We start from the raw sequence: 57671 nt of genomic DNA, 5'->3' as shown, positions 1-57671 counted from the left end.
AGGAGTAGATTTTCCTTATTAAATAGAAAAATACAACCTTTTTAATCGCTTAATCAAGGACTTCTCTTGAGCGGGGGAACCATTATGGATAGCGTACTTGCTATCAGGGGTGAATCTTACTTAGTAAGAGGGGGTACTCTAAATCCCTAATCCGACAGCTAACCTCGTAAGCGTTATGGATGGATAGAGAAAAGGTCCGCGGATAACCTAAGACCATTTTATTTGAGATGGTCTTTTTGACTTGGTAAAGGGGAAATACACATGATCAAGAATTTAAATTTACGTCCTGCACAAATCATTGTTTTATTCTATTTTTTTGCGGTGATTATTTCGGTTGGGCTACTTAGCTTACCGATTGCATTGAAATCTGGCGTTGCGTTTACATTCCTAGATGCTTTATTTACTGCTGTTAGTGCGATAAGTGTTACAGGATTATCCACAGTGTCTGTAGTGGATACCTTTAGCACTCCTGGTATCATAATTCTATTATTTATTCTTCAATTTGGTGGAATCGGTATTATGACGCTAGGTACATTTTTCTGGCTTGTAATGGGAAAGAAAATTGGGTTAAAGGAAAGACAATTAATTAGTACCGATCAAAACCAATCACAGCTATCGGGCTTGGTTAAGTTGATGAAGCAAATTTTATCAATGATAATCCTAATTGAGTTATTTGGAACGATTATTTTAGGGACCTATTTTCTACAGTATTTCCCTACTTGGCAAGAAGCATATTTACAAGGGCTATTTGCTTCGGTTAGTGCAACAACCAATGCAGGATTCGATATAACAGGGAATTCATTAATTCCTTTTGCGCATGACTACTTTGTCCAAGCCATCAATATAATTTTGTTAACGCTAGGGGCTATTGGGTTTCCAGTTCTAATTGAAGTGAAAGATTTTATTAAAAATCATAGAAATAGCGCTAGATTTCGCTTTACGTTATATACCAAACTAACAACGATCACTTTTTTTGCCCTAATGGCATTTGGAACTATCATTATCTTAGTATTTGAAGCGACTCATTTTTTCGCAGGAAAGAGCTGGCATGAATCATTTTTCTATGCGTTCTTTCAGTCATCTTCCACGCGGAATGGTGGATTAGCAACGTTGGATGTTAGCCAATTTTCGAATCCTACGTTATTGGCACTATGTTTCTTAATGTTTATTGGTGCATCACCAAGTTCCGTTGGTGGGGGGATAAGGACAACGACATTTGCTGTTATTTTATTAGTGATTTTTTCGTTTGCAAAAGGGCAAAAGCATGTGAAGGTGTTTGGACGTGAAATCCATGAGGATGATATTCGAAAGTCTGTTGTCGTGAGTTTTTTAGCGGTATTAATCTGCTTTATCGGGCTTGTTATTTTAACGGAAACGGAGAACTTTACCTTAATGCAGCTCATGTTTGAAGTGAGTTCAGCATTTGGAACGACGGGGCTTTCGATGGGGATAACCGCAGACCTTAGTACCGTTGGAAAGATTGTCATTATTGCGCTAATGTTTATTGGAAGGATTGGAATTCTATCGTTCATATTTATTTTCCATCGTGACGCAAAAGAGGTGAGCTACAATTATCCGACAGAACGGATTATTGTGGGGTAAAATAAACAGACTTATATCATTTTTAAACCTGGTAGGCATTGGGCTTACCGGGTTTTTGCTTTTAAAACAAACAGTAAGTTTCTTTCGTTTTGTACTATTATGAAGGAATAAGTAATTGGAGCTGGTTATTTAATTGTTTCCCTATTCTTCGTTACGTTTATGGAAAGGGCGGCTAGACGAAGTGGGGCGTTAATGAAGAGTAATTAAAATTGGGTATCGCAATGGTCATATGGACTGTAGCGATACCCTTTCATAGTTAATTAGTCAACCTTAGTGCAATGCTTCTCAATAATAGAGACCATTGTTTGAAACCCGTACTTTTTATTAACGACGTTTACGGTGAAGTCAGCTTGCTCTTTCTGGCTATTCATCTCAAAATCATACCCGTTATAGGATAAGAATTGCATGAGAGACAAGAATGTTGTTCGTTTGTTTGCATTGTGAAAGGAATGATTTTGGGCAATTGATTCGAAAAGTGCACCTGCTTTTTCAAAGACGGTTCCGGTTTCATAGGCATCTTTACCAAAAGCAGATTGTTGTGGTCGGTGTACTGCAGAGTCTAATAGTTCCGGTGATTTAATTCCGATTTGTTCACCGGGGCTAAAACGTTCAATCACGTATTGGTTAATCGCGGCAACTTCTTTATAAGTTAAATATCGCATTAGCGATCCACCAAATCACGAATGGTCTCTTCGTGCTTGTTTGTATTACGTTCTAACACTTCAAAAAAGTCTGCGCTAATCCCTTTTGGAAGCTTAATTTCTTCTTTTTTACTTAGCACTATTTCTCCATTCCTTTGTTCAATCTGGATATTATCCCCATAGGATATTCCAGCTTCAAGTAACATTTCTTTTGGGAGGGTTATCCCATAACTATTATCTTCGATAACTTACGCTCGTGTCTGCTCATGTTATCAACTCCTTTGTTATATTTGTTTATACTATTAAAACCGTTATAACGTTATAAGTGAAGCACAAAAGCATAATTTTTTCTTTCGAATGAAAAATAAAGTAAACTGTTAGCTACATGAAAAGAAATCCTGAGGAGAGACATTATGGAACAGGTATACAGTGACATTATTCAGTTTCGTGGCAGTCACTATGATTTTGGTCGGATGCAAGGGGAGCTATTGAAGGATTCTCCAATCTTGCCGAATCGAAAGAAGCAATGGGGTGCAAAGAGGCGGTACCATTTTACGATAGATGAACAGGAAGTAAAGGCTGCTATTATGCAGTTTGCTCCGGGAATTTGGGATGAACTGGAGGGGCTAGCGGACGCCTTAGGATGGAATATTTATGATGCCGTTCGAGAGTTTGGTGGCTATTATTTAGAATACGGGAGAAGCGGCTGTTCGATTTTTACCGGGTCAGATTATATGATTCGTAATTACGATAACCATCCGGCTTCTTATGAGGGGCGGTATATGCTCCATCAACCAACAGATCAGGGCTATGCCATGGTGGGACCATCAATGCAAATTACTGGTCGAATTGATGGCTTGAATGAAAAAGGCTTAGCGGTCGGCTATAACTTTGTTAATCGGAAGAAGTCAGGTAGTGGTTTTGTTTGTAACATGGTTGGGCGGATTATATTGGAGGCTTGCGCAAGTGTTGATGAGGCAGTAGCTATGCTAAAGGAGATACCACATCGACATTCCTTTAGTTATGTCCTGTTAGATAAGCTAGGAGCAACCTATGTGGTAGAAGCTTCCCCAAGAAGAGTTGATTTCCACCAGTCCAATACGTGTACGAACCATTTCGATAAGCTAACCGAGGAAAATCGTTATCGCATGGATGAATCGATGCAAAGGCAACAGGTGATGCAGCGGCAAGAAAAGGATCTCGTAAATGGCTATGAGGCGTTTCGAATGATGAATGATATGGATAAAGGGGTATTTTCATCCAAGTATGGGGCTTGGGCAGGCACCTTGCATACGTCGGCATATTTTCCTAAGGAGATGAAAGCATGGTTTTCGATCGGCGGAGACCAGAAACCAGTTATCATCGATTTCGGCAAGTGGCTAGCGGGCGAGCGTGTAATGATAAGACAAATTAAGGGAAAACTTGATGCCAGTACGCCGTTTGTGAATATGAGTAACTTTGCTAATCCGGATATTTTGATTTAAGAAGGCAACCAATCAGGGCGATTGGTTGCTTCTTTGTGTTTTTTAGGATATCGACTCATCTCGAATGGCTGCAATGGCGCGGGCGAATTGGTTCGAAACCTCCTCGCCGATTTCTTCCCACTTCGTTTTATTGCGTATTTGGGCGTCTTTATCGAGTGGTTCTTGGAACTGGTTGATGCCAGTTGCGGCAAGTAATGAATTTTCGTTTTGGTCTAATCCGAGATGAACGACATGCTTGATGACAAATGGGGTGCCGAATTCGATGAAGGCATCTGAACGATCGAGCATGCCTTTTATAACGTGAAAGGGCATCCGTAAGTAAATCGTTTCCCCGCCTTCGCGCTGCAATGTTGCATCGAAAAAAGCCCCGTCATATTCCGCTGCCACACATGCTGAGCCCGTATTGCTGTGCTAGTTCACGAGCTTCCCCAAAGTATACTTTCTTACCGTTAATTTCAGAATCGAGTTTGATCATGGTAACGCTCCTTATGTAACGTGATAGGTATAGTTTTTACAAATACTGGAATAAAATACTACCTAATTAACAGAATAAGAAAGGATAATCCTGGTTGGAGTGTATAAACCTGTACCCTAAGGGGGTATCGTAACAGTATAGTCATTATTCATGATGAAAAAGATGAAAATGGTGAGTTTATCTAGTTGACAATAAATACGCTAGGGGGGTATAGTATAAATAAAGAATAGAAAGAAGGTGTTCACATGGATCAATTTCTACATGACCACCCAATAACGCCTAGAACCGATGCGGAAAAACAAGCTGTCGTCAACAGACTGAAGCGAATAGAGGGACAGGTGCGGGGTATTCAAAAGATGGTGGAAGAGGATCGTTATTGTGTCGACATATTAGTTCAAATTAGTGCGATAAATGCTGCTTTGAAAAAGGTAGGCTTCCAGATTGCTGAAAGACATACGAAGCACTGTGTTAGTCATGCTGTGAAATCAGGTGAAGGGGAAGCGGCGATTGACGAACTAATGGAGGTTATGAAGCAGTTCTCCAAGTGAGGGGGGTATTTAAATGGGTGAACCTAAACATATCACCATTGGTGTAACAGGCATGACATGTGCTGCCTGTTCCACTCGGATTGAAAAAGTGTTAAATAAGCTGGACGGTGTGGAAGCGCAGGTTAATTTAACAACGGAAAAAGCGACTGTTCAGTTTAATCCAGAGGCTCTCACTACCAACGATATTACAACAAAAATTGAGCAACTGGGGTATGGTGTCCAAACGGAAAAGATCGAGTTTGATGTATATGGCATGACATGCGCCGCTTGTTCCACCCGAATTGAAAAAGTGCTAAATAAACAAGAAGGTGTCAAGTCAGCCAATGTAAATCTGGCTACTGAGAGTGCATCCATTGAGTATAGTCCAAGTATTGTAGCGGAGGCAGATATAATCGAGAGAATACATCAGCTCGGATATGATGCAAAACGAAAAGTGGATAAGCAAGATAAGCAGACTCACAAGGAAAAGCAGCTCAGAAGCATGAAAAAGAAACTAATCGTGTCAGCTGTATTGGCGTTTCCATTATTGGTAACGATGCTGGTGCATCTTGCTGGGATAACTATCCCACATCTATTCATGAACCCGTGGTTTCAATTTGCCTTAGCAACACCAGTGCAGTTCATTATTGGTTGGCAATTTTACGTGGGGGCTTATAAAAATATTCGTAATGGTGGAGCGAATATGGATGTTCTCGTTGCATTAGGCACGAGTGCGGCTTATTTTTATAGCGTATTTGAAGCAGTGAAATCAATTGGCAATCCTGCCTATATGCCGCATCTTTACTTTGAAACAAGTGCGATTTTAATTACCCTGATTTTATTCGGGAAGTACTTGGAGACAAGTGCGAAAAGTCGTACAACTGTTGCTATTTCTAAATTGCTCGATCTACAAGCAAAACAAGCAAGAGTAATTCGTGCTAATGAGGAAATTATGATTCCAATCGAGGAAGTGGTGGTTGGTGATCGACTCATTGTGAAACCGGGTGAAAAGATTCCAGTCGATGGAACGGTGATGAAGGGTAGAACGGCTGTGGATGAATCGATGATAACAGGGGAATCCATTCCGGTTGAGAAGGCTGAAGCTGCTATCCTAATTGGGTCTACCATTAATAAAAATGGAACCATTGAAATGGAAGCAACGAAAGTAGGAAAAGATACGGCACTTGCTTCCATTATAAAAGTCGTAGAGGATGCCCAAGGATCGAAAGCGCCGATTCAACGGTTGGCGGATGTTATTTCGGGATACTTTGTACCGATAGTTGTTGGAATTGCCGTTGTGACGTTTGTGATTTGGATTGCCTTTGTCACACCAGGTGACATTGAGGCGGCATTAGTAACCGCAATTGCTGTTCTTGTCATTGCCTGTCCATGTGCATTGGGACTAGCAACACCAACCTCGATAATGGTTGGATCTGGAAGAGCTGCAGAGAATGGAATTTTATTTAAGGGTGGCGAGCATTTAGAACGTACCCACGAATTAGATGCGATTGTTCTAGATAAGACAGGAACCATTACAACAGGAAGGCCAGAAGTAACCCATTATACAGCTGACTTGGAAACATTAATGCTAGTTGCAAGTGCGGAAAAGGGATCTGAGCATCCATTGGCAGATGCAATTGTTGCTTATGCCATCGAACAGGGAGTTACCTTAGTAGAAACCGATGAATTTACTGCGATTCCAGGGGCTGGCATTCAAGCTACGATAGCTGGTAAACAAGTATTAGTCGGTACTAGAAAGCTAATGGATGACCATACTATTACGGTCACCAATGCAGAAGCTACCTTAGTAGAATATGAGATGAATGGAAACACCGCTATGCTTATTGCCATTGATGGGACCTACAAAGGAATTGTTGCAGTTGCTGATACCGTTAAAGAGACCGCAGCACAGGCGATAAAGCAATTGCAGAATCAGGGCTTGGAAGTATTCATGCTGACTGGTGATAATGAACGTACTGCCAATGCAATAGCAAGGCAGGTCGGGATTAATCAGGTCATTGCGCAAGTTTTACCAGAGCAAAAGGCTAATAAAATCAAAGAAATTCAATTGCAAGGGAAGAAAGTGGCGATGGTTGGCGATGGAGTAAATGATGCACCAGCACTTGCTGTTGCTGATATCGGTATCGCGATTGGTACCGGTACAGAGGTTGCAATTGAAGCGGCTGATGTTACTATCCTTGGTGGGGAATTACTGCTGATTCCAAAAGCTATCAAAATAAGTAAGGAAACCATCAAGAATATTCGTCAAAATCTATTTTGGGCATTTGCCTATAATAGTGCAGGAATTCCAATTGCTGCACTTGGCTTACTTGCACCATGGATTGCTGGTGCAGCCATGGCGTTTAGCTCGGTCAGTGTTGTTTCTAACGCACTTCGTTTGAAACGAGTAAAACTATGAGGTTAAACTAGTAGTGATTAAGGTATGCTAGAATACTGAAAAAGCTACTGGTTTACTATATAAATTAATCGATAGAAAAGGAGATAGAATCATGCAAACTACTTTAGATGTAAGAGGGATGACTTGTGGTCATTGCAAAATGTCTGTAGAAGGTGCACTAACGAACTTAGCGGGTGTTTCTACTGTTGAGGTTGACTTGGCTACTGGCAAAGTGGTCGTTACGTATGATGAATCACAAGTAACAGTAGAACAAATGCAAGAAGCAGTTGAAGATCAAGGTTATGATGTAGCTTAATTTTCGAGGCTGTCTTAGTTATGGTATACGCCATTGCTAAGACAGCCTCTCTTGTTTCCTATGCGAATTTTTGATATGTCTTCTTCTGTTCCTCAGCGGTTGCTTGCGGTGTATATATCCAACCATTCTGTTTAATTATCTTCTCGTATTTTTCTTGCATTTTCAGCTGCTGTTGTGCCATTTTGACATGCGCATTTCTTACGTTTTGATTTTTCATCAACAAAGCGGAAACATAATTTTGATTGGCCATGTTCTTTGCTGCATTATGTGCTTCTAAGGTAATCCACTTATCATTACTACTATTTCCACTTGCATTAGTCTGGGCTTGATTGCTAGTTTGTTTTATCGTTTCTATATCCGGAACTTCTACATAGTAGTCAGTATTTGGATTAATGAGTGCTAGCATTACCTTAACATGCGTTTTCATTACATTTTTTTGCAGGCGTATAATTTCCTTTAGCTTAGGGTTTGAAACATTATGCTCATATACATGAAGCTTTTGAATGGCACCTTGGTGAGCAGTTAAATGCTCTGCCATTAGGCCTAGATCAATTGCTGGTAGGATTGCCATCGTTTACATTACCTCCAATTCCGGAATGATACATGATAGTCTATGCGAAGGGGGATAGGGTTTGTGATAGTGACCTATTTGTATGCGAGTACTATTAAGAAAAAGTAGGCTTGCCCTCGTTTGAAGTCAGGCGTAAGATAGGAATAAAAGTTAAAGAAGGAGTTTCGGGATGAAGGAACATTATTACGATAAACTACTCAATATACATACTACAGGGAAAATCACCACTAGTAATAGTGATCATTACTACCCGTATGAGCCAACTCCATACCATGCTTTGGAAACATTGTTTGATACATATGAAATAAAGCGGACTGATCGAGTAGTAGATTTCGGTTGTGGACTAGGAAGGCTTAATTTCTTCATTCATTACTTTTATCACGCATTTGTTGTTGGTATTGAAATGAATCGTATGTTTTATCAGAAGGCATTAGATAATCAACTGCATTATGCAAAAAAAACGAAAAACCAGGTGGGCAGAATTGAATTTAACTGTTGTTTAGCAGAGGAGTATTCGATTAATCCAAAAGACAATCGTTTCTACTTCTTTAATCCATTTTCTGTCCATATCTTTCAAAATGTTGTGAATCACATTATTCGTTCGGTTGAGGATTTCGCTAGAGAGGTTGACATCATCCTGTATTACGCATCAGAGGATTATGTTTTCCATTTGCAAAATAATACCCCTTTTGAATTGGTAGATGAAATCATATTGCCAGGAATTTACGAGAAGAATCCGTATGAACGTTTTCTAATTTATCGGTTGGTATATTAATTAGAAGTGTGATGTGCCTATTGAGAATGAAAAACTGTTAAAAGATGGCTGCTGAAAGCTAAACTTTCCCACAAATGCCAACCTGAACTTTAACATTCAAATGTTCATTTGATTATTTTAATTGACGCTTAGTGCGTAGATAGCATATAGTAGTTGTATAATCAAACGAATATTTGAATGAGGGGATCATTTATGGCAAAAACGTTGGTAAGACGGATTGAAAAAGATACTTGTGATACCTTTTGCTATGATGAAGCGAAAGTAAATCGAATCAAGCCGCAGATAGAAGCGGTTTCGGGTGTGGAAATGTTATTTAAGGCTCTGTCTGATGCAACACGATTAAAAATTGCCTATGCCTTGATGTTAGAGGGGGAATTATGTGTTTGTGATGTTGGAAATATTATAGGTTCCACTACTGCTACTGCTTCCCATCATTTACGGTTATTACGTAATATGGGATTGGCTAAGTACCGAAAAGAAGGAAGACTAGTTTTCTATTCATTAAAGGATGAGCATGTGCATCAGTTAGTTTCGATTGCGATGCTCCACGCAAAAGAAGGTGTCGTGAATGGATGATAATCGAAATGTTTACCGACTACAAGGGCTATCCTGTACAAATTGTGCAGCGAAATTTGAGAAAAACATACGCACGATTGCTACCGTAGAAGATGTTCAGCTAAACTTTGGCGCTGCAAAGCTAACGGTTCAAGGAGCGGTTACAATTGACCAATTAGAGGAAGCGGGAGCATTTGATGGGATAAAAGTTTTCCCAGAAAGACAGCGGCAAGTGGAACAGAAACAATCTTTTTGGAAGAAACGACAAAACATTACCGCTCTTGTTGCGCTCTTTCTAACGGTTGTTGGATACGTTACGAATTTCCAGTTAGGTGACAATCATCCTGTCGCAATCGGTTTCTTTATCGCTGCCATTTTAATTGGTGGGTATGATTTATTTAAAGTTGGAATAGCGAACATAACGAAGCTTCAGTTTGATATGAAGACATTAATGACAATAGCGATTATCGGGGCAGCGATCATTGGTGAATGGGCAGAGGGTGCCGTCGTTGTATTTCTGTTTGCGGTTAGTGAAGCACTGGAGAGCTATTCCATAGATAAGGCACGACAATCCATCAGGTCCTTAATGAACATTGCACCGAAAAGAGCTACCATTCGTCGTGGTAATGAAATAGTGGAGATGGATGTAGAAGATGTGCAAATAGGTGATGTGCTTTTCATTCGTCCGGGCCAAAAAATTGCCTTGGATGGTGAGGTGGTAATTGGTCAATCCTCAATAAATCAAGCAGCTATCACGGGTGAATCGATTCCTGTGCACAAGCAACCAGGGGACGAGGTTTATGCGGGTACGTTAAATGAAGAAGGGTCACTAGAAGTTCGGGTGACCAAGCGTGTGGAAGATACGACCATTGCGAAAATTATCCATCTCGTGGAAGAGGCGCAAGCAGAGCGGGCACCAACACAGCAGTTTGTTGATAAGTTTGCCAAGTATTATACACCAGCTATTATGGCTATTGCATTTCTAATAGCGGTATTTCCCCCGTTGTTTTTCGGGGCTAGCTGGGAAGAATGGATTTACAGCGGATTGGCAGTGTTGGTTGTTGGCTGCCCATGTGCCTTAGTTGTCTCAACGCCAGTAGCCATTGTCACCGCGATTGGAAATGCGGCGCGAAATGGTGTGTTGATCAAAGGTGGTATTCATTTAGAGGAAGCCGGTCAGCTACATGCAATCGCTTTTGATAAAACAGGGACCTTAACAGAAGGAAAACCAGTGGTGACGGAGATTGTGAGCCTGTCTGCTAAAGGTGAACAGGAAGTACTGGGAATTGCACGTGCCATTGAAGAATACTCGCAGCATCCACTTGCTTCTGCAATCATTCGAGAAGCGATTCGTTTAAATGCTCCTGTCTATCAGGCGGAGGACTTCACGTCAATTACTGGTAAAGGTGCCAAGGCTGTAGTGGAAAGTACGGATTACTTTATTGGGAGCCCTGCATTGTTTGAGGAAATGCAGTTGCTACCAGTAGAAGTGAAAAACACGGTCAGTCAATTACAAGCAGAAGGTAAAACTGTCATTCTCCTAGGGACCAAATTTGAATTAAAGGCACTAATCGCAGTGGCGGATCAGGTGAGAAAAACAAGTAAACGTATTATTGAAAAGTTACAGCAGCTTGGTATAAAGCAAACCGTTATGCTTACTGGCGATAATCAGCTAACTGCAACTGCCATAGGTCAGCAGCTTGGTCTAACGGAAACGATGGCGGATCTTTTACCGGCGGATAAATTAGCTGCAATAAAAACCTTAAAAATGCGCTATGGAAATGTGGCTATGATCGGTGATGGGGTAAATGATGCCCCGGCTTTAGCGACGGCGAATGTTGGTATTGCCATGGGTGGGGCTGGCACGGATGCTGCCTTAGAAACTGCTGATATAGCTTTAATGGCAGATGATCTGGAAAAGCTACCCTACATGATATCGTTGAGTCGAAAAACATTATCTATAATTAAACAAAATATTTCTTTTGCTCTGCTGTTAAAAATAGTGGCGTTATTGCTTGTTATTCCAGGTTGGTTAACCTTGTGGCTTGCAATCATTGCTGATATGGGTGCGACCTTACTAGTCGTGTTAAATTCATTACGTTTAATCAAAAAGAATGAGTCTGGGATATAAGTACTTTTGACAAGATAAAATCCGAAATTGCGCGTAATACTCGCTGCGGAAACTAAAGTAGTGCATGGTTCGCGATTTTATCTTTTCATTTTACTTATGTCCCAGGCTCATATTTAATTCATATTCGCTAGTCGTTGCCTGCTGGATTGTGCTAATACATGCTGTACGGTGATATCATCGGATTCGGTTTCTAGTGAATAAGCTTGTTGGTAAGTTTCGTGGCCTTTACCAGTTATGATGACCCAATCCTCTTCTTCTCCAAGCTCAATTGCTTTTTGAATGGCAAGTGTTCGGTCTGGAATAATCATGCCTTTTTGATTCCCGTAAGCACTGTTTAACGCCTTTAATGTTTCCATCATTTCTTCTTCTGAAATTCCATTTAAGTCATCAAATGTCAGGATGTAATGGTCACTTAATTTTGCTGTAATCTCAAGCATTTCTTTACGCTTACTTTTGTCACGATTGCCTCTGAATCCAAATACGTGGATAATACCTTTTGCCCCGAAGCCTTTTGCGGACGAAAGGCAATGCAGGATAGCGTCCGGTGTGTGGGCGTAATCCACGACAATGGTGGGCGAGCTGCCTACTTTTGTTGTTTCAAAACGACCTTTTACGCCTTGGAAGGACTTAATTTCCTGGCGGATGAGTGCTTTTGATATCCCGATAAGTTTGGCTGTCACATAGGCCATGATGGAGTTGTACATATTGTGGATACCTGGCATAGGGCAAAGTAATTCTACTGTCTGATGATCTGCTTCTCGAGCAAAAACACTAGAATTTTTAATGGATAAATCCAGTAGTTGAATATCATTATTGGATGATTTACCGATGCAATGTGTCGTAACGCCACGCTGGTGAAGGATGGATGCTAGTTTTTCTCCCCATTCATTATCCGTATTAATAATTGCTTGTCCGTTTGCCTTCAAATGATTAAATAAAAGTAGCTTCGCTTGGAAATAGTCTTCCATCGATTGATGATAATCCAAATGCTCGTGGTATAGATTAGTGAAAATGGCATAATCAAACGTAATACCTTCTACACGAAATTGGGTTAATCCGTGTGAAGATACCTCTAGTATAGCAACATCGTCAGTGCTTTGTGCTAGTAGTTTGTTAAGCGTTAATACACTTGGAGTTGTGTTGTCGCTTGGGACTATCTCGCCATTAATTATATTGTGGATGGTACCGATAATAGAGCAAGTTTTTCCGTTTTGTTCTAGGATATGCTTTAGCATGTAGCTTGTAGTGGTTTTACCGTTCGTTCCCGTAATCCCAATCATCATTTTCGTCTGGGATGGATTATGATAAAAATTCCTAGCAATCGTTCCTAGGGCTTTTCGACTATTCGCCACTTGAACATAGGGCACTGCATCAACTTCTAGGTCTTTTTCCCCGATTATTAGAATGGCACCGTTTTTAATGGCATCTGCAATATAATCATGGCCATCAGATTGATACCCTTCAATTGCAATAAACAAATAGCCGGACTGAACGTCTGTAGAATTGTCTGCGATTCCTTTCACATCTATATGTTCAAGCCTATTGAGTAGGCTGGTATGTATGTCAAGCTCATGCAGTAAGTCGCTAATTTTCATATGATGTATGGGCTCCTCTGAATATAGAATAAACATGCTCTGCTAACATTGGGTAGAGAGCGGAACAGAACTGGATACCACTTATAGGATATGAGTTCTTTTCGTTATCATGAATGGGAAATATATCTAAATCCTATTGGAATAAGGTTTATCGGGATAATAAAATTTTTAATAAGAACGAAGTGTTCACCGGTGGATATAGAAAATCATAATAATATACGTTATACTAAAATCAACGTGAATTCAATAAGTAAAAGGATTGATTATGATGGTCGAAGCAAATGTTTTTAAGGAAGACCAAGAACTATCGCTCAAATTATTCGTTGTACTAACGCGAGCAATACAAGCAATCGAACAGAAGACTATCCAGAATATAAAAAGCTGTGGCGTTAATTTAACAGAGTTTGGGGTTCTAGAGTTGCTTTATCACAAAGGGGAACAGCCGATTCAAAAAATTGGGCAAAAAGTCTTATTGGCGAGTAGTAGCATTACCTATGTGGTCGATAAATTGGAAGAGAAACATTATTTAACGCGCAGGGCATGTCCCACGGACAGACGTGTTACCTATGCAGAACTAACTGCTGAAGGTAAGCAGCTCATGGATGACATTTTCCCGCAGCATGCTGAAGCAATGCAAGAAATAATGGGTGGTCTCGGTACCGAAGAGAAAAAAGTGATGATTGACCAAGTGAAAAAACTAGGTTTACATGCACAGAATTTATAGGGATAAGTAAAAGGTATTGCTAAGTTTGTTTAGCAATACCTTTCGTCACTATCTACTATTCTAATTCGATCACCGTTAAGAAGGTTGACCAATCCATAATCCGTTCTGCTGGATAATCGCGGTTATAGGATTGATCCTTTAGGAAAAGGTTAATTCCTTTATTGGCAAGTGTTTGTAGGATTGCTGGTTTATCATCCACATAATAGTCCAGCCCTAAATCCTTAATAATGTCTATTTTCTCATGATCCTGCATGCCATAGAAAAATTGTTCATCGTGCACGGGAAATCCTCGTTCTTTTAGCCAGACCTTCGTGCGCTCACCGTGTTCTTTCGGTCTTGCCGTAATGTAAAAAATCTCGTGGCCAAGTTTCTCTAACTGAGTTAAGGTTTCTACTGCTCCAGCAAAAGGCGGGCAGTCTGTATAATAAATCTCTTCAAGAGAGCTGTTCCACAAGTCGCTTCCTTCCTTGTCGGTTAGACCGAATGGCTCATGAATTTCCACCCGCTGTAACGCATAGAATTCACGCTGGGGAATGTCATTGTTTAATTTCTTTTTATAGAGATTAAACGCGTGCTCCCTGAGGTTAATTAACGTGTCGTCAATATCAAATCCAAATTTCATCGTAATCCCTCATCTATTCATACACTGGATATCCAGAAAACTTATAGTCATTACCGATTTTAACAATGTCTGTATCCGTCAGTCCGACGGCATCCTGCATGTCGGCAATACCGGTACCTTCTAAAAATGTTGGTGCATCCTTTCCGCCAACTAATTTCGGAGCGAAATAAAGCACAACCTTATCAACCAATTTATTCTCCAAGAAGGATGCATGAACGTTGCCGCCGCCTTCAAGGAAAAGGGAAGAAATAAGCTGCTCGCCTAAAACGTGAACGACCTCATTTGGATCAACAGATTCTGTCCCACCTGCTACAATGACCTTTACACCCAATTTTTCAAGCTGCTGTTTCTTTACAGGATCATGCTTTTCGGTTGTGAATATCCAAGTTTCTGCCTGGTTGTCTGTTACGACATTGGCATCCAGTGGTATTCTCAAACTGGAGTCTAGGATCACTCGAAGCGGATTACGTCCGTTTGGAATGCGGGCAGTTAAAGATGGATTATCCTTAAGTACCGTGTTAATGCCAACTAAAATCGCTGCATTTTCACTTCTTAATTGATGGACATCTAGTCTAGCATCATCTGACGTAATCCATTTGCTACTATGTGTGTGGGTAGCGACCTTTCCATCTAAGGTAACACCAGCCTTTAGGGTAACAAATGGTTTCTTGGTCAGGATAAATTTATTGAATACTTCATTCATGTTCATGGCTTCTTGTTCGCGAATTCCTGTAATGACTTCAATACCAGCATTCTCTAAGATTTTGACACCATTCCCAGCAACAATAGGATTCGGATCTAATGTTGCAATCACGACACGTTTTAATCCTGCTTTTACAATTGCTTCTGCACAAGGTCCAGTTCTGCCGTGGTGGGAACAAGGTTCAAGGGTCACATAAATGGTGCCACCTCTTGCCTGATCGCCCGCCATGCGTAGTGCATGTATTTCCGCATGGGGCTCACCTGCTTTTAAATGGGCACCAACCCCAACGATTCGATTTTCATTGACGATGACCGAGCCAACAAGTGGATTTGGATCGGTTTGCCCTTTCATAGCCATGGCATTTTGCAATGCTACATCCATATAGAACTCATGGCTAGTCATTGGAGCAATTCCTTTCCTCCTGCAGGTGTCCTGATTTTTCTACCTTTGTTTGCAAGTATCGCTCGTTATACTCGGACTTATCTCCCCAAAGTGGTACGCGTCCAGTAAGTGTTAATCCGGCGTTTTGCATTGCCTCAAGCTTTAGTGGATTATTTGTGATTAGTGTAACAGGCTTCGATCGTAATTGCTTTAATACAAGGATCGCATCGTCATAGTTTCTAGAATCATTCACAAATCCTAATGCCTCATTTGCTTCGACGGTATCATAACCGTTTTCTTGCAGAACGTATGCCATTGCTTTTGAAAACAGGCCAATTCCACGCCCTTCATGATTTGCTAAATAGAATAATGCGCCGGCACCATGTTCTTTAATTTTGCGCATGGACTCTTTTAATTGAAAGCCGCAATCGCATCGCTTACTACCAAAAATATCGCCAGTATGGCAAATGGAGTGCATACGGATTAAGGCATCCTCACTGTTTTCAAAATCCCCATAGACTAAAACACTAGATTGCTGATAGTCTGCTAAGTTTTTGGAAGATAGATTATCGATGATGCTTTGGTAATCATCAGTAACCTCCTCACTGTTTAACCAGCAATACCAGTTAAATTCAACGGTCTCACCATATAAGTTAACGGGAAGGCGGACAGGTCCTACTAAATAAATCGCACCTTCCTTTGTTTTAATTGATTGTATTTTATCCTTTAATACGGTTAGCGCTTTTGATTCAAGTTTCATTTGTCCCATTATATAAACCCCTTTCACTGCCATTAGTATAAATAAAAAAAGCTGTATTCTCAATTTATCTTTCTCGCGTTTCCCGATTTTTAATTTTCTATTAGAATATGATGTCCTAGATAGGTTGGCTTGGATGCAATTTTCTTTGCTAAAAAAATCTAATAATTCTGTTGCACGCAGTATAATGATGTGTTATTATATCGACATACGATATATCGAGTGTTGATATAAAGGCGGTGATGATGTGACAAAGCAACCAGAGGATTTTTTACCCTTATCGCAAGCAACTTATTACATTCTTCTCTCTCTTAGAGAGGTGCGTCATGGCTATGCCATTATGCAAGATGTTGAAACGGTAAGCAGGGGAGAAGTAACGATGGGACCGGGAACCTTATATGGTGCGTTAGGGAAGCTCGAGAAGCAGCATATAATCGAAAAAGCAATGATACAAGATGATGATCGCCGGAAGTATTACCAATTAACATTACTTGGGAAAGATATTCTACACTTGGAATATAAGCGGTTGAAATCATTGGTTGAGAATTCAACACAACTTATTAAACAAATAGAGGGTGAATGATATGACAATACGGAAATTCAAACTATTTTTTGCTTCGGATATTGAGAAGGAGGAAAAATGGTTAACGGAAATGTCTAGTAAAGGATTACAACTAATTAAATATCGGCTTTTCTCGTATGTGTTTGAAGAAAATCACGAAGCATCCTATGTCTATCAAGTAGATTTCAGACCAGAAGCAGACGATGACTATTTTCAATTATATGAAGATGCTGGTTGGGGGCATGTAACGGATGCTGTTAAGCTATTTCATTACTTTCGAACAGACGCTAATCAATCGGGAATTCGGAAATTGTACTCGGATAAGGAATCCATTCAAGATTCTTATAGGAGAATGATGAGTTTCTATATAGCATTATTCCTTATGTTGATCGTATCCCAATCCGGGTTATTTCTAACGTGGCAGGGGTTAATAATTCAGTATATCGCTATAGGTATCGTTTTACCCGTTTTCATTCTATATGCATATATGTTGATTGCCCTAAGAAATAGATATAATTTTTATCGGAGAAAGTAACCGATTAGAGACCTCTTTTTAGTTGGGGTCTTTATTTTTTGTTGTTATTGACCACCCTGGTCGAAAGTGTTACACTGGTTTCGACCAAAGTGGTCTAAATCCGAATAGGAGTAAATAAACTCTACAAGAGAGGGTGATTTACAATTAATCAAACATTTAACAATCTAGATCCAGAAAAACGAGAGAGAATTATTAATGCTGCACTACAAGAATTTGCAGAGAATGGCTATGATAAGGCATCGACGAACCAAATTGTAAAGAACGCAGGGATCGGAAAAGGGATGCTATTTTACTATTTTAAAAATAAACGAGAATTATGCTTATATCTAATCAACTACGGCTTAGAAATTAGTCAAAAAGAGTTTCTTGAAAAGGTGGATATAACCCAGCCGGATTTTATCGAGCGTTTAAAACAAATAGCTGAAATTAAATCGGCATACCATCAGCGAAATCCGAATATGCTCAGCTTTTTAGGAACGATGTTTTTTCAGGATGAATTAGAATTGCCTGAGGATCTACAAGAGAAATATGACAGCATGCTACTGAAACGGCAAACCATGTTATATGAAAACATTAACACATCCTTATTTCGAGATGATATTGATAGGGAAAAGGCATTTAAACTGATTCAGTGGTCGATGGAAGGCTACCAAAATGATTTGATTATGCGGATAAAATATGAAAATCTGCATACGTTTGATGTGGCACCTTACTGGGATGAGTTTTATGACTATGTAGCGATATTGAAAACGACTTTTTACAAATATGGGGAGGGGAAAGCATGAGTGTATTAAAAGTAACCGATTTAACGAAGCAATTTGGTAAGTTTACGGCCTTAGATGGAGTGAATTTAGAGGTTCGTGAAGGGGAAGTATTTGGATTCATCGGACCGAATGGGGCTGGTAAATCAACAACCATCCGTGTGCTATTGGGTATTTTAAAAGCAACAGCTGGCGAGGCAACAATTTTTGGGAAGGATGTTTGGTCAGATGCAGTTGAGATACATAAGCGAATTGCTTATGTTCCTGGAGATGTAAACCTATGGCCAAATCTTACTGGTGGTGAAGTTATTGATTTATTTGTGAAGCTTCGCGGAGGAAATAATAAAAGTAGACGCGAAGAACTGATTAAACGTTTTGAACTAGATCCATCGAAAAAATGTCGCACTTATTCCAAGGGGAATCGGCAAAAGGTTGCCTTAGTAGCCGCCTTTTCTTCAGATGCCGATTTGTATATTTTGGATGAACCGACGTCAGGACTGGACCCGTTAATGGAACAAGTATTTCAGCAATGTGTTCTAGAAGCAAAGCAGGCTGGAAAAAGTGTGCTACTTTCTAGCCATATTTTATCTGAGGTAGAGAAACTATGTGATCGCGTAGGAATTATCCGTCAAGGTAAAATAATTGAAACTGGTTCATTAAGCGAGCTTCGTCATCTAACACGAACCAATTTAGTAGTGGAAACGAAAACTCCGATTACTGGATTACGGGAACTAACTGGTGTACATGAGGTGGAGACTAGAGATCAAGCATTAGCATTCCAAGTGGATACAGAGGAATTGGATACAGTTGTGAAGCATGTTAGTCAATTTGGGATCACAAAGCTAGAAAGCGCACCACCAACGTTAGAGGATTTGTTCATGCGTCATTATGAAGGTAAAGGACAAACGGGGACAGGAGCAGGGGGGTTATCCTAATGGCTAATGCGATTTACAAACGAACAGGGAGGCTCTCTCGTTTACTTGTTAGACGAGATCGAATTCGAATCCCGCTGTGGCTTATTGGTATTTGCTTCTTCACCTTTGTCGTACCCATTTCTTTCTTAGGGCTGTATGGATCGCAAGCAGACCGTGATGCAATGGCAGACACGATGGAAAATCCTGCGATGATTGCGATGGTCGGACCAGCGGACTTAGATAATTATACACTTGGTGTGATGACTGCCCATCAAATGTTACTCATGACGGCAGTTGTAGTCGGGTTAATGAGTATCTTGTTAGTGACACGACATACAAGAGCGGACGAGGAAGATGGACGGATTGAGGTGATTCGGTCATTGCCTGTAGGGCGCCTATCCAATTTAAATGCGACTTTAGTTGTTTATACAATTGTCAATGTGTTATTAGCCCTTATTGTAGGAGTTGGTCTTTATGCATTAAATATCGAGAGTATGGGTCTTGAGGGCTCCTTATTATATGGAGCAGCATTAGGTGCAACTGGTATAATTTTTGCCGGGGTAACCGCAGTATTTGCCCAGCTATCGGAAAGTTCTCGAGGAACGATTGGACTTTCCATTGCGGTGCTGCTTATTGCCTATCTCGTTCGTGGAATTGGTGATGTCAGTAATGAAGCACTAAGCTGGATCTCGCCGTTAGGCTGGGTTACCCAAACCGCGGCTTATGGGGAGAATAATTGGGGACCAATTTTGTTACTGCTTGGCGTATCACTTGTTTTATTCGTTGTTGCCAATTACTTAAATGCCATCCGTGATTTGGGAGCAGGGTTTCTACCGTCAAAACCTGGTCGAAAACAGGCTTCTGCCTTTTTGCAATCGCCAATTGGGCTTGCGTTTAGATTGCAACGAACAGGGACGATTGCTTGGGCAATTGGGATGTTTGTCATTGGGGCATCGTATGGTTCTGTGTTTGGTGATTTAGATTCCTTCTTTGAAGGGAATGAAATGATGCAGCAGATGTTAGCTGCAAGTGGTGGGCTTTCGTTTACCGAACAATTTATGTCTATGCTAATGATAGTGATGGGGATATTGGCAGCAGTGCCACCAGTTATGGCGATGAATAAATTAGCTGGGGAAGAGAAGAAAAGTCGTTTGGAACACTTGCTTGGAAGAGCGGTATCTCGTACTAGACTAATGGCGAGCTTTCTGGTGATTGCGGTGGTAAATGGCTTTGTGATGATTTCACTAGAGGCAATTGGGCTTTGGGCGGCAAGTGTGTCGGTGATGGAAGAGCCGTTTTCATTTGGTAAGGTTTATGGCATGGCGTTAGTCTATTACCCTGCGATACTAGTAATGGTTGGTCTTTCAGCTCTGCTAATTGGATATCTTCCTAGACGAACTGGTTTGGTCTGGCTCTATGTGTTTTATTCCTTCTTTGTCCTATATCTAGGTGGAATCTTCCAATTTGATGAATGGGTTGGCAAGCTTTCCCCGTTCGGTCACGTTCCACAGATTCCGGTTGAAGATATGAACTGGCTATCGATTGGTATGCTAGTTGTAGTAGCAATCGTCTTAACAATTCTTGGCCTTATTGGTTATAACAAACGTGATATAGAAGGTTAGTTGAAAAAAGCGTAAAGTCTTTCATTCTGATACCATGGAATGGAAGGCTTTTTGATGGGTTAAATAAGTTTCATCTGTTTGTAAACATGATAGAATAGGAGAGGCTTTATAACGATATAATGGAATAATTGCTTATTAGTTTTTCAGCCTTAGACTGTTACTCGAAAGGATTTTTTATATGAAAACGAAAGAAATAAAACCTTTAACCCCAAGCTATGATCCATGGGAAGCTTATATGGATGTCAAAGAACATGGGAAAATGACATTATCGAATGTCGAGTTTACGACGACGTATCTCTGTAATATGCGCTGTGCACATTGTGCGGTTGGCTATATGCTGCAATCAAAGGATCCAGATGCATTGCCAGTAGAATTACTAATCCAGCGGCTTGAGGAGATTCCTCATTTGCGGACGATGAGTATTACTGGTGGGGAGCCGATGATGAATAAAAAGTCGGTTCGCAATTATGTTGTGCCCCTATTGAAGTATGCACATGAGCGCGGAGTCCGTACACAAATCAATTCGAATCTGACCTTGCCCTACGAACGCTATGAGGAAATAATCCCTTACCTCGATGTCCTACATATATCCCACAACTGGGGAACAGCAGAGGAATTTGCAGAAACTGGATTTGCCCGGATGGAGCGTAAGCCATCAGAAGAGAACCGGAAAAAGTATTTTGAAAGAATGGTAGAAAATGCGCAAGCTCTTTCCAAGGCAGGGGTTATGGTGTCTGCTGAAACAATGCTAAATAAGCGCACCTTCCCGTATCTAGAAAAGATTCATGATCACATCATTGAAATGGGCTGTGCGAGACACGAGGTACATCCAATGTACCCGGTTGATTTTGCAAGTAATCTAGAAACGTTAAGTCTTGATGAAATGCGGACAGGGATAAAGCGACTACTAGATCATCGTAATCAAGATGTATGGATGCTGTTTGGAACCTTGCCTTTTTATGCGTGTAGTTCGTCCACAGAGGAACTAGAACTATTACAGCAGATCTATAAAGAAAAGAATGTAACGGTACGTAATGATCCAGACGGAAGATCACGCTTGAACGTGAATATTTTTACAGGCGATATTATCGTGACAGACTTTGGTGATGAAGAACCTTCGTTGGGGAATATTCAAGACACGACGTTACCAGATGCCTATGATCGCTGGTTAGCGTCCAATACGGCCAAGAGCCTAAATTGCCATTGCCCAGCAGTAAATTGTTTAGGTCCCAACCTTTTGGTGAAAAATGCCTACTATAAAGACGTAGATTTCCAGAAGCGAAAAGCGGTAATTAGTCGATAAATTAAATTAATAATAGAACTGGAGAAAGAACATGAAGGAAAATAAAAGTATCAAACCTTTTCTTAACTTGATTTTATCAACCAACATACCAAAGCTTGCGTTGACCTTTGGGCTGATTGGAAGTATTATCACCACCCTTATTGGTCTAACAATTCCACTTTTAACAAGAGAATTAGTAGATGGTTTTTCCATAGAATCATTGAGTGTCGGACTAATTATTCTGATCGTTGTTGTGTTTATTTTACAAGCGGTTATTGATGGTGTGTCTACTTATTTATTAGCTGCGGTTGGTCAAAAGATTGTTGCCAAGCTACGTGAGAAAATGTGGTTCAAGCTAATACGTCTACCTGTTGGTTATTTTAATAAGCAGGCAAGTGGCGAATCGGTCAGTCGTGTTGTAAATGATACCGGTATTGTAAAGGATTTAATATCCCAGCACTTCCCGCAATTTATAGGCGGGATCATTTCTATTATCGGGGCGGTAATCATCTTACTGATTATGGATTGGAAAATGACGCTAATGATGCTCATTGCAGTTCCGGTTACCATGGTTATTATGATGCCGCTTGGTAGTAAAATGGCAAAAGTATCACGAAGTCTACAGGATGAAACGGCGACATTTTCAGGTGATATACAACAGACGATAAGTGAAATTCGTTTAATGAAATCATCTACAGCTGAAACCGTTGAGGAAACCAAAGGATTCGCTGGAATAAAACGATTACTAACATTTGGACTAAAAGAGGCGCGGATTTTTGCTCTTATTGGTCCCCTAATTTACACCGTTATGATGGTAGTCATTGTGGTGCTAATTGGCTACGGTGGGATCCGTGTGGCAGATGGTTCGATGACAACAGGATCATTAGTCGCATTTTTACTCTACCTTTTCCAAATTATTTTTCCAATCACGTCCTTTGCGATGTTCTTTACGCAATTGCAAAAAGCAAAAGGCGCGACAGAGCGCATTATTGGAATTCTTGAGATACCGGAAGAAGCTGGGCAGGATGGGATTGATAAAGATATTTCCAATCAACCGATTTATGTCGATAATGTTTCGTTCTCCTATGAGGATTCTGATCCAGTACTCGAACAGGTAACCTTTAAAGCGAATCCCGGTGAAATGATTGCTTTTGCAGGACCTAGTGGTGGTGGAAAAACGACCTTATTCTCCTTGCTAGAACGTTACTTTGAACCAACCGATGGTGCGATCCGAATTGGCGACACCAATGTACAGGAGTTATCACTTAAGTCATGGCGGAGCCAGATTGGGTATGTGTCCCAAGAAAGTGCGATGATGGCTGGCACGATTCGAGAGAATTTAACGTATGGGTTAGAGAATGCAGGCGAGATTCCGGATGAACGACTATGGGAAGTTGCGAAAATGGCCTATGCAGACGAATTTATCCATTCCTTTGAAAAGGGTCTGGATACAGAGGTTGGAGAACGCGGAGTGAAGCTGTCAGGTGGACAAAGGCAACGTATTAATATTGCCCGTGCATTTTTACGCGACCCGAAAATCCTTATGATGGACGAAGCAACTGCAAGCTTAGATAGTCAATCTGAAGGGATTGTCCAAGAGGCGTTGACAAGACTAATGGAAGGACGCACAACATTTGTCATTGCCCATCGCTTATCGACGATTGTGGATGCCGACAAGATTATTTTTATTGAAAAAGGTAGAATTACCGGCAGTGGCACCCATCAGGAATTGATTGAACAGCATGCATTATATCGTGAATTTGCTGAACAGCAATTAACCTAGAAGGCATAACAGCGAATCTGTAGGAAACCACCATAACACTAAATTCGTATAATGAATATTGACTACTGTAAAGGAAGATAATGATGAATGATTACGAATTAAAGGTAATGGATGAGCTTCTTGCCTGGCGGTCGAAAATGATGAAGCAATCTGGAATGGTCAATCGATTGGCAAAGAAGGCACAGACCAAGATTAACAATCTAATACCGGAAAAGGCACACCAGATGGTGACGGAAAGCATTAAGCAAATGGTAAAAGCGACCTTGGTTGGGTCCAATATAACAACCAAGAAACGAATACAGTCAGGGTTAAGTCTGTATGAACGAGATGAGCTTACGAAGGAAAAGCTTTCTATGTATCGAAAAACAGCCACGGTGGAAGGTGCTGGAACTGGGGCTGGCGGGATTCTTTTGGGACTTGCAGATTTTCCACTATTACTATCTATTAAAATGAAATTTCTGTTTGAAGCGGCAGCTATTTACGGATATGATACGGATAATTATGAAGAGCGGTTATTTCTTCTGCATATCTTTCAACTCGCTTTTTCTAGTGACGAAAAGCAAAAGGAGACGCTTTTCATTATTGAAAACTGGGAAGAACAAAAGGAAAAGCTCGCCGATATGGACTGGAGAGTATTTCAACAGGAATATCGTGACTATATTGATTTTGTAAAGCTACTCCAGCTTGTTCCTGGGATTGGTGCGGTGATTGGTGCTTATGCTAATTACAATTTGTTAGATCAGCTTGGCGAAACAGCGATGAATGCCTATCGACTACGGATACTTAGTGAAATACCAAAGGATTATTAATGGTTAAAGGCGTGGGATTTAATTCCTGCGTCTTTTTTTGATTAAATGTTTCCTTTGGGAAAAATTTAAAGTCACAATAAAAAATACTTGACGTGTACAAACAATCAGGCGTATAGTTGTTGGTAACAAATAAAGTTTCCCTAAGGAAAAATAAAAAGGAGTGTACAAAATGGGTAGATTTATGAAATGTTGGGGAGTGTTGCTGGTTCTTGGAATGGCAATGATACTAGCAGCTTGTGGTGAAACGGAGACAGGAGGAAGTCAAGATGGTGAAAAATTACACGTCGTCACCACCATATCGCAGATCGGTGAACCATTGTCGGTGATTGGAGGCGATAAAATCACCGTTGAGAGTTTAATGGGTCCGTCGGTTGATCCGCATCTATATAATCCAACACAACGTGACATTCAGAAATTGGGTGATGCGGACATTATTTTTTACAGTGGTCTACATTTAGAGGCTAATATGGTCGATATGTTTGCCTCAATCGGGGAAACAAAGCCTGTAATGGCAATGGGAGACGCCATTCCAGAGGACGAATTATTAACGGACGAAAATGGCGCGATTGATCCGCACATATGGTTTGATATCGATTTGTGGAGAAAGGGACTGACGGCAGCTGTTGAGCAATTAAAGGAATCATCACCAGAGAATGCTGATTTTTTTGAGGAGAACAAACAAGCCTATTTTGCAGAATTAGATGCTTTAAAGCAAGAAGCGGAGAAGCTCTCTGAAATTCCGAAAGAGCATCGGTTTTTAGTGACCGCTCATGATGCGTTTGGCTATTTTGGTCGATTACATGACTTGGAAGTCATCGGTCTACAAGGTCTAAGCACCGAATCGGAAGTCGGTGTGGCAGATATTAATAACACGATAGCTATTATTAAGGAATATAACGTTCCGGCTATATTTGTAGAATCTAGTATAAATCAGAATACGATTCAAGCAGTCATAGAAGGAGCGCAAAGTGATGGAGTAGATGTTTCAATTGGTGGTGAACTATATTCGGATGCAATGGGCCAGCCTGGAACAGAAGAGGGAACGTACATCGGAATGTATCGCCATAACATTTCTACCATTTATAAAGCGTTGAACCAATAAGGAGGCTGAAGAAACATGGTAAAACCAATTATCACAGTGGAAAACTTAGCGGCATCATATCGGAAAAATACGGTTCTGCAGGATGTGAATTTTCAAGTAGAACCAGGATCGTTAACAGGAATTGTCGGTCCGAATGGTGCTGGGAAGTCAACACTTATTAAAACACTATTAAGCTTACATCTTTCGTTGACTGGTCAGGTATCCTTCTTTGGACTTCCGTTTCAGAAAGCTAAAAAGAGAATTGGTTATGTACCTCAGCGCGGCTCTGTGGACTGGGACTTTCCGACGGATGCTTTAGATGTCGTTACAATGGGTCTGTATGGCAAAATAGGCTGGATGAAGCGACCTTCTAAGGAAGATCGGGACAAAGCCTTTGAAGCATTAGATAAAATGGGGATGGCTGATTATGCCAAGCGTCAAATTAGTCAGCTATCTGGTGGACAACAACAGCGTGTATTTCTTGCGCGGGCACTCGTGCAAAATGCGGATTTGTATTTCATGGATGAACCATTGGCTGGTGTAGATGCTGCTACAGAGCGGGCCATTATGACGATATTAAAGGAATTAAAGACAATTGGAAAAACGGTTATGGTTGTTCACCATGATTTGCAAACCGTGGAAGATTATTTTGACCACGTATTATTGCTGAATCATACCGTAATTAAGCATGGGAAGACAGAAGACGTATTCACGAAAGAATCCATTGCCAATACGTATGGTGGTAATATGCGATGGATGGGAGGCGACTCACATCATGCTGTCCCAACTTTTAAATAGCAATACCGGATGGGTATTGTTAAGTACGATGATACTCGGTATAGCATCAGGAACCATTGGGTGTATGGCGTATTGGAAACGGCAAAATCTGATGAGTGATGCTTTATCCCATGCAGCATTACCTGGGGTCGTATTAGCATTTTTAATTATTGGTGAAAAAAACCTGTTCATTCTCGTCATTGGAGCAGCGGCTAGTGCGTTAGTAGCTGCATCCCTCATCCAATGGATAACGAACTCCAGTCGGATATCAGAGGATACTGCGATGGGGATGACGTTAGCGGTTTTTTATGGGTTTGGTGTCATGCTGCTTTCGATTGCTAATCGTTCAGCAGGTGGGAATCAGAGTGGCCTCGATAGCTTTATCTATGGTCAGGCTGCCGCAATGATTAAGACGGATGTGCTAACAATGCTGATTTTAGCAATGCTAGTCATCCTGGTAATATTTATCGGATTTAAAGAGTGGAAGCTCTATCTGTTTGATCAACAATTTGCTAAAGGAATAGGGCTATCGTTGAAAGGGATGAACATACTTTATACTGCCGTGCTGGTAACGACTATTGTGATTGGTATTCAGGCGGTGGGTGTAATCCTGATGGCTGCTATGTTAATTATTCCAGCAGTAAGTGCCCGCTATTGGACACATTCCTTCCAAGCTATGCTTATTCTATCTGCTGTATTTGGTGGAGTTGCGGGGGCTTCTGGTACGGTAATTAGTACGTTAGGTAGCGGCTGGCCAACTGGTCCCTTTATTGTAATTGTTGCCAGTGGATTGTTTTTAGTTTCCCTTGTTTTTGGTAAAGAGAAAGGGCTTCTGGTTAACTACGTGCAATTAAAAATCCAGATGAAAGCTCAAAAAGCCAGAACACATCTCGAAGCGGGAGGGGTGAAGTAACGTGACTTATACAGCTTGGATTGTGTTGACTGCTGCTTTAGTAGGCTTGTCCTGCGGGCTAGTTGGGGTGTTTTTGATACTTCGCAAAACTGCGATGATGGCGGATGCGATTAGCCATACTGTTTTATTAGGGATTGTTATTGCGTTTCTTTTTACGAAAGAGGTAAGTGGACCTGCGATGCTGATTGGGGGGATATTCGCCGGTCTGTTGACTGCCTTTTTAGTGCAAAGCTTGCACTCACTACGTGTACAGCACGATGCGTCAATGGGAATCGTGTTTACTACATTATTCGCGATAGGTGTTATTTTAATTTCCACATCGGTTGGAAATGCCCATTTAGATGTACAGCACGCGTTGATGGGGGAAATTACCTTTATCCCATTTAATACCATTACCTTGCCAATTATTGGCCAAATACCGCAAGCAACTGCATTGTTACTTGTTGTATTAGTAGTCGTGTTATTTTTTATAACGGTGTTTTATAAGGAGTGGAAGATTACGTCGTTTGATCCTGCACTTGCAGCTAGTCTAGGTTTGCCAGTAATCGCGATGCACTATATCTTTATGAGCCTCGTATCGATTACAACCGTTGCTTCGTTTGATGCAGTGGGGGCAATCATGGTGGTTGCGATGCTTATTACACCTGCAGCAACTGCCTATCTCTGGACCGATAAGCTATCCAATATGTTAGCCTTGAGCGGGTTGTTTGGAATTATCTCTGCTGTAGCTGGTTATGGTGTTGCCACTTGGTTGGATACCTCTATTTCAGGATCCATGGCATTTGCGACAGGAGTGCTATTCTTCATTAGTTTTCTAGGCTCTCCGAAGCATGGGTTAGTGGCAAAATATGTGCGACCAACAAGTGTTGTTTCATGATAACTAGGCTGTCTTTCAATAGTTTTAAGCTATTAGAGACAGCCTCTTTAATTTGTGTAGGCATTATGGAACAAGAGCGTTGAATAGAGTGCTATACTAAAATAAAAAGGAAGGATTACGATGAATGATATAACCGTGTTGCATTTTGACCGTACGTATCATGCCAGTCATTTTCTCCACGATAAAGCAGTGAAATCTTTTGATGTTACGGGAATTTCGAATACAAATCTATTTTGTGAAAGGGAATCATTACGAGAGATTGAAAGATTGATAGGAGAGGCACCGATAAGTCCGATAACCTTTTTAGGTAGTGGTAACTATCATTATGTTTCTTACTTGTTGTTAGCTAGAATCCAAACGCCTTTTACGTTAATTTTATTTGATCATCATACAGACGCACTGCCATCTCCAAGTGATTCACTTATATCCTGCGGTTCCTGGGTACTTGAAGCCTTGCAACAGCTTCCTTTTTTACAAAAGGTAGTGATGCTAGGTGTCCATGAGGATTGGGAACAGTATATTCCATTAGGCTATCAAGATAAAATTGTTGCCTACTCCAAGAACACACTTCAAGCTATTGACTCCAATTTCGTACGTTCCATCCTAGAACACGTACCTACCGATCAGGTTTATATCAGTATTGATAAAGACGTGTTAGACAAAAGACAGGCGGTTACCGCTTGGGATCATGGGACCATGTTACTGACAGAACTACTCCAACTGGTAACCATAATTTTAAACAATAGAGAACTAGTTGGGCTAGATATTTGCGGGGAATACCCGATTACGCCAACTAATGCTTTCAATCCGATTACAAAGGATGCGATTAGGAAGAATACAGGTGCAAATGAAATGATTTTAAAGAGCGTGTTAGCGGGAATTCAGTCCGAGACAGTAGTTCATTAGGAATGTATAGCTCTTGCGAAATAGAATGGCCAATCATTGGAAAAAATAATCCTATGATTGGCTATTTTAATTGGAAAATTAATAGTAGAGAAAAGTCGAAAAATGTCATAATTTCGGTTGCATCTTATGGAAATCGATAGTATGATGGATACCTATTGCCTAACGGAAAAATTTGATTATTTGGATAGATACATCAAGGGAGAGTATACAGTGAAGGAAAAATTATCACGATCAGCCTATTTGGTAATAGGTGTGATGTTATTTGCATTATTTTTTGGAGCGGGAAATTTAATCTTTCCGGCACAGCTAGGACAAGCTGCAGGTACGAATTTATGGCCAGCGGTAGCGGGCTTTCTATTGACAGGGGTTGGGTTGCCGTTATTAGGGATCCTAGCGATGGGTTACTCTGGCAGTAAAGATTTACAGGACCTGGCGAGTCGGGTGAGCCCTGTTTATGCTATTTTGTTTACGGCATTATTGTATTTAACTATTGGACCATTTTTTGCTGCACCGAGAACAGGAGCTGTGGCCTTTGATATTGCCATCGCACCACATATTGGGGAAGGCTCTGCACAAATAGCACTATTCGTATTTACGTTGGTGTTTTTTGCGATTTCCTTATGGTTTTCGTTGAATCCTGCGAAAATGGTTGATAATGTTGGGAAAATCTTAGCGCCAGGTATCGTGGTTTTACTTGCCGTACTGCTTGTAATGGTTGTCTTACAACCAATCGGGGCAGTTCAGAGTCCTGTAGAAGCATATCAGCATGGCGCCTTTACGAAAGGATTCTTAGAAGGATATAACACGATGGATGCATTGGCGTCCCTTGTTTTTGGTATTATTGTTATTAATTCGATTCGGTCTCTAGGTGTTACCTCGAAAAAAGGAATATTAACAGCAACAGCGAAAACAGGTGTTATTGCGATTGCGCTGTTAGCAATCATTTATGTAGGTATTGCCTATTTAGGCGCGGTTAGCACGGAAACATTTGGATTATTCGATACAGGTGGACCGATTTTAAGTGGTGCTGCGGAATATTATTTTGGCTCGTTCGGTACAATTCTTCTTGGGATCGTAATCGTGCTTGCTTGTTTAACAACCAATATCGGCTTAATGGTCGCTTGCGGAGAATATTTTCACAAATTGATTCCGAAACTTGGCTATAAGACACTGGTCATCTTCTTTACGGTACTTACATTTGGAATTGCTAATATTGGACTATCAAACATTATCAGCTTTTCTGTCCCAGTATTAATGTTCCTTTATCCATTAGCCATTGTATTAATGTTGCTAACATTCTTATCACCATTATTTGGTCATTCACGCATGGTGTATAGTACAGCAACAGTAGTAACGTTTATGATTAGTATCATTGATGGCTTGAAATCATTATATGCCTCTCTGGGGATAGAAGACTATGGTTGGTTCGGACCGATTGTAACGTTCTATGAAAACACCCTACCACTGTACGGGGAAGGGCTTGGCTGGCTAGTTCCAGCGCTAATTGTGATGGTTGCAGTCGGGATGATCGCAAGGATACAACGGAAATCATCGTAAGCGGTGAAGGATAGGGCTAGGTGATCTGAAAAGGATACGTGGTGTATCAGCAGGAAAAGCACAAGTATCAGCAGATATCCGAAAACATCAGCCAAACCAGACAATCCTTATAGTATGAGCCTTTATCCGATAAGTTAGATTTTCCCATATCCAAGCTGTTTAATTTGTGTTTTTTGGTGAAAACTGAAACAATGAGAATGAAAACTAGTTGATGGGAGATAGCTAATATGGATTGCAAAATAAATCGTAATGCAGCAAAAGTGCTGAAAAAAATGTTAGAGGCTGATGACGCGCAAGGGAAAATGATTCGCGTATTTGTGACACATGTTCACGGCGACCATGCGCATTATGACGTTGAATTAGATACACCAACGGAAAATGATGAAGTAGTGAAAACAGATAAAGATATTGATATCATTCTTGAAAAGGGAAATGAGTACCTTGATGGCGTGTGGATTCAATACTTCTATGTTCCACAAGAAGAAATGGTAATTACCAATCCGAAAATGGGACATCATCATTAATTTGAACGTTAAAAAGGAACTTGGTTAATCCAGGTTCCTTTATTAATTTGCTTTTAGCTTTTATTAGCTGCGGCAGACTACAACATAGGGGGCGTAACTACGACTTGTTAGCAACATATCCCCTTAATAAATAGGGCACAGTTGATTTCCTGTTTATTAGCCCTTTTAACTCGTTTGGTATATGTATCCGATTTTCTGCTAAGCTAGGATCCATCCAAATTATCTCTTCAATTTCATCTGGATAGGTGATTGTTAATTCGCCACCGACTATCTTTCCGGCAAATGTAAAGAAAATGGCGTGATGTTCAATTTCTGTAAAGAATGCCTCGCTTATCGAAAAAATACCTTCTAATTCAACATCTAGTCCAGTTTCTTCTTTCACTTCACGAATGGCAGCCTCTTCTAGTGTTTCACCGTACTCTACTCTGCCCCCAGGAAGTGTGTAATAGGGTGATCTTTCTCCTTTGTTTTTGACCATCAATACGTTTTCGTAATTCTCATCAAAAACTAGTACATAGGCAACATCTACTCTTTCCAAACTTTTCTCCCCCTAGCTTAGTATAGCTATTTTTAATCTTACCATAAAATTCTGAAACATCTGGAGGGAACTAGACTAAAAAAATCCACAATAAAAAGAGGTACCTAAAGTGGCACCTCAACCGGTATTAATATGGATCGGCTTCATGGCTTTTGTTAATCGCTTCTTCCACTGCTTGGTGGGCATCTTTTGCACCAAGTGGATGCAATTCTTCGCCGACTTCCATCTTCATGTTACCCATTTCTTTTGCCTTCGTCTCGAGTCCCTCGCGTAATCGGCGACCGTATTCGTCATCTGCCTCTTCTGCAAGGGCGATCATTTTTTCTTGAATGCGTTTATCGCAAATTGCTAGGTCATTTACGAGGTTGTTGATGAGCTCATCCTTTTCCCATTGCTCGAACCTGCGATAGGTTTCACCTGCTTGTTTGGTGTTATCGTTTCGGTCAATGGATTCCCGAACGAGATTTCCTTCAATTTTTGGTGTGTATTCCTTCCCAACTTGTTCGGCTTCCTTCAAACCACCAAGTATCGATGGTTCATAATTGATATGTGGATTTTGACCAGGAGCTTTGTCATTATAATAACGAAGCTGTCCACCTTCTTGATTGGTTGCGACACGTTTCTTCGCCGCGTTAATCGGTAGCTGTAAGTAGTTTGCACCAACACGATAACGCTGGGTGTCGGAGTAGGAGAAGGTTCTACCTTGGAGCATCTTGTCATCGGAAAAATCAAGCCCATCTACTAATACGCCCGTTCCAAATGCGGATTGCTCCACCTCTGTAAAATAATTCTCTGGATTTTTATTGAGAACCATTTTGCCAACCTTACGCCAAGGGAATTGGTCTTCTGGCCACAATTTCGTATCGTCCAACGGATCAAAGTCTAGCTCCGGATGTGGACCATCCTCCATAATTTGCACAAATAGCTCCCACTCTGGGTAATCACCTTTTTCAATTGCTTCATATAAATCTTGGGTTGCATGATTGAAGTTTTTCCCTTGGATTTCTTCTGCTTCTTTCATGGTTAAATTTTTAATGCCTTGCTTTGGTTCCCAGTGATATTTGACGAGCACGGCTTTTCCCTCCTGATTGACCCATTTATACGTATTGACGCCAGAACCTTGCATCATCCGATAGTTGGCAGGAATTCCCCATGGAGAATAGACAAAGGTGACCATATGAAAGGACTCTGGGGAGTTAGAGCAAAAGTCAAAAAAACGTTCTGGGTTTTGAATGTTGGTTACAGGGTCTGGACGAAAGGCATGAATCATATCCGGAAATTTCATCGCATCACGGATAAAAAAGATTTTAAGATTGTTTCCGACTAAATCCCAGTTACCGTCCTCTGTGTAAAATTTTACCGCGAATCCACGTGGATCACGTACGGTTTCGGGTGAATGTAATCCATGGACAACGGTTGAAAAGCGGACAAATACCGGAGTTTGTTTGCCTTTTTCCTGGAAAACTTTTGCGCGTGTGTACTTTGAGATAGGTTCATCACCGCACATCCCGTAAGTCTCAAAATAACCATGTGCAGCTGCACCTCTAGCATGTACAATGCGTTCTGGTACTTTTTCACGGTCAAAGTGACTGATTTTCTCAATGAAATCATAGTTTTCTAATGTTGCTGGTCCACGATTGCCAACTGTCCGGATATTTTGGTTGTTGGTGACGGGGTGACCTTGTCTCGTTGTAAGTGTATCATCGTTTTCGATATTCGTTTGTGCCGTTTCCTTTGGGTCTTTTTCCATCAGATTATCTCCTCTTTCGTAAGTGCTATGTTCACAATATCTATACTTACCAGAACGACATGAAAATAATCGAATTTTGGTGAGAATTTACAGATTGTGTAAGAGAGGCTATTCTAATTGTAGGAAAAATAGTTGAACAGGGGGAAAGATATGATGGGAACGATTATAGAGGTGAAAGAGGAACACGTAGAAGACCTAACGAGATTGACTATGGAATTATGGCCAGGACACGATGTTGTAGAGTTAACGAATGAATATAAGGAAACACTTAAAACGGACAACAATAAATTTTATTTATATATAGAAAACGGGGTTGCTGTAGCGTTTATGCATCTTTCCATTCGAGTTGATTATGTGGAAGGCTCTGAATCTAGTCCGACAGGTTATTTGGAAGGGGTTTATGTGCAGCCGGACTATCGGAGAAAAGGAATATCCACCGAGCTTTTTAACGAAGGTAAGAGCTGGCTAAAAGAAAATGGGTGCAAGCAAATAGGGTCTGACATGGAAATGGATAATCAGGATAGCTACCCATTTCACATGAGTTTAGGATTTAATGAAGCGGGTCGGATCATTACCTTTATTCGTGACATTGAATAGACCTAAACTAGTTAAAGACCACGAATAAATATGGTATGATGGCAGTAATGATTTAGGAGGTTTTTAACAAGATGAATTGGGAATGGAGAGAGACTTGGGATAAGCTAGTCTCACTAGAACATCTACAGAATTTGGGAATAGCAGTTGGTATTTTCCTGTTATTTCTTTTATTTCGTAAGCTATTTACGAAGTATATATTTGCGCTATTAAAACGTATGGCGAAACGGACGAAGAGTAGTTTCTTAACGAATACTTTAATCGCCTTTGAAAAACCAGTTCAATGGTTATTTATCGTGCTAGGGATTAATGTGGCAGTATGGTATTATCCATATTTGAATAAGAATGATGCGTTTGAAACGATAATTAGCATACTTATCATCATCTTAATTACGTGGGGATTAGTAAACCTGTCATCCACATCCTCACTGTTTTTTAGAACGATTAACGAGAAAACAACAATTAAAATCGATGAAATACTGATTCCGTTACTATCAAAGGCATTACAATTTGTCGTGATTGCGATTAGTATTAGCATTATTTTATCAAAGCTAGGGTATCAAATTGACGGCCTGGTTGCAGGACTCGGACTTGGTGGACTGGCGATTTCATTAGCAGCGAAGGACGCACTTGCCAATTTGTTCGGTGGGATTGTCATTATCTCGGAAAAACCATTTACGATCGGTGACTGGATTATGACACCAAGTGTTGAAGGAACGGTAGAGGACATTTCTTTCCGTAGCACGAAGGTTCGTACCTTTGCTCAAGCGGTCGTGACATTACCAAATGCTACTTTAGCAAATGAGCCGATTACGAACTGGAGTAAAATGGGGAAACGGCAAATTTCGTTCTACCTACGATTGACCTACGATACACCGAAGGAAAAGATTGAAACAGTCTTGCGTAGAGTGCGTGAGTTGTTGAGAACTCATCCAGAAGTACATCCAGAAACAATCATGGTTAACTTTGAAAAATACATGGAAAATGGCCTCGATATATTCCTATACTTTTTTACCAAAACAACCAATTGGGATAAATACCTGCAAGTACGCGAGGACATTAACTTGAAAATACTCGAAATTTTAGAGGAAGAACAAGTACTTATTGCGATACCAAGCAGAAAACTCTATGTTAATTCGGAAGAGGATAAGCCGCTGGAGCAGTTGAAAAGCCAGGAATAATCGGAGGGTGGAAAATCGTTGTTATTTTCCACCTGTAATCGGTATATAATTAGTATCAGGTATTAGTAGTTTGTGATAAAATAGAATAAAGTAAGAAGTTGAATTGAGGGGACAATTATGTATAAATTTTCAGCAAATGTAGTGAAAATTATCCTTAGTTTATTTGGAAGGATTAACGTATATCAGAAAGACAATCTACCGAAAGCAGAAAGCTATGTAATTGCATGTACACACACCGGGTGGGTAGACATATTGTGGTTAGGAGTTGCTACACTTCCTATCGAGATTCATTACATGGCTAAGAAAGAATTATTCCAAAGCAAATTCACGAAATGGTTAATGGAAAGCTTACATGCATTTCCGGTTGATCGTGAAAATCCAGGACCGAGTGCGATTAAGACACCGAGAAAGCTTCTTAAAGAAGGAAAAGTTGTTGGGATTTTCCCTAGTGGTACTAGATCTAGTGAAGATGTACCATTGAAGCGTGGAGCTGTGACTATTGCGGTTCATGCCGATGTACCAATCGTACCTGCTGCGTATGTGGGACCGAATAATTTTAAAGATTTGTTTAAACGAAAAAAGCCAAGCATTATTTATGGAGAACCAATTAAGCTTGCGGAAGGCGTGTCCAAAAAAGAAGGCATGGAAGTGCTCATGCAGCAACTAGACCAAGCGATGAATGCTCTGCATGATCAGCTTAAAAACAAATAAAAACTTCACAGCTCACAAATAGGAGCTGTGAAGTTTTTTTCTTATATAAGTTTATCAAAACGAAGCCGTTTATTTAATGCATACATAATCGGAATACCTACCGCTAATACAGCAAATTCACCTGCTGCTGTTGTTAGCCATGTGAGTAAGAATGGCATATCAGCTATTATCGTAAGCTCCCAAGCGATAATGAACATATTAAAGGTAAAGACAATCGTGTTGGCAATTAGTAGTGCCAATTTACTTTTGATGAACTTCGCTAGTAAAATAATAATTCCGAATGAAATTACTGAATGGGCAACGCCAAATACTAAATCGAGCTTTGATGGTGATAAGAGTAAATTGGCAAAGAATACACCAACTACAACTCCGAAAAAGTATTTCTTGTTGAAGACAACAAGATGATTAAACATCTCCGAAACTCTAAACTGTACATTTGTAAATCCAAACGGCGCAATTAATGCGGTCACAGCGATGTACAACGCTGCAACTAATGCGTTCATAACCAATGTTCTTGCTTTCATATTTTTCTCTCCCTTAGTTTTTTAACGTGGGATGGTCTCGAACCACGTCTTGCAACAACTTACCTAGTATAGTACAAAACTATAAAAATAAAAAGCATTTATTTCTACTCTAGATTGTATGGTTGTAAACGGGGAATTATAAGTTAGCATAAATAAAACCTCGGAGAGATACCGAGGTTACACGTTGTTGACATCCTAACTAAGCAGCCTGAGCGTCACCACATTCTGCAGCTAGTTGGTTGAGTCCTTTATGAATTTGGTCATAAACATATTTGCGCTCTGTCTTAAAACCAATTCCTTCTCGAAATCGAATCGCCTGGCCAGCCACAATGATGCGTTTACCCTTACTCGCATATAGTGGGACGAAGTTGATATGGATTCCGTGTTTCTTATAGTAAAATTTCTCTACGTTCAAAAATCCTTCGTACATCGACTTTATTGCTGCAGATGTATCGGTATAGTCTATGTCAGGGAAAATAATCACTTGTTCCCCATTTTCTAGAGCGGTGAGCGTGTCTTGGAAGGTATGCATTATTTTGCGTGAGCTTCGGTAAACAGGGATGCCTTGCCCAGATGTTAATAGTAAGGTGATGAAACGTGCTACCGGGAATGCGATGAGTTGTGCAAGATATTTATTCCATCCAAATCTTTCCGAAAATGTGTAATGGGCATACTGCCGGTAACATGTTTGTCTGTCTAAGAAAACATGCAGAATCCATGTGCGCAGCTTCGCCGGAAACCATAGTAACGTAATAAATGGTCCGAATAGATTCTGGTGATGGGAGATATAAACAGTTGGACCAGATTCTACTTTTGATGTATCAATATGATAGCGAGGATAAACGACTCGGACTAAGAAGCGTATAAATCGAAAGAAGATACCATAATTATTTCGCATGATGCTCACCCTTCGCTGGTTCGAAATAGGATGATTTCCGAAAACTTCCAGCTACTAATTTTGTAAAAATTTTGCTAGAATCCTTTATTGCTTTGAAATAAGTTCTGGAGTTGTTTTCATAGTAGATAGTCTCGATGTGTAATTCGATGAGGGGGATACTTCGCTTTACGGCATGAATTAGCATATTAATTTCATATTCATAGCGTTCACCTTTTATAGCAATCATCCAGTCTAATTCAGACGTAGGAATACCGCGTAATCCGGTTTGTGTATCGGTTAATTTTTTCCCATATAACAGATGAAAAAATAGACTTGTAATTGTGTTTCCAAATTTGCTTTTAGGAGGTACATAATCTAGTTGGAAGTTTCGAACACCTAGTAATAAACCATGCTCGCTTTCTACTAATGTCGTTGCTAGATTTAGCACATCGCCTATAGCATGCTGACTATCCGCATCAGCCGTAACAACACCGTTTAGATGATGAAAGTGGTTGATGTAATAGGTAAATGCCGTTTTAAGTGCTGTCCCTTTTCCTTTGTTTTTATCGTGATGGATAACCGTACAGTGATCAAGTGCTGAAAGGGCTGTGAAAATATTCATAACATCTGCCGTGCTACCATCATTAACCACAATAACGTGAGCAATGCCATTCGCCAGCAGCTCGTGTGTATAATTGATTAATGATTCCAGCGGATTTAGGGCAGGAATTATGACGGCGACCTCAAGTTTGCTCATAAGCCATTTCCCCATTTCGATTAGTTTTCGAAATATTCGCTATGATTATTTTACCATTAATAGTACCTAGTGTACTACTAGTAGTATATTTGTGGCGGGAAATAATAGAACGATAAATGGTAGTTCGTTGGGATCAAATAATGGTATTAGGCATCCGAATGAACGAATGCCTCTTAAACATCACTTTGCGTTAAAATCTTCTTCAAACTGTAGGTATTTCTTCCTTAATGCTTCTTGATTTGGTATGTTTTCTAAAATTTCTTGCTGGGTGTAAAGCTTACCACCTTTGGTGAATAAAAACAGGTCATGTAGAAGCAGGCGCTAAAAAAGCCAAAGAGGCTATTTCTGTTTTATCGGATCTAGCGGATGCCAATTAATTTGTGAAAATGTTTTCAGAGATTTGATATAATAAAGAGAAAAAGGGGTTACTACCTGTGAATCAAGAAAATCTTACCGCGGATAACAATCTGAAAAATACTCTGGAGCGCCTTGTAGTCGACCGGAAGCGACTTTACGGACGATTCGAAGCACGGCCACATGATGTTGACCCATTGGACGAGCCTTCAAAACTTCCAAGGTCACTAAGACGATTTCGTCTTAAGGAGTGGGTTGGGTTTACCCTGTTCCACCCGGAAATATCGTCATCCATGATCCTGCAGGAAGCCCATTATTTAGCAAGCTCAGAAATCTATGTACGCGACCAAAAAGGGATGGTGGAACATAGTCGTAATGTTAAAGGTGGATCGTTGAAATTACCACATGTGTTATTCCCAAGTAATCCATCGATTGCGGTGAGTGGATATCGGATTGCCTATGATTGGGCAGAACAGCCAACGGGACGCCATCGTATTAGTGTATCGGTAGACGCAACAGCAGATCAGGAAGCAATCACGATGGAGCTTGAACTAAATGGCGCAAATGCTTCTGCACCGCTGTCTGTGAGTTCACCATTACCTGGAGGATCCATGTATACGCATAAGGTAGCATATCCGGCATCTGGAACGGTGACAGTTGGTGACCGCACGTACACATTTGATCCCACTCGCGATTTAGCTGTACTTGATGAGCACCGGACGATCCTTCCATATCGGACAAACTGGCTGTGGGGGACATTTGCCGGTATGACACCGGATGGCGTGATTGGAGCGAATTTTGCTGAGCGCCCGATTGTTCCAGGTACGGATGAAGAGTCAGCGTTGTGGACGCCGGGAGCTTGCGAACCACTTGCCGATATTACCTTTAAACAGGAAACGAGTGATCCACTTTCACCTTGGAAAATCACATCAGCTGATGGACGCCTGGACGTGACGTTTACACCAGAGGATCGGAAGGGTGTGAAGCATCAGCTCGTTGTGGCGTCGATTGACTACTGGCAGTTAGTTGGAACCTATACTGGAACGGTTGCTGGTTATGAAGTGAAGGATGTACGTGGTGTTTGTGAATCCATGCGTGCGCGTCTCTAATATGGAAAAAAGGGTGTTCCCAGCATTGAGGACACCCTTTTTGCTCTTATAATGATTGATACCATTGTGCTGCTGCTTCTACTTCACTATATGTCAACTGGTGACCGCGATTTTCCCAGTGCAGTTCTACTGTTGTCCCAGCATTTTCAAGTAGTGATTTCAGTTCTTCAGATTCCTGAGAAGGACAAATTGGATCGTTTGTACCCGCTGAAATGAATACACTTTTACCAGTTAGATTTGGGAGTTCAATACCTCTTCTAGGAACCATCGGATGATGTAAGCTAGCTCCTCTTAATGCATCCTGGAAGTGGAACATAAGACTAGCTGCGATATTCGCTCCATTGGAATAGCCGACTGCTACAATATTATTGCGGTCAAATTCATATTTCGCAGCAGCTTCATCTAAGAATGCATTTAATTCGTTTGTACGGAAAATTAAATCCTCTTCATCGAAGACGCCTTCAGCTAATCGTTTGAAAAATCGAGGCATGCCGTTTTCTGATACATTGCCACGAACACTTAATAGATTTGCTTCTTTATCAATAAGTTCTGCCAGTGGTAGTAGGTCCTGTTCTGTTCCTCCAGTACCATGTAGTAATAATAATGTTGGCTTTTCAGGATTTGTTCCCTTTTGAAAAATGTGCTTCATTATAGTTCCCTCTCTCTTTTTTATTTTGGTCGTTCGATGGAAAATACGTCCCCGATCTTGGCGTAATTAGAGCCAGCTAATCGGCTAACCGCGGCCAGCTTTTCATAATTAATTCTTCCATTTTCATAAATGTCTTTATCCACATGGAATTGGACAATCTTCGCGATTAATAAATCAGAGCCAGGTTCATCATTTTCGCTAGCTAAGGTGACGAATTGATGAAGCCTACACTCGAACCGTACTTTTGCTTCCTTTATCCCAGGAACAGCGATTTTCTTACTGTCCACAAGGGTTAAATTCGCAAGGGTAATCTCACTTTCATTTGAAGGAAGAGAGGCTGCGGTTTGGTTAATGCTATCCACATTTTGTTGGTCAACGATGTGGACAACAAACTCCCCCTTTTCCATAATATTACGAGCAGTATCCTTCATCACACCATCTTTACGCTGAATCGCTAGCGAAACCATTGGCGGGTTAGAGGAGACGATATTAAAATAACTAAATGGTGCTCCGTTCACGACCCCATCTTCATTAATGCTCGTCACAAAGGCGATAGGTCTTGGGATAATGCTTCCGATTAGCAATTTATAATTTTCGCGTTCCGTATTGGCTTTCGGATCAATCGATAGCAAAATAATCCCTCCTATCCTAGTTTTTATCTAAATCTTTTATATCAATTGGAATAAGTGATTGTTCTAATTGGCCGCGATAAATCTCGTATTGTTCTGGTAATTTCAAATCTGTACCCATTGTTTCATAGCTTTCATCATGGGCGAATCCCGGTGGATCAGTAGCGATTTCAAATAATATTTCCCCATGCTCTTTAAAGTAAATCGCATTAAAGTAGTTACGATCGCGTACTGGCGTTACCCCAAAGCCATTGTTCTGTACATGGTCTCTCCAGTCTAATTGATCAGCATCATCCGTAGCACGCCAAGCAATATGGTGTACTGTTCCAACGCCCATTTGCCCTCTGCCACTAATCAACTTTTTCAAATCGACTGTATTGCCGATATCACCCTCTGAAGTAAAGCGAATTAAATCGCCTTCTTCACCAACTTTTTCAAGACCCATTACATCGGTAAGGAGCTTCGCTGTTTCTTCGGGCTGTGCCGAGAATAACGTAGCACCGGAAAACCCTTTAATAGCTACTTCAGGTGTAACATCACCAATTGTCCAATTATTGACTTCTCCATTCACACGTTCTACTAACTCAAGGTGTAAGCCATGGACATCATCAAAAGTCAGGTAAGTTTCACCGAATCGTTCTGTTTTTTGAAAATCAATATTGAATTTTGCTAGTCGCTTTTCCCAAAACGGCATGGAGCCTTCTGGAATGGCATAAGAGGTTACACCTACTTGGCCGTCTCCAATTTTCCCTTGATAGGCATTTGCCCACGGGAAGAAGGTAATGATGGATCCAGGTCTACCACTATCGTTACCAAAGTACAAATGGTAGGTTCCTGGGTCATCAAAGTTGACCGTTTTTTTCACCAATCGTAAACCAAGGACACTAGCATAAAATTCTACGTTTTCTTGTGGGTGTCCGACAATTGCTGTAATATGATGAATTCCGGCTGTTTTTTTCATACTAATCAGTCCACCTTTTCGTCATTTGTATGTTGTAATCCAATCCGTTTTAACACATCGATGAGAATCTCTTTTTCTTCTGTTGAGACATTTTCAAAGATTTTTTCGATTACTTGTTGGTGCTTTGGAAAGATTTCCTCCATTAGTTTTTTTCCTGCTTCGGTAATTTGAATGTAGACAACGCGACGGTCGTCTTTACAATTCGTTCTTTCCAAGTATCCTTTGGTTTCTAATTTATCGATCACATAGGTAATGGAACCAGTATTAATTAAAACGGCGTCCGAAACTTCGCGTACGGTTTGTCTTCCTTTATGATAAAGTGCTTCTAAAATTGCAAAATCTGAAATGCGCATTCCGTAGCTACTAATATCCGCTTTTATTTGTTCTTGAACCGATTTAGATGCCTTCATCAGAACAACAAATGCTTTTAATGAAAGATTATCACTCATGGTTATCCCTTCTTGTTCGTAATTTAATTAGTTTGAATTAAAATATCTTTAATTAAGTATATTTTAGTTTAAACAATCCCGTTTGTCAACTAGCACACTTTTAGCATATACAAGATGGGCTAGATTATAGCGATATGCAAAGAAAAAACCCGCCATGTGGCAGGTTATGTTAGTTAAGCAGAAAAAATCTGACTGATTTCCTCTATGTCCTCTTTGGAAAGCTGTACTTCTAATGTTTTTAAATTATCGAGAACCTGTTCGGACTTTTTCGCACCAGGAATTACGACATCAATTGGACGTTGCGCCAGATACCAAGCTAACACAACATGGGATACGTCAGCATGCTTAGCGGATGCAATTTCTCTTAGTTTCGCGACCTTTGACAGATTTTGTTCAAATTGTTCTCCCTGCAAATGTGGCATATTCGAGCGGAAGTCATTAAATCTCGTATCCTTGGTGTATTTTCCTGCTAATAAGCCAGACGCAAATGGAAAGTAGGGAACAAATGAAATAGTATGTTCCGTTACGTAAGGGAAGTATTCCTTTTCGGCTGTACGATTGATTAGATTATAATGCCCTTGGATGACATCGACATAGCCATCTTGGTTTGCTTCTTTTAGTTGGTCTAAGGAAAAGTTAGATACACCAACTGCTCTTATTTTACCGGCGTCTTTCAAATCTTTTAGAGCACCAACCGCTTCATATTTTGGTGTAGTTTCATCAGGGTAGTGGATGTAAAACAGGTCAATATAGTCGGTTTGAAGTCGTTTTAAGCTAGCGTCTACTGTTTGCTTTAAAAAATCTGGAGAATTATCAATTTGTTTGTCGCCACCAACAATTTTCTGTGCCCCTTTAGTTGCAATGACCACCTCATGTCGGGTACCGGTTTCTTTGATTGCTTCTCCAACTAATTCCTCTGACCGTCCCATTCCATAGCTAAAGGCTGTATCGATGAAGTCTAAGCCTTCCTTGATTGCGTTTTTGACTAAAGCTGTATTGGATTGTTCATCTAGTCCTGGATAAAGATTATGCCCACCAATAGCATTAGCACCTAGTCCGATAGGGTTAACGACTAAATCCGTCTTGCCGATTTGTACTTTGTTTGCCAAGTTATAACGCCTCCTTTAGTAATGATTACGTTCATTGTATTCCTATAAAAACTACTATTCAAGAAAGTTGCCAGAGGTTAAATAAGCAGGCACATCCTTTAGCAAAATTTCGAAAGTATCGGTATCATTCTTTATTTTTAAGTTTCAAAAACTGCATGCGTTTATTAAATAGGGTTGGATACGATAAGAATCCAAGGATGATGCTCGTTACGACGGCCGTCGTTAATAATAGAAAAAGAATCAATAATTGAAATTGAACTGCCTGTACTGGATCAGCGCCAGCAATAATCTGTCCACTCATCATCCCGGGCAATTGAACAAGTCCGATTGTTTTCTGGCTTTCAATCGTCGGGATGGTGCTTGCTTTGATGGAGGTAATTAACTGGTTGTGAATGGCCTGTTTTGGTGTTCCACCTAAGGATAAAATCAGCTCGGTCTCATCCTGGTGGTTCTCAATTTCTGCCGTGAATCGGTTTAGGAAGAGAATCCCTAGTACCATTGAATTACCAATCACCATACCGCTAATTGGGATTATATATTGTGGCGTTGGTGGCACGATTTGTAGACCGAGTAAGATACTTTGCGTTAACACTTCGATAACAATAAATGCAACAAATAGCTTCCATGTAATTCCTTGAATGGCAGAGCCCTTTTTACGTGCATTTTGAGTGGCGGCACCAATCATCAATAAAATCATAAGCAGCATAAAAATGATATGCTCAGCTTCAAATACATAGTGCAGGATGTACCCAACAACAAGTAATTGAATGATGGATCGCACTGTTGCGATTAGGGTATCTTTTTCTAATCCTAGTTTTAACGTTTTCGATAAAATAAGCGGGATTAGTACAAAAATAAGTGTTAGGGATAAGGTAAGATAACTCATGCTAATTCCCCCTTAATAAATTCCAACACCCGTTCATCCTGTGGGTTATCTAACATTGAACTCTCGCCAGACTCAATCACTTCTCCACCCATCATGACCCAGGTGTAATGCCCGATAGAGCGTGCTTGCTCTAAATTATGTGTAATCCAGACAATAGTTGTCCCATACTTTTCATTGATTTTGCTAATGAGTTCTTCAATATCGTGCTGGGATACGCGGTCTAGTGATGAGGTGATCTCATCAAGGAGTAGGATTTTTGGTTTATTCACAAGTGTCCGGGCAATCGATAGCTTTTGGCGCTGTCCACCAGATAAATCCTTTGCGTGTCGGTGAAGAAAGCTTTTATCCAAACCAACATCATCTAATAATTCTTCCGCATCCTGTTGTTCAATTTGCATTCCTTGTAATGCTAACGGGAGCGCCAAATTTTCCAGCACGGTTCCTTTAATCATTGTTGCACTTTGTAAGGCAAGTCCAACATTTCTGCGTAACCGAATAGGTTCATAGGTTTGAATGGGTTTTCCCTTAATGAGGATATCACCAGTATCAGGTGAAATTAACCCATTGCACAGTCTGAATAAGGTTGTTTTCCCAGCTCCTGATGGGCCCACAAGGGTAGTAATTTTTCCTTCAGGGAATGAACCGGTTATCTCCTTTAAAATATGTAGGCCATCTGTTGAATAAGTTACATTCTTGAATTCAACGATAGGGGTGGTTGGATTCGTCATACTATGTCACTTCCTTGGATTAGTCCTTTTCATAATGTTCCTCTATCAAGTGATTAAAATTCTGTACTCATTCTATCATAATTTGATGATATGGGTTTTGGATTGTAGAGAACAGCTTATAAATAGAAAAAAGCAATGAATAGTTCCCTGTGAAAGGGAGTATCCACTGCCTTTGGTTATTGTTTGATTGGTTCCAATTGCATTCCTAAATACTTTGCTAATTCTAGCATCCCATATTTCCCTGCTTTTTCCTCTGCGTCGGAATTGTAATTGGTGTTGGTGTTCACATCATATGTGAAAATGTTCCCGTTTTGATCACGAATAAATTCAATCCCTGCTACTTGGATATTGTTTTCTGCTAGGAACCTTTCATACTTCTCAATGATTGGATCATCGAAGCCTTCGATAATTTCAAACTTCGGCTTGCTTTCAGTTTCTTCACCTACTGGACAGAATAGATCATCGATGACACAGGCATCTGCTGGACATAACTCAAATCCTTCTGATGTATCCACCCGAACTGCATAAACGAATTTCCCGCCAACAAATTCACAGCGGGTAATATATGGCTCTGGTGCTTCGATATACTGCTGGATGAGTGTTATCCCATCGACAGAGGGTTCAAAAGTAGGACCAAATACATACGATTCTAATGCCTCAATCGAATGGAAAAGCTGAACACCTAATCCTTTTCCAGCGCGGTTATGCTTGGTGATGAAGGATGATAGGTTTAATTCTTTCGCTGCCTTTAAAATTTGTTCTTTGCCGACAGCTGCTATTGTTTTCGGCGTCTGAATAGCTGCTGTGTTGAGTGCCGTATATTGATTTACCTTACTAACTTCAAGCCTTAGCGCGCGACTCCCGTTAATCACTGTTTGCCCGTGCCGTTCTAACCAAGCTATCACAGCTTCTGTTAACTCTGGAGCATAGCGATGGTCTCTTGTGTGAGAGGAGGCACTAATTCGGTTATAGAAAATCCCGTTCGGCGGCACCGTTGTTAAGTCCACGATACCTTGATCTAAAAACCATTCTTCATAAGGCAATGCCAATTCATTTAACCGTTTAGTTAGATGGTCGGTCCACTCGCTATTTTCATGGATGATATAAATTTTTGACATAAAATAGATACCTCACATTATTGTTTGATTAAATCATACCAAATAGATCGGAATTATTATATGTATATGCAAGAAATAACGTTCTAAATCTCCCGTCAAAGGAGATTTAGAACGTTATTTTACGATTAGTACTGGACACGATGCTCTTTTTGCTACCTTGTGGCTGACACTTCCAAGTACCATTTCTTGAAAGGTATTTAATCCGCGACTGCCAATGACCACGATGTCATAGTCATTTTTGTTGGCATAGTTCACGATGGTAGGGCCGGGATCACCATTCAAATACACGACTTCAAAGTCTACCCCTGAATGCTTCGCTTTTTGTACGATAAGTGCTAGCTTCTCTTTACGGACGTCGGCTGTATCTTTTCCCCAGTTTGTTAGTACTTCGTCTTTTGTGTGTCTTGGATCCACGACATAAATAATATCCACTTTCGAACCGGCATGTAATCTAGCAAGCTCAAATGCTCTCTCACCTGCTCGAATGGAATGCGCAGATCCATCCGCAGCAAAAAGAATTTTATTAAACATTTAAACCTCCCTCTACCAATCTAACAATACCAACAATTGGTTGTCTATCTACTATTTACTTAGCTAGCTAGAGAATAATTTTCATTATAGCATATAGCGCCTTAAATCAAAGAATTTTAAAGAAAAACTAAGAATTCGACAAATGTTTACGCTTTCTTTGGCATTTCACAAAACTGTCAAATCTAGATATAATACTCGTTGTTCGAAACGGCCCCGGCTTTCGTGAGAGTCGAAAGTCATCAAAAAACTAAAAGAGGTGGATTATGAATTTAGCAAATCTAAAAAATGAATGGTTTGGCAACATCAGAGGTGATATCCTAGCGGGTATCGTTGTTGCAATTGCTTTAATCCCAGAAGCAATCGCATTCTCCGTTATTGCTGGAGTTGATCCAATGATAGGACTTTACGCATCATTTTGTATTGCGGTGGTCATTGCTTTTGTTGGTGGACGACCTGGCATGATTTCTGCGGCTACAGGAGCGACTGCGTTATTAATGGTTACACTCGTAGCAGAGCACGGATTACAGTATCTATTTGCGGCAACTATTCTTACCGGTATTCTCCAAATTATCATGGGGGCATTGAAGCTAGGCACACTAATGAAATTTGTTCCGAAGTCTGTGATGGTTGGTTTTGTAAATGCATTAGCCATTATGATCTTCATGGCCCAGCTGGAGCATTTTGAAGGTGCAAACTGGGAAATGTATGCGATGTTAGCTGGTGCGTTAGCCATTATCTACATCCTTCCGAAGTTTATCAAAGTAATTCCGGCGCCGCTAGTGGCGATTATTGTCATTACAGCTGTTGCGGTCTTTACTGGAAGTAATGTGAAAACAGTAGGGGATATGGGTGAATTAACACAGTCTCTACCATTCTTCTTAATACCAGATATTCCATTGAATTTCGAGACACTACAAATTATTTTCCCATATGCACTATCGATTGCCATGGTTGGTTTAGTAGAGTCGTTACTCACTGCATCAATTGTGGATGATATGACCGATACGAAAAGCGATAAGAATAAGGAGGCGAGAGGGCAAGGAATTGCTAACATCGTATCAGGATTTTTTGGCGGAATGGCAGGTTGCGCGATGATCGGACAATCGGTAATTAATGTAAAGTCTGGCGGTCGAGGAAGGTTATCGGCATTGGTTGCTGGAGGATTTTTAATGACGCTTATTTTACTATTAAATGGGCTGTTAGTTCAAATCCCAATGGCTGTACTAGTCGGAGTCATGTTTATGGTTTCCATCAGTACCTTTGATTGGTCATCGTTGAAAAATATCCGAAAAACACCAATTACAGATTCGATTGTCATGGTAGCAACGGTTGTTACCGTATTATTTACACATGATTTGTCCAAAGGTGTATTAGTAGGGATTATTTTAAGTGCGATTTTCTTTGCAGCGAAGATCTCGAAGGTGAAGGTTGTTGCCTTAGCTGATCATGATGCAAAGAAAAAAGTATACCGTGTTACAGGTCAATTGTTCTTTGCCTCGGTTACAGATTTTGTAGAGAGCTTTGATTATAAAGAAAGTATTGAAGCAATTAAGTTAGATCTTTCAAATGCCCATATTTGGGATGATTCTGGTGTGGGTGCGATAGACAAAATTGTGCAGAAGTACCACCAAAATGGTATTTCGGTCGAGGTTGTCGGTTTAAATGATGAAAGTAATAAATTAGTAAATAAACTAGCAAATTATAATAAACCTGGTGGGTTGGAAAAGGTTTCTGGACATTAGGGTTTGTGGAGAGTTAACTTGGGTTAGCTCTCTTTTTTTGTTGATGTTGAGGGGATGCGTTCCTGACTGTGGGTAAGCTATGCCGAAGATTGTGCTAGTTGTGCCGAACCATTTGCGGGAAATCCCGAACTCACCACGTGATATCCCGAACCAAGCAAGTTATCCCGAACAGCATGGCAGAATTCCCGGACAAGAGGGGAGTAGTGCCGAACTTCCCCAGAGAAATCCCGAACACCAAGCGATAAGGCCCGAACCACATGAACCTGTTGTTCCGTCCGTCGCAAGCAAAGTGATTTGTTTTAACCGATAAAGAGGATTTTTGGCAATATTAGTCGAATACTATAAGATTATCACTTAACAACTAGGAGGTACTTTCGATGAAAGGTCTACTGCATCATGTGGAGATGAACGTCTCCAATTTAGAAAAAACGATAGCATTTTGGGGTTGGTTACTAGAAGAACTTGGCTACCAACCGTATCAGAGTTGGGAAAAGGGGAAGAGCTGGAAGCTAGGCGATACCTATATTGTTTTTGTTCAAACAGAGGATCGCTTCTTGGATGTGCCGTATCATCGTAGTAGAGTGGGACTGAATCATCTCGCTTTTCATGCAGACTCTAAGCAACACGTGGATGAAATAACAAACCAACTTAAACAAAATGGTGTTTCTATTTTATATCAAGATAGGCATCCGTATGCTGGTGGCGAGAGTCATTATGCGGTGTATTTTGAGGATCCGGATCGAATTAAAGTCGAGATAGTAGCACCAGATCATCCGTAAGTAGTGCAGTATTAAAATTTTACTGTAAATACCTGATTAACGTGGAAAGGTTTTTATCCCGAACGATTCGTGGGCTATGCCGAACATTTTCAAGTAATCCCGAAGTTTGCGCTAGTAATCCCGAACCAAAGAAGGAATCCCGAAAATGGTGGGAGAAGTGCCGAAGTTTCCAAGGATATCCCGAACCTGCAGCGGAATACCCCGAACATCGGGTGAGAAATCCCGAACCCATTGCGGCTCCAAACCCAGCCCCGCGTCTGTCCATTAAAAAAACTCTTTACAAATACCTCGTAATTCTATATAGTGTAGTTACCTAATAATTCTAGGTAGGTGAGAATATGTTTGATCGTGAGCTTGTTAAAGGGAGTACATCCCTACTTGTTTTACAGTTGTTAAATGAACGTGATATGTATGGCTATGAGCTTGTGAAGGAGATGGACCGGCGGAGTGAGCATAACCTTCAGATGAAGGAAGGGACATTGTATCCTGCGCTTCATAAGCTTGAAAAACAAGAGTATATTGAATGCTACTGGCAAAACCAAGAAAAAGGTCCAGCGCGTAAATATTACCGGATTACGTCAGAGGGTAGAGAAATGCTCGAAGCTAAAACGAGTGAATGGCACCGATATGTTCAAGTAATGAACAATTTAATCGGGAGAAGCGAGTCGTGAAAACTGGGGTCTGGCGGTTTTTCCAAGAGCTGGAGGACGTTCTTGGAAAACACCCTGAAAAAGAACAAATAATGGCTGAATATAAATCGCATGTTTATGAATTAGTTCAGGAAGAAAATCTTCCGGAAGCAGATTGCTACGAGGAAGTTATCAAACGGTTAGGAACACCTGAAGAAATTGGAGCGATTTGGAAACAAGAGTCAAAAGTAACGGCGAAAAAGATGCAAATCTTATTTGTTGTCTTGAATGTCATCCTGTTTCTTGGTGGGATAGCACTTACGGTAGCCTATAATGTATATCAGCTAGAATGGATAGAGATTCTATGGGATAGGTTAACGGATGTACCGTCGATTATTGTTTTGGCTTACATGCTGTTTTGGGGCCTTTTGGGGTATGAAATTGGTCGGGAATTTGGTAGTGGTGGCTTAAAGGTATTACGGAAGACATTTACATATGCTATCATTCCAAATCTTATTTTAATGTACTTGATCGTGTTTAAACTTATCCCACAGGATTGGTTCCAGCCATTGTTAAATGGACCTTTTATCATTGTTTGTATGCTGTTAACCATTATCTTGTATCCAGTAAGTTGGATTGGCTATCGCTGGGGAAGAAAAGCATCCGTATGATAAGCTTTTTCCCCGGCATTTAGTAGGATATGCGTATTTTTTTGCGTTCATACCTAGAATAATGATGTATATAGAATAACTAAGTGGATGGTGAAACAAAATGAAAAACAGCACTAATCGATTACTTTTTTTCTTACTATGTTTAGCACTTGGAATTGCAGCTGAGATTAGCTTTTTTCATGGGGAAATCGGGATATCCTATCCCATATTTATAACCATATTTTACGCGGTCCTATTTTACCGATTTGGTCTTTCGTTTACGCATCGCCGAATTGGGATACTTCTTATGGTGATGATTTGGATATTATCGGCATCTTATTTGTTTTTTGATAATCTTTCATTCTACATGCTCAATAGCATCGTCATTCCGGTGTTGGTGTTTGTGCATATTGTATTGATTACATCGCCGAACCATATTGACTGGTCGTCAATTCTATTCCTGAATTTGTTAATGCGAAAGCTTTCCAAGACGTTTAAGTATAGTAAAAAGCTGATTAAAGTAGTGTTAAGAAAAGTGTTCAAAAACATGAGTGATAAAACTGTGAAAATGTTTAAACGCATTATCATAGGATTATTGATTGGGCTGCCATTGTTAGTGGTTATCACTAGTTTATTAATGTCTGCTGACGCTGTGTTCGGGGACTTGATGATGGAAATACCGAAATTTGTTGTAGAGCTTAATTTCATCGAAGGAATTTTACGAGTGGTGGCAGTTATTTTGATGACGCTTTTGTTTTTTTGTGTATTTCAGGTTTTGCAGAAAAGGTATGTTGCGCAGGTTGCTCATTCAACGCAAGCTGGGAAGAAGGAAGCGAGCTGGGATAGCGTCATTTCTGGGACGATTTTAGTACTGCTTAACAGTGTTTATGTTTTATTTGTGGTCATCCAATTCAAATATTTTTTTGGAGATTCGTTAGTAGGGAACTATACGTATGCAGAATATGCGAGAAGAGGATTTTTTGAATTATTGTTTGTTACCATCGTGAACTTATCATTACTGGTTGTTTGCTTGAAGTTTGTTAAGGAAACGAAGCATTCCATGAGGCTATTTATGAAGCTTATGTATTCTCTGTTAGTGGTTACTAGTGGTGTGATGTTAACTTCTGCTTATCAACGATTAAGTATGTATGAGGCAGCATATGGGTTCACTGTTGATCGTATTTTAGCGCATACGTTTATGATCTTCCTAATTGTGATTTTTGCCTACACCTTTATCCGTGTATGGCTTGAGAGAATATCGATCCTACATTTTTATATTATTGCTGGATTGATTTTCTACACCGGTTTAAATGTCGTTAATATCGAAAAAATAATCGTTGATAACAACTTAGATCGTTATGAAGAGACAGGAAAAATAGATGTATATTATTTAAATGCACTTTCGTACTCCGGGATTGATGGTCTAATCACGTTATATGAACAAGATCCTAATTACCCGGATTTGAGAATGATTTTACAAGACCGAAAAAACAGTATTGATTATTTGCAGCTTGATACATGGCAGTCATTCAATTTCAAGAAACAGCAGGTTGTAGAGAGACTTCAAGAACTTGAGCTATAAAAGGAGGAAGACCAAATGACTTCAACTATTCCGAAGCATGTCGCAATTATAATGGATGGAAATGGAAGATGGGGGAAGCGTAGAGGTTTGACTCGTAGTGAAGGGCATTATGCGGGATCGCAAACGATGGAAAAAATAATTGATGCTAGTGCGGAACTAGGGATTGAAATCCTCACGCTGTATGCTTTTTCAACCGAGAACTGGGGCCGTCCAAAGGATGAGGTAAATTACTTGATGAGCTTACCGATCAAGTTTTTTAAACAAAAACTACCAGAATTTATGAAGCGAAATATCAAGATTTATATTTCAGGAGACATCGAGAATCTTCCAAAGGGAACGCGTGATGCGGTAACGAAGGCAATGGAAGAGACGAAAGACAATACAGGCTTAATTGTCAATTTTGCGTTGAACTATAGTAGTCGAAGAGAGATTTTACAGGCGATCTGCCATGTAATACGAGAAGCGGAAGAAAAGCAACTCGATATCGATTGTTTGGATGAGGCTGTTTTCGAGCAATATTTGTACACGAAAAATCTACCCGATCCGGATCTTGTCATTCGTACCGGTGGCGAAAAGCGTGTCAGTAATTTTTTGCTATGGCAATCTTCGATGGCAGAACTATGCTTCGTGGATGTGTTATTTCCTGACTTCACAAAGGAAATGCTCAAAAAAGCTGTTTTTGATGTGAACAGCCAGGAAGAAATGAAGTTAAACGAATATGTTGGATGACGTTCCTAAAGAGAGCAAAGTAGAAGAAAAATTCGGTTTTATTTCTTACTATCATTAACTTGTGACCTCGCGAAAGGTTACATCAATGATCTGCTCTGTTTTGTTATCAAAAGTTATATCAACAAAGACACCGAATTCTTTATCAGGTGCTTCTAGCCATAGCTTAAATGTTTCGGTAGAATTCTTATTTCCCTTGTCGCGTCCAACGTGAAGATAGTCAACGATATTAGCATTTGGGTATTTTTCCTTTGTTTTTTGCATGGCGAGTCTTCCCCATTTTGCATAAGGAGGAACTTCTTTTTTTGCGTGCGTGATTTCGGCAGTAGGATGTATCGAAATGGCACTAAACGATAACAGTGAACAGCATAAGAGTTTAATTACGAATTTCTTCACCTTGTAAAACCTCACTTATCATTGTTAGTTATTACTATTAGGGAAGGATGAGATTCTTGCTATTTGAAATGACTATCCAAATTAGAGTACCAGAGTTTGAAAAAGGACTTTCATGGTATCAATTATTATTAGGAAAAGAGCCTGATTTTATACCACATGATGGATTTGCGGAGTGGGAAATAGTTCCAGGTAGTTGGGTGCAATTAGGGGAAGGTGAACCTGCGAAGGGGAGCGGTCCTTTACGGTTTGGTGTAAACGATATAGACAGCGTTCGTGAACGCTTGGTTAAAGAGCTGAACATTACCGATTTTGAAATCTTTTCGCGTGAAGAGGTTCCGGTGAAATGGGGTACCTTTTCAGATCCTTGGGGAAATCTTGTTGGTTTCTTTGAATATCTGGACAAAACGGAAGAAACGGAACGGATTAAAACCATCCTAGTAAAATAGAAATAGCTGCCAATTAGCTTGGCAGCTATTTCTTTGTCTATTTTTCCTTATTAATTAACTGTGTCATCTGATGCCAAATGGATCCTTTTGCTTCCTCTCCACCTTGAATTCTGGCAAGGGCCATCTTCACTTGCATTCGCACTTCGAATTCGGGATCATTCTCTGCACCCTGAAGCGCTGGAATTGCGGATTCATCACCTAGTTCAAATAAAAACATAGCAGCACGCCAACGAACAAGTCTGCTCGAATCCTTCAACGTCTTTATCATTTCAGGCATTGCTTCTTTATAGCTTAAATCGGATAAACAATCCCCAGCGGTTCGTCTTACGTTTATTGCTTTATCCTGAAGTGCTTTGTAAAGGTATGGAAGTACTGCTGGACTGTCAAGCATACCAAGATAAGCAGTCGCTAGTCTGCGAACGGACGCTTTTACATCATCCAGCGCTTTATCCAGAACCGGCAAATCATCCATGGTTGGATCCATTCGATCTAAAGCCGCATATCGTTCGCGCCAATCGGGATTTTCTAACATGTCTAGGGTAACTTTTTTCCAAGGTGATGGTGCGGTCTTGTTTGCCAAAGCAAATAGAACTAATTCGTTTAATCGTTCCATATCATATGCGGCAGAGATTTCCTCTACAACGTCCTGACCAATATCCTCCAAATCACCATAACGTGGACTTTGCTCTACCCATTTTCGTTCCATCAGCATGTTATCCGAAGCAGCTGATGCTTCAATCGCAGCATTCATAAACCGTTCCGGTAGGCCGAAACGTTTTTCGGTATCACCTTCTTCAAGTTTAACCTGGGTAGGGATATATCGGAACAATTGCAGGTAGACTTTTACTTCGCCATAATGCTCGTCAACTGTGGACTCATTTTGGGTTGATTCATCAATGCTTTCTTCGATAGAGCCAAGTTTATTCCGTATCTCAGGCAAAATTTCCTCCCATGGCGTCCTAGCATCGCGTTCTAGTGCAATAAAATCAATCACGCGATAGACTCCTTTTACACCAGCAATGGTGAATAATTGCTGAATATAATTTGGGGCTTTTGTTATGTCATCTCCAAGCTTATAATTTTCTGTTTTCCCATCAGGCATTTCCTCATTCACATTAATTTTCATCGAATATGGACTTGGTGTTGGTTCGATTGATACGATTTTCATCCGTATTCCCCCTGGAATCATGTCATTATGAACCATTTTAGCAAAGGGAATGATTCGTAGCCAATAAGTTGTTTGGCAGAGGGCATATAAGTACTGATATTGAAGCAGAATAGAGTATTGATAAACTAACCAATTTAGAAACGAGTGAACAACATGCCATATCGTGAGCAAATCCCGGTAGATAAAGGTTTTGACAATACGTTGAAATTATTGCTGGAAGGCTATAACTTTATAACAAATAGACGAAATCGGTTTGGGAGAGATATTTTTGAAACACGTATTTTAGGAGGGAAAAAAGCAATTTGTATTGCTGGGGAGGATGCAGTGAAGATATTTTATGATCGAGAAAAATTTATACGGAAAGGTGCTGCACCAAAACGGATTCGTCAAACCTTGTTTGGGGAGCATGCGATTCAAACAACAGATGGTGATACCCATCAGTATCGAAAAGAATTATTTATGAGCCTCATGACAAAAGAACGCCTTGAGGATATGAATAAAATAGTGAAAAGGCATTTAGATCATACGGTGGATACGTGGTTGGATCAAAAGAATGTCGTTGTTTATGATGAAATGGTACAGGTGTTAACGAAGGCAGCATGTGAGTGGGCTGGAGTACCAATAGCAAAGGATGACATTAGGAAACGTGCGAATGCGTTGCAAGCTTTATTCGATGGTGCAGGTGCGCTTGGTTCGAGGCATTTTAAGGGAAGAGTTGCTCGAAATGCTACGGAAGGCTGGTTAAAGCAAATCGTCCAACAAGTTCGAGATGGGCAAATTGAGGTACCTCAGTATACCGCTCTTTACCAGATGTGCTGGTTCCAAGATACAAACGGTACATTGCTCCACGAGCAACTGGTGGCAGTGGAATTATTAAATATTCTAAGACCAATCGTAGCGGTTGCCGTTTATATTACCTTTGGTGCATTAGCATTATCCGAGCATCCGGAGGAAAAGGAAAAATTATTATTAGGTAAAGACGAGTATCTCCACCTATTTGTCGAGGAAGTAAGACGTTATTATCCGTTTTTCCCATTTCTAATGGCAATTGTACGGGAAGATTTCCTCTGGAACGGACACGATTTTAAAAAGGGAAATTTAGTATTGCTGGATATTTACGGAACCAATCACCATGAAAAATTGTGGAATCAGCCATATACGTTTAACCCGGAACGATTTAAGGGAAGAGAGGATAATTTCTATGATTTCATTCCACAAGGTGGCGGTGATTATTATCGCGGTCATCGTTGTCCGGGGGAATGGCTAACACTAGAAGTCATGAAGGTAAGCTTGGACTTCTTAGTGAATAAGATTAACTATGATGTTCCAAAACAGGAGCTGCATTACAGCATGAATCGGATTCCAAGTTTGCCAAAGAGTGGGTTTGTCATTCAAAACGTGACGAAGGTCCTTGCGGAGTGATGAAGACGCCAGTAGCATCGTAAAGAGTTAAAAAGGGGGCTATGTATAAAATGGTACCTGTAGTTAGGACACTTGAAAAAGAGTGTTTTATCTACAGGTATTTTTATATATAATTAAATTTCACAATACGGGGACTAGGAGATATCATGAGTAAAATAATATTTTCAGATAAAGAGATAAAAGCACTTCAAAAGAATCCAAATGTACAACGCGTTAGTGAGAAATCCATCACTTACACGGATGCTTTCAAGAATAGGTTTATGGATGAGTATCTAACTGGTAAACTCCCACGACAAATCTTTATGGAGAGTGGATTTGATGAAGAAGTAATTGGGATAAAACGCATTGAACAATCCGCATGCCGGTGGAAGAAAGCTTATGAAACGAAAGGGTTAATAGGGCTTACTGATACAAGGAAAACAGAATCTGGCAGAACCCTGAAACGGGAGCTTACACCTTCTGAAGTGATCGAGAGGCAAAATGCACGAATCAAGCTTTTGGAAGGACAGGTGGAGCTGTTAAAAAAGCTAGAAGTGATAGAAAGGAGGCTGCTAAACACAAGAGAAAATCTAAGCCCAAGTAAAGCATATCAATTGATTCAAGAGACAATTGAACAAAATGGTTTTAAAAGGATGACTAGATACTTTTGTGATCTTTTAGGTGTTTCACGTTCTGGATATTATAGTTGCTTGAAGGCATCTGTCGTTCGGGAGGCTAGAGAGCAGCTAGATTTAGAAGTGAAGGAAATCATCCTAGAAGCTTTTAACCGCAGAGGTTATAAGAAAGGTTCACGTTCCATTAAAATGATCCTAGAGAATGAGTATGATCTTATTCTTAGTCGTAAAAAGATACAGAGAATCATGAAGAAATACGGAATTGTCTGCCCTCACAGGAAAGCGAATCCTTATAAACAAATCGCAAAGGCGACAAAGGAGCACCAGGTTGTACCAAACAAATTAAACAGGGAATTTAAGCAAGGAGTCCCAGGAAAAGTATTATTGACGGATATCACCTACTTGCCATATAACGGTAATTGTATGGCTTATTTGTCAACCATAAAAGATGGTTCTACCAATGAACTCCTGGCTTACCATGTGTCTGACCGAATCACTTTGGATATCGCAATCCAGACGGTCCATAAATTGATGAACAATAAGAAGGTCCCTCTTGATTCAGATGCCTTCATTCACTCGGATCAGGGAAGCCATTACACAAGCCCACGATACCAAAAACTTTTAAAGAAGTATGGCTTAGGCCAGTCTATGTCACGAAGGGGTAACTGTTGGGACAACGCTCCTCAAGAATCATTTTTTGGTCACCTAAAGGATGAAGTAGATTATAAATCAGCCAAAACATTAAAGGAATTAAAATTGAAAATCAATCATTACATGACTTACTATAACAATTACCGTTATCAGTGGAATCTAAAAAAGATGACCCCTATTCAATATAGGAATCATCTATTATCTGCATAACCTCTTTTTTTATAAGTGTCCTTGACACGGGTGCCAGTGTA

At 40.3% G+C, this 57671-nt stretch carries 61 protein-coding genes and 2 riboswitches; of the genes, 37 read left to right on the top strand and 24 right to left on the bottom strand.

All coding sequences use genetic code 11. The features are described from left to right. The first annotated feature begins 36 nt into the window (after positions 1 to 36). Positions 37 to 188: riboswitch (cyclic di-AMP (ydaO/yuaA leader) on the top strand. Positions 189 to 261: 73 nt separating this feature from the next. Next, positions 262 to 1602, top strand: coding sequence for a TrkH family potassium uptake protein (locus JF53_RS03650; protein WP_047980502.1), 1341 nt, complete (start codon positions 262 to 264; stop codon positions 1600 to 1602). A gap of 260 nt (positions 1603 to 1862) precedes the next feature. Here the strand turns inward: JF53_RS03650 and JF53_RS03645 are convergent, their stop codons facing one another. Both JF53_RS03645 and JF53_RS17940 read right to left on the bottom strand, forming a co-directional pair. Next, the gene (locus JF53_RS03645) at positions 1863 to 2264 is read right to left on the bottom strand and encodes a type II toxin-antitoxin system death-on-curing family toxin (protein WP_047980501.1); all 402 of its coding nucleotides are present in this window, start codon (positions 2262 to 2264) and stop codon (positions 1863 to 1865) included. After that, positions 2264 to 2488 carry an AbrB/MazE/SpoVT family DNA-binding domain-containing protein gene (locus JF53_RS17940; protein ID WP_047980500.1) on the bottom strand — a complete coding sequence of 75 codons (225 nt, stop codon included), beginning with the start codon at positions 2486 to 2488 and terminating at the stop codon, positions 2264 to 2266. The genes JF53_RS03645 and JF53_RS17940 overlap by 1 nt, the downstream gene beginning before the upstream one ends. Before the next feature lie 168 nt (positions 2489 to 2656). Here JF53_RS17940 and JF53_RS03635 point away from each other — a divergent pair, with 168 nt between their 5' ends. After that, entirely contained in the window at positions 2657 to 3727 is a 1071-nt protein-coding gene (locus tag JF53_RS03635; RefSeq protein WP_047980499.1) for a C45 family autoproteolytic acyltransferase/hydolase, read from the top strand. Between the two features lie 42 nt (positions 3728 to 3769). Here the strand turns inward: JF53_RS03635 and JF53_RS03630 are convergent, their stop codons facing one another. Further along, positions 3770 to 4114: a YugN family protein gene (locus tag JF53_RS03630; RefSeq protein ID WP_330218275.1), complete on the bottom strand. Its 345-nt coding sequence runs from the start codon at positions 4112 to 4114 to the stop codon at positions 3770 to 3772. A 333-nt stretch (positions 4115 to 4447) separates the two neighbouring features. On the opposite strand from JF53_RS03630, the gene JF53_RS03625 reads away from it, so the two are divergent. From JF53_RS03625 to copZ, 3 genes are all read left to right on the top strand, one after another. After that, a complete protein-coding gene (locus JF53_RS03625) occupies positions 4448 to 4750 on the top strand; it encodes a metal-sensing transcriptional repressor (protein WP_047980498.1) in 303 nt (100 codons plus the stop codon). 13 nt (positions 4751 to 4763) lie between these two features. Next, positions 4764 to 7148, top strand: a complete 2385-nt coding sequence (locus JF53_RS03620; RefSeq protein ID WP_047980497.1) for a heavy metal translocating P-type ATPase — start codon at positions 4764 to 4766, stop codon at positions 7146 to 7148. Between the two features lie 91 nt (positions 7149 to 7239). Then, positions 7240 to 7443 carry a copper chaperone CopZ gene (gene copZ, locus JF53_RS03615; protein WP_047980496.1) on the top strand — a complete coding sequence of 68 codons (204 nt, stop codon included), beginning with the start codon at positions 7240 to 7242 and terminating at the stop codon, positions 7441 to 7443. 58 nt (positions 7444 to 7501) lie between these two features. On the opposite strand, the gene JF53_RS03610 is transcribed toward copZ, so the two are convergent. Next, on the bottom strand, positions 7502 to 8014 hold the full coding sequence (locus tag JF53_RS03610) for a spore coat protein (RefSeq protein ID WP_047980495.1): 513 nt from the start codon (positions 8012 to 8014) through the stop codon (positions 7502 to 7504). 169 nt (positions 8015 to 8183) lie between these two features. On the opposite strand from JF53_RS03610, the gene JF53_RS03605 reads away from it, so the two are divergent. From JF53_RS03605 to JF53_RS03595, 3 genes are all read left to right on the top strand, one after another. Continuing rightward, on the top strand, positions 8184 to 8789 hold the full coding sequence (locus tag JF53_RS03605) for a methyltransferase (protein ID WP_047980494.1): 606 nt from the start codon (positions 8184 to 8186) through the stop codon (positions 8787 to 8789). Between the two features lie 192 nt (positions 8790 to 8981). After that, positions 8982 to 9365 (top strand): ArsR/SmtB family transcription factor, encoded by a 384-nt coding sequence (locus JF53_RS03600; RefSeq protein ID WP_047980493.1) that lies wholly within the window; start codon positions 8982 to 8984, stop codon positions 9363 to 9365. Further along, positions 9358 to 11475 (top strand): heavy metal translocating P-type ATPase, encoded by a 2118-nt coding sequence (locus JF53_RS03595; protein WP_047980492.1) that lies wholly within the window; start codon positions 9358 to 9360, stop codon positions 11473 to 11475. The genes JF53_RS03600 and JF53_RS03595 overlap by 8 nt, the downstream gene beginning before the upstream one ends. A gap of 113 nt (positions 11476 to 11588) precedes the next feature. Here the strand turns inward: JF53_RS03595 and JF53_RS03590 are convergent, their stop codons facing one another. Further along, entirely contained in the window at positions 11589 to 13070 is a 1482-nt protein-coding gene (locus JF53_RS03590) for a UDP-N-acetylmuramoyl-L-alanyl-D-glutamate--2,6-diaminopimelate ligase (RefSeq protein WP_047980491.1), read from the bottom strand. 268 nt (positions 13071 to 13338) lie between these two features. Here JF53_RS03590 and JF53_RS03585 point away from each other — a divergent pair, with 268 nt between their 5' ends. Continuing rightward, positions 13339 to 13794, top strand: a complete 456-nt coding sequence (locus JF53_RS03585) for a MarR family winged helix-turn-helix transcriptional regulator (RefSeq protein WP_047980545.1) — start codon at positions 13339 to 13341, stop codon at positions 13792 to 13794. A 55-nt stretch (positions 13795 to 13849) separates the two neighbouring features. Here JF53_RS03585 and JF53_RS03580 read toward each other — a convergent pair whose 3' ends face one another. Genes JF53_RS03580 through JF53_RS03570 form a run of 3 tightly spaced genes read right to left on the bottom strand, consistent with a single transcriptional unit; the run spans position 13850 to position 16269 of the window. Next, positions 13850 to 14416: a 5' nucleotidase, NT5C type gene (locus JF53_RS03580; RefSeq protein WP_047980490.1), complete on the bottom strand. Its 567-nt coding sequence runs from the start codon at positions 14414 to 14416 to the stop codon at positions 13850 to 13852. A gap of 13 nt (positions 14417 to 14429) precedes the next feature. Then, complete coding sequence (gene ribD, locus JF53_RS03575) at positions 14430 to 15521, bottom strand: bifunctional diaminohydroxyphosphoribosylaminopyrimidine deaminase/5-amino-6-(5-phosphoribosylamino)uracil reductase RibD (RefSeq protein ID WP_047980489.1); 1092 nt, start codon at positions 15519 to 15521, stop codon at positions 14430 to 14432. Continuing rightward, the gene (locus JF53_RS03570; protein WP_047980488.1) at positions 15514 to 16269 is read right to left on the bottom strand and encodes a GTP cyclohydrolase II; all 756 of its coding nucleotides are present in this window, start codon (positions 16267 to 16269) and stop codon (positions 15514 to 15516) included. The genes ribD and JF53_RS03570 overlap by 8 nt, the downstream gene beginning before the upstream one ends. 235 nt (positions 16270 to 16504) lie before the next feature. Between JF53_RS03570 and JF53_RS03565 the strand changes: the two genes are divergently transcribed. The 15 genes from JF53_RS03565 (at position 16505) to JF53_RS03495 (ending at position 31160) form a co-directional block, all read left to right on the top strand. Next, positions 16505 to 16840 (top strand): PadR family transcriptional regulator, encoded by a 336-nt coding sequence (locus JF53_RS03565; protein WP_047980487.1) that lies wholly within the window; start codon positions 16505 to 16507, stop codon positions 16838 to 16840. Position 16841: 1 nt separating this feature from the next. Beyond that, the gene (locus JF53_RS03560) at positions 16842 to 17354 is read left to right on the top strand and encodes a DUF2812 domain-containing protein (RefSeq protein ID WP_047980486.1); all 513 of its coding nucleotides are present in this window, start codon (positions 16842 to 16844) and stop codon (positions 17352 to 17354) included. A gap of 143 nt (positions 17355 to 17497) precedes the next feature. Next, positions 17498 to 18139, top strand: coding sequence for a TetR/AcrR family transcriptional regulator (locus JF53_RS03555; RefSeq protein WP_047980485.1), 642 nt, complete (start codon positions 17498 to 17500; stop codon positions 18137 to 18139). Beyond that, positions 18136 to 19050, top strand: coding sequence for an ABC transporter ATP-binding protein (locus JF53_RS03550; protein WP_047980484.1), 915 nt, complete (start codon positions 18136 to 18138; stop codon positions 19048 to 19050). The genes JF53_RS03555 and JF53_RS03550 overlap by 4 nt, the downstream gene beginning before the upstream one ends. Beyond that, entirely contained in the window at positions 19050 to 20651 is a 1602-nt protein-coding gene (locus tag JF53_RS03545) for an ABC transporter permease (RefSeq protein ID WP_047980483.1), read from the top strand. Before JF53_RS03550 ends, JF53_RS03545 begins: the two co-directional genes overlap by 1 nt. Positions 20652 to 20829: 178 nt before the next feature. Next, positions 20830 to 21954 carry a radical SAM/CxCxxxxC motif protein YfkAB gene (gene yfkAB, locus JF53_RS03540; RefSeq protein ID WP_047980482.1) on the top strand — a complete coding sequence of 375 codons (1125 nt, stop codon included), beginning with the start codon at positions 20830 to 20832 and terminating at the stop codon, positions 21952 to 21954. Positions 21955 to 21985: 31 nt separating this feature from the next. Beyond that, positions 21986 to 23716 (top strand): ABC transporter ATP-binding protein, encoded by a 1731-nt coding sequence (locus tag JF53_RS03535; RefSeq protein ID WP_047980481.1) that lies wholly within the window; start codon positions 21986 to 21988, stop codon positions 23714 to 23716. 83 nt (positions 23717 to 23799) lie between these two features. After that, positions 23800 to 24525, top strand: a complete 726-nt coding sequence (locus JF53_RS03530) for an EcsC family protein (RefSeq protein ID WP_047980480.1) — start codon at positions 23800 to 23802, stop codon at positions 24523 to 24525. A 169-nt stretch (positions 24526 to 24694) separates the two neighbouring features. Beyond that, positions 24695 to 25627, top strand: coding sequence for a metal ABC transporter solute-binding protein, Zn/Mn family (locus JF53_RS03525; protein ID WP_047980479.1), 933 nt, complete (start codon positions 24695 to 24697; stop codon positions 25625 to 25627). A gap of 15 nt (positions 25628 to 25642) precedes the next feature. After that, positions 25643 to 26404: a metal ABC transporter ATP-binding protein gene (locus JF53_RS03520; RefSeq protein WP_047980478.1), complete on the top strand. Its 762-nt coding sequence runs from the start codon at positions 25643 to 25645 to the stop codon at positions 26402 to 26404. After that, the gene (locus JF53_RS03515) at positions 26382 to 27296 is read left to right on the top strand and encodes a metal ABC transporter permease (RefSeq protein ID WP_047980477.1); all 915 of its coding nucleotides are present in this window, start codon (positions 26382 to 26384) and stop codon (positions 27294 to 27296) included. The genes JF53_RS03520 and JF53_RS03515 overlap by 23 nt, the downstream gene beginning before the upstream one ends. A 1-nt stretch (position 27297) precedes the next feature. Next, complete coding sequence (locus JF53_RS03510) at positions 27298 to 28173, top strand: metal ABC transporter permease (protein ID WP_047980476.1); 876 nt, start codon at positions 27298 to 27300, stop codon at positions 28171 to 28173. Between the two features lie 120 nt (positions 28174 to 28293). Then, complete coding sequence (locus JF53_RS03505; protein ID WP_047980475.1) at positions 28294 to 29079, top strand: arginase family protein; 786 nt, start codon at positions 28294 to 28296, stop codon at positions 29077 to 29079. A 210-nt stretch (positions 29080 to 29289) separates the two neighbouring features. Continuing rightward, positions 29290 to 30636, top strand: a complete 1347-nt coding sequence (gene brnQ, locus JF53_RS03500; protein WP_047980544.1) for a branched-chain amino acid transport system II carrier protein — start codon at positions 29290 to 29292, stop codon at positions 30634 to 30636. A 227-nt stretch (positions 30637 to 30863) separates the two neighbouring features. Next, a complete protein-coding gene (locus JF53_RS03495) occupies positions 30864 to 31160 on the top strand; it encodes a heme biosynthesis protein HemY (protein ID WP_047980474.1) in 297 nt (98 codons plus the stop codon). A gap of 97 nt (positions 31161 to 31257) precedes the next feature. Here JF53_RS03495 and JF53_RS03490 read toward each other — a convergent pair whose 3' ends face one another. Continuing rightward, positions 31258 to 31698, bottom strand: a complete 441-nt coding sequence (locus JF53_RS03490) for an NUDIX hydrolase (RefSeq protein WP_047980473.1) — start codon at positions 31696 to 31698, stop codon at positions 31258 to 31260. Between the two features lie 127 nt (positions 31699 to 31825). Next, complete coding sequence (locus JF53_RS03485; RefSeq protein WP_047980472.1) at positions 31826 to 33448, bottom strand: catalase; 1623 nt, start codon at positions 33446 to 33448, stop codon at positions 31826 to 31828. A gap of 150 nt (positions 33449 to 33598) precedes the next feature. Between JF53_RS03485 and aac(6') the strand changes: the two genes are divergently transcribed. The 3 genes from aac(6') (at position 33599) to JF53_RS03470 (ending at position 35934) form a co-directional block, all read left to right on the top strand. Further along, positions 33599 to 34045 carry an aminoglycoside 6'-N-acetyltransferase gene (aac(6'), locus tag JF53_RS03480; protein ID WP_201777891.1) on the top strand — a complete coding sequence of 149 codons (447 nt, stop codon included), beginning with the start codon at positions 33599 to 33601 and terminating at the stop codon, positions 34043 to 34045. A 71-nt stretch (positions 34046 to 34116) separates the two neighbouring features. Further along, positions 34117 to 35223, top strand: a complete 1107-nt coding sequence (locus JF53_RS03475) for a mechanosensitive ion channel family protein (protein ID WP_047980470.1) — start codon at positions 34117 to 34119, stop codon at positions 35221 to 35223. 117 nt (positions 35224 to 35340) lie between these two features. Further along, positions 35341 to 35934 carry a lysophospholipid acyltransferase family protein gene (locus JF53_RS03470; RefSeq protein ID WP_047980469.1) on the top strand — a complete coding sequence of 198 codons (594 nt, stop codon included), beginning with the start codon at positions 35341 to 35343 and terminating at the stop codon, positions 35932 to 35934. Positions 35935 to 35975: 41 nt separating this feature from the next. Here the strand turns inward: JF53_RS03470 and JF53_RS03465 are convergent, their stop codons facing one another. From JF53_RS03465 to JF53_RS03455, 3 genes are all read right to left on the bottom strand, one after another. Then, on the bottom strand, positions 35976 to 36458 hold the full coding sequence (locus tag JF53_RS03465) for a QueT transporter family protein (RefSeq protein ID WP_047980468.1): 483 nt from the start codon (positions 36456 to 36458) through the stop codon (positions 35976 to 35978). Between the two features lie 7 nt (positions 36459 to 36465). After that, a riboswitch (PreQ1 riboswitch) is annotated at positions 36466 to 36510 on the bottom strand. 147 nt (positions 36511 to 36657) lie between these two features. Beyond that, positions 36658 to 37356, bottom strand: coding sequence for a lysophospholipid acyltransferase family protein (locus tag JF53_RS03460; protein WP_047980467.1), 699 nt, complete (start codon positions 37354 to 37356; stop codon positions 36658 to 36660). Then, positions 37346 to 38092, bottom strand: a complete 747-nt coding sequence (locus JF53_RS03455; protein WP_047980466.1) for a glycosyltransferase family 2 protein — start codon at positions 38090 to 38092, stop codon at positions 37346 to 37348. Before JF53_RS03455 ends, JF53_RS03460 begins: the two co-directional genes overlap by 11 nt. Before the next feature lie 434 nt (positions 38093 to 38526). Between JF53_RS03455 and JF53_RS03450 the strand changes: the two genes are divergently transcribed. After that, positions 38527 to 39555: a DUF2804 domain-containing protein gene (locus tag JF53_RS03450; RefSeq protein ID WP_201777890.1), complete on the top strand. Its 1029-nt coding sequence runs from the start codon at positions 38527 to 38529 to the stop codon at positions 39553 to 39555. Between the two features lie 46 nt (positions 39556 to 39601). Here the strand turns inward: JF53_RS03450 and JF53_RS03445 are convergent, their stop codons facing one another. From JF53_RS03445 to JF53_RS03405, 9 genes are all read right to left on the bottom strand, one after another. Then, complete coding sequence (locus JF53_RS03445) at positions 39602 to 40207, bottom strand: alpha/beta hydrolase (protein ID WP_047980465.1); 606 nt, start codon at positions 40205 to 40207, stop codon at positions 39602 to 39604. Between the two features lie 17 nt (positions 40208 to 40224). After that, the gene (locus tag JF53_RS03440) at positions 40225 to 40836 is read right to left on the bottom strand and encodes a flavin reductase family protein (protein ID WP_047980464.1); all 612 of its coding nucleotides are present in this window, start codon (positions 40834 to 40836) and stop codon (positions 40225 to 40227) included. Between the two features lie 16 nt (positions 40837 to 40852). Further along, entirely contained in the window at positions 40853 to 41794 is a 942-nt protein-coding gene (locus tag JF53_RS03435; RefSeq protein WP_047980463.1) for a ring-cleaving dioxygenase, read from the bottom strand. A 5-nt stretch (positions 41795 to 41799) separates the two neighbouring features. Next, positions 41800 to 42243, bottom strand: a complete 444-nt coding sequence (locus JF53_RS03430) for a MarR family winged helix-turn-helix transcriptional regulator (protein WP_047980462.1) — start codon at positions 42241 to 42243, stop codon at positions 41800 to 41802. Positions 42244 to 42416: 173 nt separating this feature from the next. Then, on the bottom strand, positions 42417 to 43352 hold the full coding sequence (locus JF53_RS03425; protein ID WP_047980461.1) for an aldo/keto reductase: 936 nt from the start codon (positions 43350 to 43352) through the stop codon (positions 42417 to 42419). A 124-nt stretch (positions 43353 to 43476) separates the two neighbouring features. Beyond that, a complete protein-coding gene (locus JF53_RS03420) occupies positions 43477 to 44238 on the bottom strand; it encodes an ABC transporter permease (protein WP_047980460.1) in 762 nt (253 codons plus the stop codon). Beyond that, positions 44235 to 44966: an ABC transporter ATP-binding protein gene (locus tag JF53_RS03415; protein ID WP_047980459.1), complete on the bottom strand. Its 732-nt coding sequence runs from the start codon at positions 44964 to 44966 to the stop codon at positions 44235 to 44237. The genes JF53_RS03420 and JF53_RS03415 overlap by 4 nt, the downstream gene beginning before the upstream one ends. A gap of 176 nt (positions 44967 to 45142) precedes the next feature. Further along, positions 45143 to 46084, bottom strand: coding sequence for an ATP-grasp domain-containing protein (locus JF53_RS03410; RefSeq protein ID WP_047980458.1), 942 nt, complete (start codon positions 46082 to 46084; stop codon positions 45143 to 45145). 114 nt (positions 46085 to 46198) lie between these two features. After that, the gene (locus JF53_RS03405; RefSeq protein WP_047980457.1) at positions 46199 to 46615 is read right to left on the bottom strand and encodes a universal stress protein; all 417 of its coding nucleotides are present in this window, start codon (positions 46613 to 46615) and stop codon (positions 46199 to 46201) included. Positions 46616 to 46878: 263 nt separating this feature from the next. Between JF53_RS03405 and JF53_RS03400 the strand changes: the two genes are divergently transcribed. The 6 genes from JF53_RS03400 to JF53_RS17745 all read left to right on the top strand — a co-directional run bounded on the left by JF53_RS03400 (position 46879) and on the right by JF53_RS17745 (position 52726). Continuing rightward, positions 46879 to 48357, top strand: a complete 1479-nt coding sequence (locus tag JF53_RS03400) for a SulP family inorganic anion transporter (protein WP_047980456.1) — start codon at positions 46879 to 46881, stop codon at positions 48355 to 48357. Positions 48358 to 48734: 377 nt separating this feature from the next. Further along, positions 48735 to 49136, top strand: coding sequence for a VOC family protein (locus JF53_RS03390; protein ID WP_047980454.1), 402 nt, complete (start codon positions 48735 to 48737; stop codon positions 49134 to 49136). A gap of 338 nt (positions 49137 to 49474) precedes the next feature. Further along, positions 49475 to 49807: a PadR family transcriptional regulator gene (locus JF53_RS03385; protein ID WP_047980453.1), complete on the top strand. Its 333-nt coding sequence runs from the start codon at positions 49475 to 49477 to the stop codon at positions 49805 to 49807. Next, entirely contained in the window at positions 49804 to 50436 is a 633-nt protein-coding gene (locus JF53_RS03380; protein ID WP_047980452.1) for an HAAS signaling domain-containing protein, read from the top strand. The genes JF53_RS03385 and JF53_RS03380 overlap by 4 nt, the downstream gene beginning before the upstream one ends. Before the next feature lie 100 nt (positions 50437 to 50536). Beyond that, the gene (locus JF53_RS03375; protein WP_047980451.1) at positions 50537 to 51997 is read left to right on the top strand and encodes a DUF4153 domain-containing protein; all 1461 of its coding nucleotides are present in this window, start codon (positions 50537 to 50539) and stop codon (positions 51995 to 51997) included. Positions 51998 to 52012: 15 nt separating this feature from the next. After that, the gene (locus JF53_RS17745) at positions 52013 to 52726 is read left to right on the top strand and encodes an isoprenyl transferase (RefSeq protein ID WP_047980450.1); all 714 of its coding nucleotides are present in this window, start codon (positions 52013 to 52015) and stop codon (positions 52724 to 52726) included. Between the two features lie 54 nt (positions 52727 to 52780). Here JF53_RS17745 and JF53_RS03365 read toward each other — a convergent pair whose 3' ends face one another. After that, complete coding sequence (locus tag JF53_RS03365; RefSeq protein WP_047980449.1) at positions 52781 to 53119, bottom strand: YqzG/YhdC family protein; 339 nt, start codon at positions 53117 to 53119, stop codon at positions 52781 to 52783. Between the two features lie 56 nt (positions 53120 to 53175). Between JF53_RS03365 and JF53_RS03360 the strand changes: the two genes are divergently transcribed. After that, positions 53176 to 53565, top strand: a complete 390-nt coding sequence (locus JF53_RS03360; protein ID WP_047980448.1) for a VOC family protein — start codon at positions 53176 to 53178, stop codon at positions 53563 to 53565. Positions 53566 to 53602: 37 nt separating this feature from the next. Here the strand turns inward: JF53_RS03360 and JF53_RS03355 are convergent, their stop codons facing one another. Continuing rightward, positions 53603 to 54733: a conserved virulence factor C family protein gene (locus tag JF53_RS03355; protein ID WP_047980447.1), complete on the bottom strand. Its 1131-nt coding sequence runs from the start codon at positions 54731 to 54733 to the stop codon at positions 53603 to 53605. A 153-nt stretch (positions 54734 to 54886) separates the two neighbouring features. Between JF53_RS03355 and JF53_RS03350 the strand changes: the two genes are divergently transcribed. Both JF53_RS03350 and JF53_RS03345 read left to right on the top strand, forming a co-directional pair. Next, positions 54887 to 56155: a cytochrome P450 gene (locus JF53_RS03350; RefSeq protein ID WP_047980446.1), complete on the top strand. Its 1269-nt coding sequence runs from the start codon at positions 54887 to 54889 to the stop codon at positions 56153 to 56155. Positions 56156 to 56301: 146 nt separating this feature from the next. Beyond that, on the top strand, positions 56302 to 57630 hold the full coding sequence (locus tag JF53_RS03345) for an IS3 family transposase (protein ID WP_047982140.1): 1329 nt from the start codon (positions 56302 to 56304) through the stop codon (positions 57628 to 57630). The last annotated feature ends 41 nt before the right edge of the window (positions 57631 to 57671 follow it).

Source organism: Ornithinibacillus contaminans (assembly GCF_001038425.2).
In the GTDB taxonomy this organism is placed as follows: domain Bacteria; phylum Bacillota; class Bacilli; order Bacillales; family Amphibacillaceae; genus Ornithinibacillus; species Ornithinibacillus contaminans.
This window is presented reverse-complemented; position numbering and strand designations above follow the sequence as displayed.

What these genes read in the sequence shown, in the direction of transcription:
- JF53_RS03650 (WP_047980502.1), top strand. Translation starts at nt 262, where the DNA reads ATGATCAAGAATTTAAATTTACGTCCTGCACAAATCATTGTTTTATTC.
- JF53_RS03645 (WP_047980501.1), bottom strand. Translation starts at nt 2,264, where the DNA reads ATGCGATATTTAACTTATAAAGAAGTTGCCGCGATTAACCAATACGTG.
- JF53_RS03635 (WP_047980499.1), top strand. Translation starts at nt 2,657, where the DNA reads ATGGAACAGGTATACAGTGACATTATTCAGTTTCGTGGCAGTCACTAT.
- JF53_RS03625 (WP_047980498.1), top strand. Translation starts at nt 4,448, where the DNA reads ATGGATCAATTTCTACATGACCACCCAATAACGCCTAGAACCGATGCG.
- JF53_RS03620 (WP_047980497.1), top strand. Translation starts at nt 4,764, where the DNA reads ATGGGTGAACCTAAACATATCACCATTGGTGTAACAGGCATGACATGT.
- copZ (WP_047980496.1), top strand. Translation starts at nt 7,240, where the DNA reads ATGCAAACTACTTTAGATGTAAGAGGGATGACTTGTGGTCATTGCAAA.
- JF53_RS03610 (WP_047980495.1), bottom strand. Translation starts at nt 8,014, where the DNA reads ATGGCAATCCTACCAGCAATTGATCTAGGCCTAATGGCAGAGCATTTA.
- JF53_RS03605 (WP_047980494.1), top strand. Translation starts at nt 8,184, where the DNA reads ATGAAGGAACATTATTACGATAAACTACTCAATATACATACTACAGGG.
- JF53_RS03600 (WP_047980493.1), top strand. Translation starts at nt 8,982, where the DNA reads ATGGCAAAAACGTTGGTAAGACGGATTGAAAAAGATACTTGTGATACC.
- JF53_RS03595 (WP_047980492.1), top strand. Translation starts at nt 9,358, where the DNA reads ATGGATGATAATCGAAATGTTTACCGACTACAAGGGCTATCCTGTACA.
- JF53_RS03590 (WP_047980491.1), bottom strand. Translation starts at nt 13,070, where the DNA reads ATGAAAATTAGCGACTTACTGCATGAGCTTGACATACATACCAGCCTA.
- JF53_RS03585 (WP_047980545.1), top strand. Translation starts at nt 13,339, where the DNA reads ATGGTCGAAGCAAATGTTTTTAAGGAAGACCAAGAACTATCGCTCAAA.
- JF53_RS03580 (WP_047980490.1), bottom strand. Translation starts at nt 14,416, where the DNA reads ATGAAATTTGGATTTGATATTGACGACACGTTAATTAACCTCAGGGAG.
- ribD (WP_047980489.1), bottom strand. Translation starts at nt 15,521, where the DNA reads ATGACTAGCCATGAGTTCTATATGGATGTAGCATTGCAAAATGCCATG.
- JF53_RS03570 (WP_047980488.1), bottom strand. Translation starts at nt 16,269, where the DNA reads ATGGGACAAATGAAACTTGAATCAAAAGCGCTAACCGTATTAAAGGAT.
- JF53_RS03560 (WP_047980486.1), top strand. Translation starts at nt 16,842, where the DNA reads ATGACAATACGGAAATTCAAACTATTTTTTGCTTCGGATATTGAGAAG.
- JF53_RS03550 (WP_047980484.1), top strand. Translation starts at nt 18,136, where the DNA reads ATGAGTGTATTAAAAGTAACCGATTTAACGAAGCAATTTGGTAAGTTT.
- JF53_RS03545 (WP_047980483.1), top strand. Translation starts at nt 19,050, where the DNA reads ATGGCTAATGCGATTTACAAACGAACAGGGAGGCTCTCTCGTTTACTT.
- yfkAB (WP_047980482.1), top strand. Translation starts at nt 20,830, where the DNA reads ATGAAAACGAAAGAAATAAAACCTTTAACCCCAAGCTATGATCCATGG.
- JF53_RS03535 (WP_047980481.1), top strand. Translation starts at nt 21,986, where the DNA reads ATGAAGGAAAATAAAAGTATCAAACCTTTTCTTAACTTGATTTTATCA.
- JF53_RS03530 (WP_047980480.1), top strand. Translation starts at nt 23,800, where the DNA reads ATGAATGATTACGAATTAAAGGTAATGGATGAGCTTCTTGCCTGGCGG.
- JF53_RS03525 (WP_047980479.1), top strand. Translation starts at nt 24,695, where the DNA reads ATGGGTAGATTTATGAAATGTTGGGGAGTGTTGCTGGTTCTTGGAATG.
- JF53_RS03520 (WP_047980478.1), top strand. Translation starts at nt 25,643, where the DNA reads ATGGTAAAACCAATTATCACAGTGGAAAACTTAGCGGCATCATATCGG.
- JF53_RS03515 (WP_047980477.1), top strand. Translation starts at nt 26,382, where the DNA reads ATGCTGTCCCAACTTTTAAATAGCAATACCGGATGGGTATTGTTAAGT.
- JF53_RS03505 (WP_047980475.1), top strand. Translation starts at nt 28,294, where the DNA reads ATGAATGATATAACCGTGTTGCATTTTGACCGTACGTATCATGCCAGT.
- JF53_RS03495 (WP_047980474.1), top strand. Translation starts at nt 30,864, where the DNA reads ATGGATTGCAAAATAAATCGTAATGCAGCAAAAGTGCTGAAAAAAATG.
- JF53_RS03485 (WP_047980472.1), bottom strand. Translation starts at nt 33,448, where the DNA reads ATGGAAAAAGACCCAAAGGAAACGGCACAAACGAATATCGAAAACGAT.
- JF53_RS03475 (WP_047980470.1), top strand. Translation starts at nt 34,117, where the DNA reads ATGAATTGGGAATGGAGAGAGACTTGGGATAAGCTAGTCTCACTAGAA.
- JF53_RS03470 (WP_047980469.1), top strand. Translation starts at nt 35,341, where the DNA reads ATGTATAAATTTTCAGCAAATGTAGTGAAAATTATCCTTAGTTTATTT.
- JF53_RS03465 (WP_047980468.1), bottom strand. Translation starts at nt 36,458, where the DNA reads ATGAAAGCAAGAACATTGGTTATGAACGCATTAGTTGCAGCGTTGTAC.
- JF53_RS03460 (WP_047980467.1), bottom strand. Translation starts at nt 37,356, where the DNA reads ATGCGAAATAATTATGGTATCTTCTTTCGATTTATACGCTTCTTAGTC.
- JF53_RS03455 (WP_047980466.1), bottom strand. Translation starts at nt 38,092, where the DNA reads ATGAGCAAACTTGAGGTCGCCGTCATAATTCCTGCCCTAAATCCGCTG.
- JF53_RS03435 (WP_047980463.1), bottom strand. Translation starts at nt 41,794, where the DNA reads ATGAAAAAAACAGCCGGAATTCATCATATTACAGCAATTGTCGGACAC.
- JF53_RS03430 (WP_047980462.1), bottom strand. Translation starts at nt 42,243, where the DNA reads ATGAGTGATAATCTTTCATTAAAAGCATTTGTTGTTCTGATGAAGGCA.
- JF53_RS03420 (WP_047980460.1), bottom strand. Translation starts at nt 44,238, where the DNA reads ATGAGTTATCTTACCTTATCCCTAACACTTATTTTTGTACTAATCCCG.
- JF53_RS03415 (WP_047980459.1), bottom strand. Translation starts at nt 44,966, where the DNA reads ATGACGAATCCAACCACCCCTATCGTTGAATTCAAGAATGTAACTTAT.
- JF53_RS03410 (WP_047980458.1), bottom strand. Translation starts at nt 46,084, where the DNA reads ATGTCAAAAATTTATATCATCCATGAAAATAGCGAGTGGACCGACCAT.
- JF53_RS03405 (WP_047980457.1), bottom strand. Translation starts at nt 46,615, where the DNA reads ATGTTTAATAAAATTCTTTTTGCTGCGGATGGATCTGCGCATTCCATT.
- JF53_RS03400 (WP_047980456.1), top strand. Translation starts at nt 46,879, where the DNA reads ATGAATTTAGCAAATCTAAAAAATGAATGGTTTGGCAACATCAGAGGT.
- JF53_RS03390 (WP_047980454.1), top strand. Translation starts at nt 48,735, where the DNA reads ATGAAAGGTCTACTGCATCATGTGGAGATGAACGTCTCCAATTTAGAA.
- JF53_RS03385 (WP_047980453.1), top strand. Translation starts at nt 49,475, where the DNA reads ATGTTTGATCGTGAGCTTGTTAAAGGGAGTACATCCCTACTTGTTTTA.
- JF53_RS03375 (WP_047980451.1), top strand. Translation starts at nt 50,537, where the DNA reads ATGAAAAACAGCACTAATCGATTACTTTTTTTCTTACTATGTTTAGCA.
- JF53_RS17745 (WP_047980450.1), top strand. Translation starts at nt 52,013, where the DNA reads ATGACTTCAACTATTCCGAAGCATGTCGCAATTATAATGGATGGAAAT.
- JF53_RS03355 (WP_047980447.1), bottom strand. Translation starts at nt 54,733, where the DNA reads ATGAAAATCGTATCAATCGAACCAACACCAAGTCCATATTCGATGAAA.
- JF53_RS03350 (WP_047980446.1), top strand. Translation starts at nt 54,887, where the DNA reads ATGCCATATCGTGAGCAAATCCCGGTAGATAAAGGTTTTGACAATACG.
- JF53_RS03345 (WP_047982140.1), top strand. Translation starts at nt 56,302, where the DNA reads ATGAGTAAAATAATATTTTCAGATAAAGAGATAAAAGCACTTCAAAAG.